The organism is Comamonas sp. DB36 (genome assembly GCF_057914905.1).
On sequence record NZ_CP196631.1, the window covers coordinates 277,252 to 332,388 of the forward strand.

General features: G+C 62.9%; 55 protein-coding genes and 6 tRNA genes (1 of these 61 only partly in view). 46 read left to right on the forward strand and 15 right to left on the reverse strand.

What is annotated here, in order from left to right:
- From rplB to ACSVDO_RS01335, 8 genes are all read left to right on the forward strand, one after another.
- On the forward strand, window positions 1–751 hold the 3' portion of the coding sequence (rplB, locus tag ACSVDO_RS01300; RefSeq protein WP_159917963.1) for a 50S ribosomal protein L2. It extends 74 nt beyond the left edge of the window; 751 of the gene's 825 nt are visible here — the last part of the coding sequence; the start codon falls outside the window, past its left edge; the stop codon is at window positions 749–751.
- Window positions 752–761: 10 nt separating this feature from the next.
- Complete coding sequence (gene rpsS / locus ACSVDO_RS01305) at window positions 762–1,040, forward strand: 30S ribosomal protein S19 (protein ID WP_159917964.1); 279 nt, start codon at window positions 762–764, stop codon at window positions 1,038–1,040.
- A 9-nt stretch (window positions 1,041–1,049) separates the two neighbouring features.
- Window positions 1,050–1,382 carry a 50S ribosomal protein L22 gene (gene rplV, locus ACSVDO_RS01310; protein ID WP_213304180.1) on the forward strand — a complete coding sequence of 111 codons (333 nt, stop codon included), beginning with the start codon at window positions 1,050–1,052 and terminating at the stop codon, window positions 1,380–1,382.
- A 15-nt stretch (window positions 1,383–1,397) separates the two neighbouring features.
- Entirely contained in the window at window positions 1,398–2,279 is an 882-nt protein-coding gene (gene rpsC, locus ACSVDO_RS01315; protein WP_159917966.1) for a 30S ribosomal protein S3, read from the forward strand.
- 2 nt (window positions 2,280–2,281) lie between these two features.
- Complete coding sequence (gene rplP, locus ACSVDO_RS01320) at window positions 2,282–2,698, forward strand: 50S ribosomal protein L16 (protein WP_261502757.1); 417 nt, start codon at window positions 2,282–2,284, stop codon at window positions 2,696–2,698.
- A gap of 15 nt (window positions 2,699–2,713) precedes the next feature.
- Entirely contained in the window at window positions 2,714–2,911 is a 198-nt protein-coding gene (gene rpmC, locus ACSVDO_RS01325) for a 50S ribosomal protein L29 (RefSeq protein WP_489594658.1), read from the forward strand.
- A gap of 11 nt (window positions 2,912–2,922) precedes the next feature.
- Window positions 2,923–3,192, forward strand: coding sequence for a 30S ribosomal protein S17 (rpsQ, locus tag ACSVDO_RS01330; protein ID WP_213304183.1), 270 nt, complete (start codon window positions 2,923–2,925; stop codon window positions 3,190–3,192).
- 120 nt (window positions 3,193–3,312) lie between these two features.
- Window positions 3,313–3,819, forward strand: a complete 507-nt coding sequence (locus ACSVDO_RS01335; RefSeq protein WP_489594659.1) for a peroxiredoxin — start codon at window positions 3,313–3,315, stop codon at window positions 3,817–3,819.
- Window positions 3,820–3,912: 93 nt separating this feature from the next.
- Here the strand turns inward: ACSVDO_RS01335 and ACSVDO_RS01340 are convergent, their stop codons facing one another.
- Window positions 3,913–4,404 (reverse strand): GNAT family N-acetyltransferase, encoded by a 492-nt coding sequence (locus tag ACSVDO_RS01340; RefSeq protein ID WP_332540237.1) that lies wholly within the window; start codon window positions 4,402–4,404, stop codon window positions 3,913–3,915.
- Window positions 4,405–4,476: 72 nt separating this feature from the next.
- Window positions 4,477–5,136 carry a cytochrome b/b6 domain-containing protein gene (locus ACSVDO_RS01345; protein WP_489594660.1) on the reverse strand — a complete coding sequence of 220 codons (660 nt, stop codon included), beginning with the start codon at window positions 5,134–5,136 and terminating at the stop codon, window positions 4,477–4,479.
- 112 nt (window positions 5,137–5,248) lie between these two features.
- Between ACSVDO_RS01345 and ACSVDO_RS01350 the strand changes: the two genes are divergently transcribed.
- Window positions 5,249–5,695, forward strand: a complete 447-nt coding sequence (locus tag ACSVDO_RS01350; protein WP_332540234.1) for a c-type cytochrome — start codon at window positions 5,249–5,251, stop codon at window positions 5,693–5,695.
- A gap of 111 nt (window positions 5,696–5,806) precedes the next feature.
- Here ACSVDO_RS01350 and ACSVDO_RS01355 read toward each other — a convergent pair whose 3' ends face one another.
- A complete protein-coding gene (locus ACSVDO_RS01355; protein WP_332540232.1) occupies window positions 5,807–6,310 on the reverse strand; it encodes a TlpA disulfide reductase family protein in 504 nt (167 codons plus the stop codon).
- Between the two features lie 187 nt (window positions 6,311–6,497).
- Here ACSVDO_RS01355 and ACSVDO_RS01360 point away from each other — a divergent pair, with 187 nt between their 5' ends.
- From ACSVDO_RS01360 to ptsP, 3 genes are all read left to right on the forward strand, one after another.
- Window positions 6,498–6,944 carry a PTS sugar transporter subunit IIA gene (locus ACSVDO_RS01360; protein ID WP_332549810.1) on the forward strand — a complete coding sequence of 149 codons (447 nt, stop codon included), beginning with the start codon at window positions 6,498–6,500 and terminating at the stop codon, window positions 6,942–6,944.
- Entirely contained in the window at window positions 6,913–7,182 is a 270-nt protein-coding gene (locus ACSVDO_RS01365) for an HPr family phosphocarrier protein (RefSeq protein ID WP_332540229.1), read from the forward strand. The genes ACSVDO_RS01360 and ACSVDO_RS01365 overlap by 32 nt, the downstream gene beginning before the upstream one ends.
- Window positions 7,183–7,283: 101 nt before the next feature.
- Complete coding sequence (gene ptsP, locus ACSVDO_RS01370; protein WP_489594661.1) at window positions 7,284–9,035, forward strand: phosphoenolpyruvate--protein phosphotransferase; 1,752 nt, start codon at window positions 7,284–7,286, stop codon at window positions 9,033–9,035.
- 364 nt (window positions 9,036–9,399) lie between these two features.
- Here ptsP and lipA read toward each other — a convergent pair whose 3' ends face one another.
- The 3 genes from lipA to ACSVDO_RS01385 all read right to left on the reverse strand — a co-directional run bounded on the left by lipA (window position 9,400) and on the right by ACSVDO_RS01385 (window position 11,429).
- Window positions 9,400–10,380 carry a lipoyl synthase gene (gene lipA / locus ACSVDO_RS01375; RefSeq protein WP_489594662.1) on the reverse strand — a complete coding sequence of 327 codons (981 nt, stop codon included), beginning with the start codon at window positions 10,378–10,380 and terminating at the stop codon, window positions 9,400–9,402.
- Between the two features lie 12 nt (window positions 10,381–10,392).
- A complete protein-coding gene (lipB, locus tag ACSVDO_RS01380) occupies window positions 10,393–11,034 on the reverse strand; it encodes a lipoyl(octanoyl) transferase LipB (RefSeq protein WP_489596307.1) in 642 nt (213 codons plus the stop codon).
- Window positions 11,035–11,102: 68 nt separating this feature from the next.
- Window positions 11,103–11,429: a YbeD family protein gene (locus tag ACSVDO_RS01385; protein WP_332549353.1), complete on the reverse strand. Its 327-nt coding sequence runs from the start codon at window positions 11,427–11,429 to the stop codon at window positions 11,103–11,105.
- Window positions 11,430–11,684: 255 nt separating this feature from the next.
- Here ACSVDO_RS01385 and ACSVDO_RS01390 point away from each other — a divergent pair, with 255 nt between their 5' ends.
- The 9 genes from ACSVDO_RS01390 to ACSVDO_RS01430 are packed head-to-tail and all read left to right on the forward strand — an operon-like array spanning window position 11,685 to window position 18,805.
- Entirely contained in the window at window positions 11,685–12,164 is a 480-nt protein-coding gene (locus tag ACSVDO_RS01390; RefSeq protein ID WP_332549352.1) for an ATP synthase subunit I, read from the forward strand.
- 21 nt (window positions 12,165–12,185) lie between these two features.
- Entirely contained in the window at window positions 12,186–13,049 is an 864-nt protein-coding gene (atpB, locus tag ACSVDO_RS01395; RefSeq protein WP_489594663.1) for a F0F1 ATP synthase subunit A, read from the forward strand.
- A gap of 45 nt (window positions 13,050–13,094) precedes the next feature.
- Complete coding sequence (atpE, locus tag ACSVDO_RS01400; protein ID WP_159917983.1) at window positions 13,095–13,343, forward strand: F0F1 ATP synthase subunit C; 249 nt, start codon at window positions 13,095–13,097, stop codon at window positions 13,341–13,343.
- Between the two features lie 35 nt (window positions 13,344–13,378).
- A complete protein-coding gene (locus ACSVDO_RS01405) occupies window positions 13,379–13,849 on the forward strand; it encodes a F0F1 ATP synthase subunit B (protein WP_332549350.1) in 471 nt (156 codons plus the stop codon).
- A gap of 11 nt (window positions 13,850–13,860) precedes the next feature.
- A complete protein-coding gene (locus ACSVDO_RS01410) occupies window positions 13,861–14,400 on the forward strand; it encodes a F0F1 ATP synthase subunit delta (protein WP_489594664.1) in 540 nt (179 codons plus the stop codon).
- 43 nt (window positions 14,401–14,443) lie between these two features.
- Entirely contained in the window at window positions 14,444–15,997 is a 1,554-nt protein-coding gene (gene atpA / locus ACSVDO_RS01415) for a F0F1 ATP synthase subunit alpha (protein WP_213304223.1), read from the forward strand.
- 18 nt (window positions 15,998–16,015) lie between these two features.
- Window positions 16,016–16,885, forward strand: coding sequence for a F0F1 ATP synthase subunit gamma (atpG, locus tag ACSVDO_RS01420; RefSeq protein ID WP_332549349.1), 870 nt, complete (start codon window positions 16,016–16,018; stop codon window positions 16,883–16,885).
- 33 nt (window positions 16,886–16,918) lie between these two features.
- The gene (atpD, locus tag ACSVDO_RS01425; protein ID WP_489594665.1) at window positions 16,919–18,328 is read left to right on the forward strand and encodes a F0F1 ATP synthase subunit beta; all 1,410 of its coding nucleotides are present in this window, start codon (window positions 16,919–16,921) and stop codon (window positions 18,326–18,328) included.
- 60 nt (window positions 18,329–18,388) lie between these two features.
- Window positions 18,389–18,805, forward strand: coding sequence for a F0F1 ATP synthase subunit epsilon (locus ACSVDO_RS01430; RefSeq protein WP_213304231.1), 417 nt, complete (start codon window positions 18,389–18,391; stop codon window positions 18,803–18,805).
- Between the two features lie 66 nt (window positions 18,806–18,871).
- Here ACSVDO_RS01430 and ACSVDO_RS01435 read toward each other — a convergent pair whose 3' ends face one another.
- The 4 genes from ACSVDO_RS01435 to ACSVDO_RS01450 form a co-directional block, all read right to left on the reverse strand.
- Entirely contained in the window at window positions 18,872–19,129 is a 258-nt protein-coding gene (locus ACSVDO_RS01435) for a putative periplasmic lipoprotein (RefSeq protein ID WP_332539531.1), read from the reverse strand.
- 96 nt (window positions 19,130–19,225) lie between these two features.
- Complete coding sequence (locus ACSVDO_RS01440; protein ID WP_489594666.1) at window positions 19,226–19,771, reverse strand: TPM domain-containing protein; 546 nt, start codon at window positions 19,769–19,771, stop codon at window positions 19,226–19,228.
- 2 nt (window positions 19,772–19,773) lie between these two features.
- Window positions 19,774–20,655, reverse strand: a complete 882-nt coding sequence (locus tag ACSVDO_RS01445; RefSeq protein WP_489594667.1) for a TPM domain-containing protein — start codon at window positions 20,653–20,655, stop codon at window positions 19,774–19,776.
- 12 nt (window positions 20,656–20,667) lie between these two features.
- On the reverse strand, window positions 20,668–21,273 hold the full coding sequence (locus ACSVDO_RS01450) for a LemA family protein (RefSeq protein WP_332539528.1): 606 nt from the start codon (window positions 21,271–21,273) through the stop codon (window positions 20,668–20,670).
- A 125-nt stretch (window positions 21,274–21,398) separates the two neighbouring features.
- On the opposite strand from ACSVDO_RS01450, the gene ACSVDO_RS01455 reads away from it, so the two are divergent.
- Window positions 21,399–21,920: a DUF2946 family protein gene (locus tag ACSVDO_RS01455; RefSeq protein ID WP_332539526.1), complete on the forward strand. Its 522-nt coding sequence runs from the start codon at window positions 21,399–21,401 to the stop codon at window positions 21,918–21,920.
- A 43-nt stretch (window positions 21,921–21,963) separates the two neighbouring features.
- On the opposite strand, the gene ACSVDO_RS01460 is transcribed toward ACSVDO_RS01455, so the two are convergent.
- The 4 genes from ACSVDO_RS01460 to ACSVDO_RS01475 form a co-directional block, all read right to left on the reverse strand.
- Window positions 21,964–22,488 (reverse strand): c-type cytochrome, encoded by a 525-nt coding sequence (locus ACSVDO_RS01460; RefSeq protein ID WP_332539525.1) that lies wholly within the window; start codon window positions 22,486–22,488, stop codon window positions 21,964–21,966.
- Window positions 22,489–22,679: 191 nt separating this feature from the next.
- Window positions 22,680–24,122: an efflux transporter outer membrane subunit gene (locus ACSVDO_RS01465; RefSeq protein WP_332539524.1), complete on the reverse strand. Its 1,443-nt coding sequence runs from the start codon at window positions 24,120–24,122 to the stop codon at window positions 22,680–22,682.
- Window positions 24,115–27,270, reverse strand: coding sequence for an efflux RND transporter permease subunit (locus ACSVDO_RS01470; RefSeq protein WP_489594668.1), 3,156 nt, complete (start codon window positions 27,268–27,270; stop codon window positions 24,115–24,117). Before ACSVDO_RS01470 ends, ACSVDO_RS01465 begins: the two co-directional genes overlap by 8 nt.
- A gap of 11 nt (window positions 27,271–27,281) precedes the next feature.
- Complete coding sequence (locus tag ACSVDO_RS01475) at window positions 27,282–28,592, reverse strand: efflux RND transporter periplasmic adaptor subunit (RefSeq protein ID WP_489594669.1); 1,311 nt, start codon at window positions 28,590–28,592, stop codon at window positions 27,282–27,284.
- A 220-nt stretch (window positions 28,593–28,812) separates the two neighbouring features.
- Between ACSVDO_RS01475 and ACSVDO_RS01480 the strand changes: the two genes are divergently transcribed.
- From ACSVDO_RS01480 to ACSVDO_RS01595, 24 genes are all read left to right on the forward strand, one after another.
- Window positions 28,813–29,526: a TetR family transcriptional regulator gene (locus ACSVDO_RS01480; RefSeq protein ID WP_489594670.1), complete on the forward strand. Its 714-nt coding sequence runs from the start codon at window positions 28,813–28,815 to the stop codon at window positions 29,524–29,526.
- Window positions 29,527–29,600: 74 nt separating this feature from the next.
- Window positions 29,601–29,676, forward strand: a tRNA-Arg gene (locus ACSVDO_RS01485).
- Between the two features lie 84 nt (window positions 29,677–29,760).
- Window positions 29,761–29,846, forward strand: a tRNA-Tyr gene (locus ACSVDO_RS01490).
- A 55-nt stretch (window positions 29,847–29,901) separates the two neighbouring features.
- Window positions 29,902–29,975: transfer RNA gene (locus ACSVDO_RS01495), tRNA-Gly, on the forward strand.
- A gap of 47 nt (window positions 29,976–30,022) precedes the next feature.
- Window positions 30,023–30,097 (forward strand) — tRNA-Thr (locus ACSVDO_RS01500).
- A gap of 75 nt (window positions 30,098–30,172) precedes the next feature.
- A complete protein-coding gene (gene tuf / locus ACSVDO_RS01505) occupies window positions 30,173–31,363 on the forward strand; it encodes an elongation factor Tu (RefSeq protein ID WP_489594656.1) in 1,191 nt (396 codons plus the stop codon).
- 12 nt (window positions 31,364–31,375) lie between these two features.
- Window positions 31,376–31,451: transfer RNA gene (locus tag ACSVDO_RS01510), tRNA-Trp, on the forward strand.
- Window positions 31,452–31,538: 87 nt separating this feature from the next.
- The gene (secE, locus tag ACSVDO_RS01515) at window positions 31,539–31,922 is read left to right on the forward strand and encodes a preprotein translocase subunit SecE (RefSeq protein WP_489594671.1); all 384 of its coding nucleotides are present in this window, start codon (window positions 31,539–31,541) and stop codon (window positions 31,920–31,922) included.
- Complete coding sequence (nusG, locus tag ACSVDO_RS01520; RefSeq protein ID WP_489594672.1) at window positions 31,922–32,515, forward strand: transcription termination/antitermination protein NusG; 594 nt, start codon at window positions 31,922–31,924, stop codon at window positions 32,513–32,515. The genes secE and nusG overlap by 1 nt, the downstream gene beginning before the upstream one ends.
- Before the next feature lie 136 nt (window positions 32,516–32,651).
- On the forward strand, window positions 32,652–33,083 hold the full coding sequence (gene rplK, locus ACSVDO_RS01525; protein ID WP_159915168.1) for a 50S ribosomal protein L11: 432 nt from the start codon (window positions 32,652–32,654) through the stop codon (window positions 33,081–33,083).
- A gap of 1 nt (window position 33,084) precedes the next feature.
- Complete coding sequence (gene rplA / locus ACSVDO_RS01530) at window positions 33,085–33,780, forward strand: 50S ribosomal protein L1 (RefSeq protein ID WP_489594673.1); 696 nt, start codon at window positions 33,085–33,087, stop codon at window positions 33,778–33,780.
- 237 nt (window positions 33,781–34,017) lie between these two features.
- Window positions 34,018–34,545, forward strand: coding sequence for a 50S ribosomal protein L10 (gene rplJ / locus ACSVDO_RS01535; protein ID WP_159915164.1), 528 nt, complete (start codon window positions 34,018–34,020; stop codon window positions 34,543–34,545).
- Window positions 34,546–34,585: 40 nt separating this feature from the next.
- Window positions 34,586–34,960 (forward strand): 50S ribosomal protein L7/L12, encoded by a 375-nt coding sequence (gene rplL, locus ACSVDO_RS01540; protein WP_489594674.1) that lies wholly within the window; start codon window positions 34,586–34,588, stop codon window positions 34,958–34,960.
- A gap of 275 nt (window positions 34,961–35,235) precedes the next feature.
- On the forward strand, window positions 35,236–39,348 hold the full coding sequence (rpoB, locus tag ACSVDO_RS01545) for a DNA-directed RNA polymerase subunit beta (protein ID WP_489594675.1): 4,113 nt from the start codon (window positions 35,236–35,238) through the stop codon (window positions 39,346–39,348).
- A 21-nt stretch (window positions 39,349–39,369) separates the two neighbouring features.
- Window positions 39,370–43,596: a DNA-directed RNA polymerase subunit beta' gene (rpoC, locus tag ACSVDO_RS01550; RefSeq protein ID WP_489594676.1), complete on the forward strand. Its 4,227-nt coding sequence runs from the start codon at window positions 39,370–39,372 to the stop codon at window positions 43,594–43,596.
- Window positions 43,597–43,866: 270 nt separating this feature from the next.
- A complete protein-coding gene (locus ACSVDO_RS01555) occupies window positions 43,867–44,436 on the forward strand; it encodes a LemA family protein (RefSeq protein WP_489594677.1) in 570 nt (189 codons plus the stop codon).
- The gene (rsmB, locus tag ACSVDO_RS01560) at window positions 44,433–45,815 is read left to right on the forward strand and encodes a 16S rRNA (cytosine(967)-C(5))-methyltransferase RsmB (RefSeq protein ID WP_489594678.1); all 1,383 of its coding nucleotides are present in this window, start codon (window positions 44,433–44,435) and stop codon (window positions 45,813–45,815) included. The genes ACSVDO_RS01555 and rsmB overlap by 4 nt, the downstream gene beginning before the upstream one ends.
- Window positions 45,775–46,443: a DUF4390 domain-containing protein gene (locus ACSVDO_RS01565; protein ID WP_489594679.1), complete on the forward strand. Its 669-nt coding sequence runs from the start codon at window positions 45,775–45,777 to the stop codon at window positions 46,441–46,443. The genes rsmB and ACSVDO_RS01565 overlap by 41 nt, the downstream gene beginning before the upstream one ends.
- A 2-nt stretch (window positions 46,444–46,445) precedes the next feature.
- Complete coding sequence (locus ACSVDO_RS01570; RefSeq protein WP_332540212.1) at window positions 46,446–48,794, forward strand: sensor histidine kinase; 2,349 nt, start codon at window positions 46,446–46,448, stop codon at window positions 48,792–48,794.
- Window positions 48,795–48,808: 14 nt separating this feature from the next.
- Window positions 48,809–49,498 (forward strand): response regulator, encoded by a 690-nt coding sequence (locus tag ACSVDO_RS01575; protein WP_332540211.1) that lies wholly within the window; start codon window positions 48,809–48,811, stop codon window positions 49,496–49,498.
- Window positions 49,499–49,566: 68 nt separating this feature from the next.
- A tRNA-Phe gene (locus tag ACSVDO_RS01580) sits at window positions 49,567–49,642 on the forward strand.
- Window positions 49,643–49,954: 312 nt separating this feature from the next.
- Window positions 49,955–50,656: an RNA polymerase sigma factor gene (locus tag ACSVDO_RS01585; RefSeq protein WP_332548016.1), complete on the forward strand. Its 702-nt coding sequence runs from the start codon at window positions 49,955–49,957 to the stop codon at window positions 50,654–50,656.
- Window positions 50,653–51,693 carry a FecR family protein gene (locus ACSVDO_RS01590; protein ID WP_489594680.1) on the forward strand — a complete coding sequence of 347 codons (1,041 nt, stop codon included), beginning with the start codon at window positions 50,653–50,655 and terminating at the stop codon, window positions 51,691–51,693. Before ACSVDO_RS01585 ends, ACSVDO_RS01590 begins: the two co-directional genes overlap by 4 nt.
- Before the next feature lie 219 nt (window positions 51,694–51,912).
- The gene (locus tag ACSVDO_RS01595; RefSeq protein WP_489594681.1) at window positions 51,913–54,423 is read left to right on the forward strand and encodes a TonB-dependent siderophore receptor; all 2,511 of its coding nucleotides are present in this window, start codon (window positions 51,913–51,915) and stop codon (window positions 54,421–54,423) included.
- A 67-nt stretch (window positions 54,424–54,490) separates the two neighbouring features.
- Here the strand turns inward: ACSVDO_RS01595 and ACSVDO_RS01600 are convergent, their stop codons facing one another.
- Window positions 54,491–55,018, reverse strand: coding sequence for a MarR family winged helix-turn-helix transcriptional regulator (locus ACSVDO_RS01600; RefSeq protein WP_489594682.1), 528 nt, complete (start codon window positions 55,016–55,018; stop codon window positions 54,491–54,493).
- Window positions 55,019–55,137 lie beyond the last annotated feature (119 nt).

Here is a 55,137-nt window from a genome sequence, read left to right on the forward strand (position 1 = left end):
CAAGGGCGAGCCGTATGCACCCCTGCTGGAACCCCAGTTCCAGAAGGCCGGTCGTAACAACAACGGCCACATCACCACCCGTCACAAGGGCGGTGGTCACAAGCATCACTACCGCGTGGTGGACTTCCGTCGCAACAAGGACGGCATCCCCGCAAAGGTCGAGCGTATTGAATACGATCCTAACCGTACGGCCCACATCGCTCTGGTGTGCTATGCCGACGGTGAGCGTCGCTACATCATTGCTCCTCGCAACCTGGAAGTGGGCGCGACCATTGTCAGCGGTTCGGAAGCTCCGATCCGCGTGGGCAACACCCTGCCTATCCGCAACATCCCCGTGGGCTCGACCATTCACTGCATCGAATTGCAAGTGGGCGGCGGTGCACAGATCGCGCGTTCCGCAGGTACCTCCGCCACGTTGCTGGCCCGTGAAGGCGTCTACGCTCAAGTGCGTATGCGTTCGGGCGAAGTGCGCAAGATTCACATCGAGTGCCGCGCAACCCTGGGCGAAGTCGCCAACGAAGAACACAGCCTGCGCCGTCTGGGCAAGGCCGGTGTGAAGCGCTGGATGGGTATTCGTCCTACCGTTCGCGGTGTGGTGATGAACCCTGTGGATCACCCGCACGGTGGTGGTGAAGGCAAGACCGGTGAAGGTCGTCACGCAGTTGACCCATGGGGCAACCTGACGAAGGGCTACCGTACCCGTAACAACAAACGCACGCAATCGATGATTGTGTCGCGTCGTAAAAAGTAAGGGGTAGCAAATGACTCGTTCTCTCAAAAAGGGTCCGTTTGTTGACCATCACTTGGTCGCCAAGGTCGAAAAGGCCGTCGCAACCAAGGATAAGAAGCCAGTCAAGACCTGGTCGCGTCGTTCCATGGTTCTGCCCGATTTCATCGGTCTGACCATTGCTGTGCACAACGGCAAGCAACACGTGCCGGTCTATGTTACGGACCAGATGGTGGGCCATAAGCTCGGCGAATTCGCCTTGACGCGCACCTTCAAGGGTCACCCCGCGGACAAAAAAGTCCAGAAGAAGTAAGGAACGACCATGTCTGAAACACGTGCAGTCCTCCGGGGCGTCCGTCTGTCGGTGGACAAAGGTCGCCTGGTCGCTGATCTGATCCGCGGCAAGAAGGTTGATCAAGCTCTGAACATCCTGACGTTCACGCAGAAAAAAGCTGCTGTGATCATCAAGAAGGTTCTTGAGTCCGCCATTGCCAACGCTGAGCATAACGACGGCGCCGATATCGACGAACTGAAGATCACCACGATCTACGTCGAACAAGGCACGACGCTCAAGCGCTTCACCGCGCGCGCCAAAGGCCGCGGCAATCGTATCAGCAAGCCCACGTGCCATGTGTACGTGACGGTTGGCAACTGAAAGGCCTGGAAGAATATGGGACAGAAAATCCATCCTACCGGCTTCCGTCTGGCTGTTAGCCGGAACTGGGCCAGCCGTTGGTACGCAAGCAACCGTGACTTCGCCGGCATGCTGGCCGAAGACATCAAGGTTCGCGAGTACCTGAAGGCCAAGCTGAAGAACGCCGCTGTGTCGCGTATCCTGATCGAGCGTCCTGCAAAGAACGCCCGTATCACGATTTACTCGGCGCGTCCCGGCGTGGTGATCGGCAAGAAGGGTGAAGACATCGAGAACCTCAAGAAGGAACTCGCTATTCGCCTGGGCGTGCCAGTGGCAGTGAACATCGAAGAAGTGCGCAAGCCCGAAATCGATGCCAAGCTGATCGCTGACTCGATCACCCAACAGCTCGAAAAGCGCATCATGTTCCGCCGTGCCATGAAGCGCGCCATGCAAAACGCTATGCGTTTGGGCGCTCTGGGCATCAAGATCATGTCGTCGGGCCGTTTGAACGGTATCGAAATCGCTCGTTGCGAATGGTATCGCGAAGGTCGCGTGCCACTTCACACCCTGCGTGCCGACATCGACTATGGCTTCTCCGAAGCCAAGACCACCTACGGCATCATCGGTGTCAAGGTGTGGGTGTACAAGGGTGACACTCTGGGCCGCAACGACCTGCCTTTGGCAGAGACGCCGCGTCCCGAAGAAGAGCGTCGCCCCCGTGGCCCGCGTCGCGACAGCCGTAATGGCGATCGCAACGCTGGTCCCGGCCGCGGTGCACCTCGCCGCCCAGTGGGTGGCAACGTGGCTCCGGCCGACGGCAGCGATAAGCCTGCCGGCGCCGGTGCCGACACCAACGCCGTTAAGCGCGTTCGCAAGGCAGACGCGCCCGCTACAGCAGCGGACGGTAAAGGAGAATAAAGATGCTGCAACCTGCTCGCCGCAAATATCGCAAGGAGCAAAAGGGTCGCAACACCGGTATTGCAACGCGGGGTAACTCCGTTGCATTCGGTGACTTCGGCCTGAAATCCACGGATCGTGGCCGTTTGACGGCCCGCCAGATCGAAGCTGCACGTCGTGCAATTTCCCGTCACGTGAAGCGTGGTGGTCGTATCTGGATCCGTGTGTTCCCTGACAAGCCAATCTCGACCAAGCCCGCAGAAGTGCGTATGGGTAACGGTAAGGGCAACCCTGAGTACTACGTCGCTGAAATTCAGCCCGGCAAGGTGCTCTACGAAATCGTGGGTGTGCCAGAAGAGTTGGCACGTGAAGCGTTCCGCCTGGCTGCTGCCAAGCTGCCGCTGCGCACCACGTTTGTTGCACGCCACATTGGCGCTTAATCAGGAGAATTCAAAATGACGAAAACTACTGAATTGCGCCAAAAAGACGTTACCGGCCTCGAAGCTGAAATCAAGTCCTTGCAAAAGGCGCATTTCGGCCTGCGCATGCAGAAGGCTACGCAACAATTGGCCAACACGAATACGCTGCGCTCCACGCGCCGTGACATCGCTCGTGCCAAGACCATCCTTGCTGAAAAGCAAGCCGCCAAGTAATAGGAGCCGACATGACGGAAGCTAAAAAATCCCTCAAGCGCACCTTGGTTGGCAAGGTGGTCAGCGACAAGCGTCAAAAGACTGTGACCGTTCTGGTCGAACGCCGTGTGAAGCACGAGCTGTACGGCAAGATCGTTGGCAAGTCCAGCAAGTACCACGCCCATGACGAAAATGGCGAATACAAGCTCGGCGACACCATCGAAATCACGGAAAGCCGTCCTTTGTCCAAGACCAAGAACTGGGTTGCGACCCGTTTGGTGCAAAAGGCTGGCCTGCTCTAAAGCCTCTCAGGCCTTAGTGCTGCAAAGCTGAGAAAAACGACCCACAATGTGGGTCGTTTTTTCGTTTGGGACTGCGCTTTTTGCGCGGCCCAATTTTTTAGTCGAGAACCGGAGCTTTACATGATCAAAGTTGGAGATACCCTGCCCGCCGTCACGCTGACAGAATACGTTGCCGTCGAAGGCAATGGCTGCAGCATCGGCCCGAACGCCGTCAAGGTGCAGGAAGCCGCTGCCGGCAAGACGATCGCCATCGTGGCCGTGCCTGGCGCATTCACGCCTACCTGCTCCGAAAAGCATCTGCCCGGTTACGTGGAACAAGCCGATGCGCTCAAGGCCGCCGGCGTGGACGAAATCTGGTGCCTGTCGGTCAATGACGCCTTCGTGATGGGCGCCTGGGGCCGCGACCAGAACGTCGGCAGCAAGGTGCGCATGATCGGTGACGGCGATGCCGCTTTCGCCAAGGCCACGGGCCTGACGCTGGACCTGAACGGCAAGGGCCTGGGCCTGCGCAGCAACCGCTACTCGATGCTGGTCAAGGACGGCAAGGTCGTTCAACTCAACGTCGAAGGCCCCGGCAAGTTCGACGTCAGCGACGCAGCCACTCTGCTCGCACAAGCCAAGGCCTGATCGGTCTGAAGCCGCCCGCGGCGCAGTCCGCGGCGGAAAATGAAAAGAGCGCCTGGCGCTCTTTTTTTTGGCTGCCATGCGCCTAATCAGCGCCTAGAACAGTTCTGCCTTGAGATAGTGCCCGCCAGCCGCGGGATTGAAGTAATAGGGCGGAATTTCCTCGAACCCAAGCTCGGCGTAGAGGGCGCGCGCGGCTTCCATGTCGTCGAGTGTGTCGAGCAGTACGCGGTCGTAGCCGGTCTGGCGCGCCAGGTCGAGCATCGCGGCGGTGATCTCGCGGCCCAGGCCGAAGCCGCGGAACGGCCGGCGCACATACAGGCGCTTCATCTCGGCGGCATTGGGGTAGTCGCTGGCATCGAGCGGCCGCAGCGCGCAGCAGCCCGCGAGCGCACCGTCGACGGTGGCCAACAGCAACTGCCCGCGCGGCGGTGCATATTCACCGGGCAGGTGGGCCAGTTCGGCCGCGAAATTCTGAAATTCCAGGTCAATGCCCGTGCTGTGAGCGTATTCCTCGAAGATCTGGCGCACGACGTCCAGATCTTGCGGAAAAGTCGCTGTCAGCAGGGCCACAGAAGGCTTATCCACAGGCGGGGCGCAAAAACAACGGAACCCGCAGTGTAGCGGTATGCGCGCGGTATGGTGAAGGCCGGTGCTGTTTCAAAACTGACCTATGCCCCAGGAGATGGCTGCGCACAGCAGTGCTATCCCCAGCGCGAGCAGGCGCTGGCGACTGCCATCGGCCGCCGCCGGCAGCGGTTGCGTGAGTTCGCGGTCGCCGCTGACCATGGCGCGCACCAGCGGACGCCGGCGCGCAAACGTGTACCAGGCGATGGCCAGCAGGTGCAGTCCCAGAAGTGCCAGCAGCAGGTATTGGCCCAGTTCGGCATGCCAGCGCGTTGCAGCCTCGACGATGTCTGCGGACACCAGCCGGCTCAGCGGTCCGGCATAAAAAATGGCGTCGTCGCTGAACAGGCCGGTGGCTACCTGGGCCAGCAGCACCGCGAGCATCGCAAACACCGATAGCGCGCCCAGCGGGCTGTGGCCTGCGCTGTGCGCGGGGCGGTCCTGTCCACGCAGATAGTCCAGCAGCTGCCGGGGCCCATAGAGAAAGCTGTGAAACCGCGACCAGTGGCCGCCGACCAGCCCCCAGACCAGGCGAAACAGCAGCAGCGCGAGCACCACATGGCCCAGCCGCAGATGCCAGATCATCGCGTTGCCGCCGATCTTGGCGCTGACGATCATGGCGATAGTGCTTGCCGCCAGTGACCAATGAAACAGGCGGGTCGGAAGATCCCAGATGCGGACGGTGTGAAGCATGGTGGTGCAAGGATAGCGAATCGCGCGGCGCGCGCGTTGCCTGCGCCGCCGTCCTTCACCATAATCCTGCGTTGGAATTGAGGTTTTTGTCCATCACCACAAGAAAGTCCCCATGAAAGCAATCTGCGTTCTGGCCCTTGCGGCCCTCACTGCCTCGTTGAGTCTTCCGGCTGCGGCCCAATTTGCCAAGAAGGACGAGGCGATCGACTACCGCCAGTCGGCGCTGAGCGTGATGGCCGCCCACTTCGGTCGTCTGGGCGCAATGGCCAAGGGCGATATTCCATTCGATGCCAAAGCCGCGCAGGAGAACGCGGACATCGTGGTGTTCATGTCCCGTCTGCCCTGGGCGGGCTTCGGGCCGGACACTGAAGGCGGCAAGGCCAAGCCCAATGTCTGGACGGAAAATGCCAAGTTCAAGGAGCTTGCCGGCAAGATGGAAGCCGAAGCCGTGAAACTTGCGGCGGCGGCAAAGCAGAACGACCTGGCCAGCCTCAAGGCGGCATTCGGCGCCACGGCAGGCAGCTGCAAGGCCTGCCACGACAGCTTCAGGAGTCGCTGACCCCCCTGAGCGCCTGCGTAGCATGACGCCATCGCTGCGGGGCGGCCCTTGCCCGGCGTCCCTGATCTGGAGTACGCCAGTTTCAGGGGCTGTGAGTCGAAGGACGCGAAATCAGGCTTCGGCCAGCAGCTTTTCTATGAGCCTGTGCAGCTCGGCGAAATCGGGAGCACCGATATAGCGTTTGACGATTTCACCGCGCTTGTTGACGATGAATGTCGATGGCGTGAGCTGCACATCGCCCCATTGCTTGGCGACCGCGCCGGTGTTGTCGATCGCGACCTTGAACGGCAGCTGGCGGCTTTGCGCGAAGTTCACCACGTAGCTCGGTGGGTCGTAGCTCATGGCGACGGCCACGGTTTCGAAGCCCTGCGGCTGGTACTTCTTGTAGGTGGCAATGATTTCGGGCATTTCGGCCACACAGGTGGTGCAGCTCGTGGCCCAGAAGTTGACCAGCGTCACCTTGCCCTGCAGGTCAGCGGTGGTTTTCTGGCTGCCGTCGAGCAGCACGAACGTCGACGCAGGCGCGGGGCTGCTGCCTGCATTCAGGTAAATGAAGCCGCCGACGCCGGCGACGGCGGCAAGCGCCACGCCTGCAATCCATGTTTTGATAGCCATGTGTCGATTGTGCCCAAAGCTGCCGGGAATCCGGAGGTCAGGGGTTATGAGTGCGGCCGCGCGCACAAAGTTCACTGCGCGCTGCAGCCAGCGGGGTGTTCGGGTTGACCACAATCAAAGCTTGTGGCCGGATTGCCCGGCGCACACGGGCCGCGCGCCATAATGCTGTACATCCTTCCATCACTTCATGAACACGCGCATTCTTCTCATCACCCATGCTCCTCTGGCGCAGGCGTTGCGCGATTGCGCGCTGCATGTGTTTGCCGACAGCGCAGACGACGTGCTGACCATCGACGTCGGCGCCGATGAGAGCCCCGACGACACGCTGGCGCGCGCGCGCGCATTGCTGGGCACGAGTGGCTCTCCCGTGCTGGTGCTCACCGATGTATTTGGCGCTACGCCCTGCAACGTCGCCCAGCGCCTCGTCGCCGGACGCGCGGCCCAGCTTGTGGCGGGGGTGAACCTGCCCATGCTGTTGCGCGCTGTTAGCTATCGCCATGAAACACTTGATGCCGTCGCGGCGCGCGCCGTGGTGGGCGGTATCCAGGGAGTGATGGCCGTGGCCGCCGCTCCATTGCAGAACCAGAATTTCCGTTCTTTCCATGATCAAGACCACCATCACCATCAGCAATAAGCTGGGCCTGCATGCGCGGGCATCGGCCAAGCTCACCAAACTCGCGGGCAGCTATCCCTGTGAAGTGTGGATGACCAAAGGCGAGCGCCGCATCAACGCCAAGAGCATCATGGGGGTGATGATGCTCGCCGCCGGCATTGGATCGCAGGTGGAACTTGAGACTTCGGGTGAGCGCGAGCAGGAAGCCATGGATGCGCTGCTGGCGTTGATCAACGACAAGTTTGGCGAAGGACAATGAGCCAGGCGCGCTGCTGACGCGGCGCAGCTGACTCGACTGGCGGGTCGCGACGCGCAGCGTGCGCAACGTGGCCGGCCATGACTGACTGAGGGACAGTCCGGATGACGTTTGCAATTCATGGCCTGGCAGTTTCCCGCGGCATAGCCATCGGGCGGGCGGTGCTGGTGAGCTCGAGCCGCATCGAGGTGCAGCACTATTTCATTGGTACGGCCGAAGTGCAGGCCGAGGTCGAGCGCGCGCGCACCGCGCGCCAGGCGGTCATCGAAGAGCTGCAGCGCCTGCAGACCGAGATGCCGCATGACGCGCCCGCGGAACTCGACGCGCTGCTCGACGTGCACCTGATGCTGCTGCAGGACGAGTCGCTGGTGCATGGCGTCGAGCAGTGGATCTGCGAGCGCCTGTACAACGCAGAGTGGGCACTCACAACGCAGCTCGAGGCCATTTCGCGGCAGTTCGACGAGATGGAAGACGACTACCTGCGCGAGCGCAAGGCCGATCTCGAGCAGGTGGTGGACCGCATTCTGCGCCACCTCAAAGGCGTCGCCAGCCCGGTGCCGCCGTCACGCCCCATGGTGCCTGGCGCCGCAGCCGAACTGCCGCTGATCCTTGTGGCCCAGGACCTCGCGCCGGCCGACATGCTGCATTTCAAGACCAGCGTGTTCGTCGGTTTCGTCACTGCGGTGGGCGGCAAGACCTCGCACACCGCCATTGTCGCGCGCAGCATGGACATTCCGGCCGTGGTCGGCGCGCGCGCCGCGGCGCAGCTGGTGCGCCCCGACGACTGGCTGATCATCGATGGCAATGCGGGCGTGGTGATCGTCGATCCTTCGCCCGCGATTCTTGCGGAGTACGAAAGCCGCCAGCGCGAGAGCGCGCACGAACGGGAAAGCCTGGCGCTGCTGCGGCACACACCCGCCGTGACGCTCGACGGCCAGCAAATCGAGCTGCTGGCCAACATCGAGCAGCCCGGTGACGGCCCGGCCGCGCTGCAGGCCGGCGCCCAGGGGGTGGGGCTGTTCCGCAGCGAATTCCTGTTCATGGGCCGCGACGGTCCGCTGCCCGGCGAGGAAGAGCAGTACCAGGCGTATCGCCAGGCCGTCGAAGGCATGCAGGGCCGGCCCGTGACCATACGCACCATTGACGTGGGCGCCGACAAGCCGCTGGACAAGGCGCAGGCCAAGGAGTACTCACTCAATCCCGCGCTGGGCCTGCGGGCGATACGCTGGAGCCTGGCCGACCCGAGCATGTTCCGCACGCAGCTGCGCGCCGTGCTGCGCGCCGCTGTGCACGGTCCCGTGAGCCTGCTGTTTCCCATGCTCGCGCACCAGAGTGAAATCGAGCAGACCCTGGCCCAGGTGGACCTGGCCCGCGCCGAACTCGATGCGCGCGGCATGGCCTATGGCGCGGTGCAGCTGGGCGCGATGATAGAGATTCCGGCCGCGGCGCTGATGGTGCGCATGTTCCTGCGCTATTTCGATTACCTATCCATAGGCACCAATGATCTGATCCAGTACACGCTGGCGATCGACCGCGCCGACGAGGCTGTCGCCCATCTGTACGACCCGCTGCATCCGGCGGTGCTGCGTCTCGTCGCCGACGTGATCGCCGAAGGGCGGCGCCAGGGCAAGAGCATCTGCGTCTGCGGTGAAGTGGCCGGCGATGTGGCGATGACGCGCCTGCTGCTGGGCCTGGGCCTGCGCAGCTTCTCCATGCATCCGGCGCAGATCCTGGCCGTCAAGCAGGAAATACTGCGCGCCGATGCGGGCCAGCTCGCTGCCTGGGCACGGGAGGTGGTGCTGGCCGACGACCCTGCCGCCTTGCTGGAGGCCGGCCCCATGCCGTCAACTTCGTGAAACTGCGGTGATCCACATTCTTTTTGAAAATAGTTGAGATTGGTTCTCATTCACGTGTTATGATTCATCCACTGACGCAGCACATATCCTGGTGGGAACAGTGCTCCATCGGTTTCAGTTTCATCGTGGGGCGACTCGTGGGCCTGTTAAGCCTTCAGTCGTTTTTTGCCAGCCAGCGGCTCGCCGGTTAGCCAGGCATTTTTTGGTGGAACACAACGAAGAAAGCCTTCCAATGGAAGGCTTTTTGTTTTGGCGGAAGCGTCCTGTAAATCACGCCGCATGACGTGATGCCGCCGTTCGCCCGTCGGTGTATTCAGGGCGAAAGGGCGCGAGGGACCAAGGCCCCGCGCGCAGGGCAGCCGGATCAGACGCCAGCTGCGTGGGCCTGCTCGTCGGCGTGGTAGCTCGAGCGCACCATGGCGCCGACGGCCGCATGGCTGAAACCCATCTTGTAGGCTTCTTCCTCGAACATCTTGAAGGTGTCGGGGTGCACATAACGGCGCACCGGCAGATGGCTGTTCGAGGGCGACAGGTACTGGCCAATGGTCAGCATGTCGATGTCGTGCGCGCGCATGTCGCGCATCACCTGCAGGATTTCCTCGTCGGTTTCGCCCAGGCCGACCATGATGCCGCTCTTGGTCGGCACGTTGGGGTGCAGCGCCTTGAACTTCTTGAGCAGGTTCAGGCTGAACTGGTAGTCGGAACCGGGACGCGCTTCCTTGTACAGGCGCGGCGCGGTCTCGAGGTTGTGGTTCATCACATCGGGCGGCGCGGCCTTGAGGATCTCCAGCGCGCGGTCGTCGCGGCCGCGGAAATCGGGAACAAGGATCTCGATCTGCGTTGTTGGCGACAGTTCGCGGATGTTCTTGATGCATTCGACGAAATGGCCGCTGCCGCCGTCACGCAGGTCATCGCGGTCGACGCTGGTGATCACCACGTACTTGAGGCGCAGCTGGGCAATGGTCTTGGCCAGGTTGAGCGGCTCGTCGACATCCAGCGGATCGGGGCGACCATGGCCCACGTCGCAGAACGGGCAGCGGCGCGTGCACTTGTCGCCCATGATCATGAATGTGGCCGTGCCCTTGCCGAAGCATTCGCCGATGTTGGGGCAGCTCGCCTCCTCGCAGACGGTATGCAGCTTGTTCTCGCGCAGGATGTCCTTGATTTCGTAGAAGCGCGTGGTCGGCGAGCCGGCCTTGACGCGGATCCACTCCGGCTTCTTGAGCACTTCGCCGTGCTCGACCTTGATGGGGATGCGCGACAGCTTGGCCGCGGCCTTTTGCTTGGCCAGCGGGTTGTAGGTGGCTGCGGACTGCGCTTCGCGTACGACGTCTGTGGTGCTCATGGCTCTTGTTTCTCAGGGGGCGAGCCGGATTTCCAGCTGTCGGCCAAGCACATGCGCAGCCTCGTCCCAGGTTGTCTGGACACCGATTGTAGAAAGATCCACGCTGGGCAACCCGGCATAGCCACAAGGATTGATGCGCGAATAGGGTTCAAGATCCATTGCAACGTTCAGCGCCAGACCGTGGTAGGTGCAATGGCGGCTCACCTTGATGCCCAGTGCGGCGATCTTTCCCAGGCCGCTGAAGTCTGGCACGGGCGCGTCGCTGCCGGGCAGGCGCAGCTGCGGGCGCTGCTCAAGCATGGCGTGGCTCGATGGATCCGCCAGGCGCACGTAGATGCCGGGCGCGCCTGCGACGCGGTGGCCGGTGACGCCGAAATGCGCGAGCGTGCGGATCACGGCCTCCTCGAGGCGATAGACGTATTCCTTGACGAAATAGCCGCGGCGCTGCAAGTCAAGCAAAGGGTAGGCAACGACCTGGCCCGGGCCATGGTAGGTCACCTGTCCGCCGCGGTTGGTTGCCACGACGGGGATGTCTCCGGGCAGCAGCACATGGTCGGCCTTGCCGGCCAGCCCTTGCGTGAAGTGCGGTGCATGTTCGCAGATCCACAGCGAATCGGGCGTGTCGGCGCTGCGCTGCTGCGTGAGGTCCTGCATGGCCTGGACCGTGGCCTGGTAGTCGGTGCGGCCCAGCAGCCGCGTGTCCAGCGCGATGCCAGACACCGTCACAGAACGACTTTGACGTGGGGATCCGAGGTCAACGCCATGTACAGGCTGTCGAGCTGTTCGCGGCTGGTGGCCGTGACGGTGATGGTCACGCCCAGGTACTTGCCGGTGCTGCTGGGGCGCAGCTCGATGGTGCTGGCGTCGAAGCCGGGATCGAACTGGCGGGCAATCGTCGTGATCGACGACACCAGGTGCTCGTGCTGCAGGCCCATGACCTTGATCGGGAACAGAGACGGGTACTCGATCAGCGAGTCCTTGCGTGCCGCGGCCTCGTCGTCGGCGCCAATGACGTGGGCGGTAGGGGGGATGGGTGTTGACGAGCTCATGACAGAGACTTTCAAAGGTTAATACCTTGTCGGGGCGGACGGTTATGCGGTAATGTTTCGCGGGTCTGGCGCGCCGTGAACGGAGCGAAAAAACCTATACGGGCCAAAGGCTTGCAAGCATTGTTGTGTGACCTGGGTGTGACTGCCCGAGAAGGCTAATTTTGGCCACACCCGTAACAACCCCTATCTTACGGCAGGGGTTTTTACTTATAATCAGAGGCTTTGTGAAAGTTTCAGTCTGCGACAGGTTGCCAAATGACAAAAAAATACGCACCCGAGACTGAAGCTGAGGCCGAAGATTCTGACTTCAACCCCCTGACTGCCGAAGAAGCGCAGCAGTGGCGCCAGCGCAATCCGCCGGTGTCACCGTGGCGTGTGGTGGCAGGGCAGGTGCTGGTAGGTGTGCTGGTGTCGGCGCTGGCGTGGCTGGTGAGCGGCAAGCCCTCGGTGGGCTGGTCGGCAGCCTACGGCGCCCTGGCGGTGGTCTTGCCCGCAGCGTTGTTTGCGCGCGGCCTGGCCCGCCAGCAGGCTGCACCCCATGCGGGCGCGGCGATGGTCGGGTTCTTCGGTTGGGAATTGGCGAAGCTGATGTTGTGTATTGCGATGTTGGCAATGGCGCCAAAACTGGTCGCCGGATTGAGCTGGTTGGCTTTGCTGGCCGGCATGGTGGTAACGATGAAAACGTACTGGATTGCGCTGCTGATGCGGCGCTCCAGTGTCCGAAAAACCGATTGATATTGAGAGAAGAGTTGCCCGATGGCCGCAGACGCGCACGCACCAACTGCAAGTGAATACATCGTTCACCACTTGCAGCATCTCCAGAACATCAAACAGACGAGCATCGTCGATTTCTCGGTAGTCAACTATGACTCCGTGGTCGTCGGCCTGATCGTCGGTGCTCTGACCCTGTTTGTTCTCTGGCTGGCCGCCCGCAAGGCAACCGCTGGCGTTCCCGGTCGCTTCCAGGCAGCCGTCGAGCTGCTGGTCGAAATGGTCGACAACCAGGCCAAGGCCAACATCCACAATGCCGAAAGCCGCAAGTTCATTGCACCTCTGGCGCTGACGGTGTTCGTCTGGATCTTCATGATGAACGCGATGGACTTGCTGCCCGTCGACCTGCTGCCCGTGCTGTGGCAAGGTGCGACCGGTGACAGCCACGCCTATCTGCGCGTCGTTCCTACCGCCGACCTGTCGACCACTCTGGGCCTGTCGTCCGGCGTTCTGCTGCTGTGCTTCTGGTACAGCGTGAAGATCAAGGGTGCAGGCGGCTGGGCGCACGAACTGGTGACCGCGCCTTTCGGCACCAGCAAGAACCCCATCTTCGCCTTTATCCTGGGCATTGTGAATCTGCTGATGCAGATCATCGAATACGTTGCCAAGACCGTGTCGCATGGCATGCGACTGTTTGGCAATATGTACGCTGGTGAGTTGGTATTTATGCTGATTGCCCTGATGGGTGGTGCGGCTGCCATGTCTCTCTCTGGTGTGTTGCTCCCCGTGGGGCACATCATTGCAGGTTCTATCTGGGCGATCTTCCATATCTTGATCATCACCCTGCAGGCCTTCATTTTCATGATGCTGACGCTGATTTATCTCGGCCAAGCACATGAAGCCCACTGACCCTTTCTTTCTTTCCTTTCACTTTTTTAATCCTCTGGAGTCATCATGGAAAACATTCTCGGTCTCGTCGCTCTGGCTTGTGGTCTGATTGTTGGTCTGGGCGCTATCGGCGCTTCGATCGGTATCGCTTTGATGGGCGGCAAGTTCCTGGAAGCTTCCGCTCGTCAACCCGAGCTGATCAACGAACTGCAAACCAAGATGTTCATCTTGGCCGGTCTGATCGACGCTGCTTTCCTGATCGGCGTGGCTATCGCTCTGCTGTTCGCTTTCGCCAACCCGTTCGCTCTGGTCTAAGCTCCCCCTCAACGCCCATATAGAAAGGTGTTGCCGTGAGTATCAACGCGACCCTGTTCGTTCAGGCCATCGTCTTCCTGATCCTGGTGCTGTTCACGATGAAATTCGTGTGGCCCCCGATCGCGAAGGCCTTGGATGAACGAGCCCAGAAAATCGCCGATGGCCTCTCCGCTGCCGACAAGGCCAAATCCGAACTGACCGCTGTCAACAAGCGCGTCGAGCAGGAACTGGCCCAGACGCGCAACGAGACGACATCGCGGCTTGCGGACGCCGACCGCCGCGCCCAGGCCATCATCGAAGAAGCCAAGGCACGTGCGACTGAAGAAGGCAACAAGCTGATTGCAGCCGCCCGTGCAGAAGCCGAGCAGCAAGCAATTCAAGCCCGTGAGGCACTGCGCGAGCAGGTCGCTGCGCTGGCCGTCAAGGGCGCTGAGCAGATTCTCCGCAAGGAAGTCGATGCCGGCGTCCATGCAGATCTGCTGAACCGCCTCAAGACTGAGCTGTAAGGAAAGCAAACATGGCAGAACTCGCCACCATTGCCCGCCCTTACGCTGAAGCCCTGTTCAAAGCCAGTACCGCCAGCGGTGCGGATTTGAACAGCACAGTCGCCTGGGTGGAGGAATTGGCGGCGGTTGCCGCCGATTCGCAATTGCGCCAACTGGCAGACAACCCCAAGGTGAGCGAAGAGCAACTGCTCGACGTTTTCACGGGTGTCGCCGGTTCGGCACTCCCCGATGCCGCTCGTAATTTCCTGCGTGTCATCATTGAGAACGGCCGCGTGAATGCGCTGCCCGAGGTTGCAGGCCAGTTTCGTGGTCTCGTCAACCGGCTCGCGGGCTCGTCGGATGCGGTGGTGTACAGCGCCTTCCCCATCGAGCCTGCCGCACTGACGGAGCTCAGCGCTTCGTTGGAAAAGCGTTTTGGCCGCAAGCTGCATCTCACCGTTCAGCCCGATGAGTCGCTGATCGGTGGCATTCGCGTAGTCGTGGGTGACGAAGTGCTCGACACCTCGGTCAAGGCCCGTCTGGAACAAATGAAAGCGGCCCTCACTGCTTAACTGCACTGAGGTCCCGGCTAAACAAAGAAAGAAGGAAAGAGTCATGCAACTCAATCCCGCAGAAATTTCTGAATTGATCAAGAGCCGCATCGAAGGTCTGGCTGGCAGCACCGATATCCGTAACCAAGGCACCGTGGTGTCGGTGACGGACGGTATCGTGCGCGTGCACGGCCTGTCGGACGTGATGCAAGGCGAAATGCTGGAATTCCCGGCAACCGCTGACGGTCAACCCTCGTACGGTCTGGCCCTGAACCTCGAGCGCGACTCCGTCGGCGCCGTGATTCTGGGTGAGTACACGCACATCTCCGAAGGCGACACCGTCAAGTGCACGGGCCGCATTCTGGAAGTGCCCGTGGGCCCCGAGCTGATCGGCCGCGTGGTCAACGCTCTGGGTCACCCCATTGACGGCAAGGGCCCGATCAATGCGAAGATGACCGACGTGATCGAAAAGGTCGCACCGGGCGTTATCGCACGTCAATCGGTTGACCAGCCGCTGCAAACCGGTATCAAGTCGATCGACTCGATGGTTCCCGTGGGCCGTGGCCAGCGCGAACTGATCATTGGTGACCGTCAGACCGGCAAGACTGCCGTGGCCATCGACGCGATCATCAACCAGAAGGGCCAGGGCGTGACGTGTATCTACGTTGCGATCGGCCAGAAGGCTTCGTCGGTCAAGAACGTCGTGCGCGCTCTGGAACAAGCCGGCGCCATGGAATACACCATCGTGGTGGCTGCCACCGCTGCCGAATCGGCCGCGATGCAGTACGTGTCGGCCTACTCGGGCTGCACCATGGGTGAGTACTTCCGCGACCGCGGCGAAGACGCACTGATCGTTTATGACGATCTGTCCAAGCAAGCCGTGGCCTACCGCCAGGTTTCGCTGCTGCTGCGCCGCCCACCAGGCCGCGAAGCCTTCCCCGGCGACGTGTTCTATCTCCACAGCCGTCTGCTCGAGCGTGCAGCACGCGTGAACGCCACTTACGTGGAAGAGTTCACCAAGGGCGCCGTCAAGGGCAAGACCGGTTCGCTGACCGCTCTGCCTATCATCGAAACCCAGGCGGGTGACGTGTCGGCTTTCGTGCCTACCAACGTGATTTCGATCACCGACGGTCAGATCTTCCTGGAAACCAGCCTGTTCAACGCCGGTATCCGTCCCGCGATCAACGCCGGTATCTCGGTGTCGCGCGTCGGTGGTGCTGCCCAGACCAAGTTCGTCAAGGGCCAGTCCGGCGGTATCCGTACCGATCTGGCTCAGTACCGTGAACTGGCTGCGTTCGCGCAGTTCGCTTCCGATCTGGACGAATCCACCCGCAAGCAGCTCGACCGCGGTGCCCGCGTGACCGAATTGCTCAAGCAAGCCCAGTACAGCCCGCTGTCCGTGGCCTTGATGGGTGCTTCGCTGTTCGCAGTGAACAAGGGCTACATGGACGACATCGAAGTCAAGCAAGTGCTGCCCTTCGAAGCCGGCCTGCACCAATTCCTCAAGACCAGCCACGGCGCATTGATCGACAAGCTCAATGCCACCAAGGCCATGGACAAGGAATCCGAAGCTGAATTGACCGCCGCCATCGCTGCGTTCAAGAAGTCGTTCGCTTAATCCGGACGAGGAGCCATCATGGCAGCAGGTAAGGAAATTCGCGGCAAGATCAAATCGGTGGAAAACACCAAGAAGATCACGAAGGCCATGGAAATGGTCGCGGCATCCAAAATGCGCAAGGCGCAGGAACGGATGCTGGCGGCTCGTCCCTATAGCGAGAAGATCCGCAACATTGCAGCCCATCTTGGCCAAGCCAATCCCGAGTACGTGCACCCGTTCATGCAAGTGAACGAGTCGAAGAAGGTCGGCGTCATCGTGGTGACGACCGACAAGGGATTGTGCGGCGGCATGAACACCAACGTGTTGCGTGTCGTCACGGCCAAGCTGCGTGAATTGCAGGACCAGGGCATCTCTTCGGAGGCCGTGGCCATTGGCAGCAAGGGTCTGGGCTTCTTGAACCGTGTCGGCGCCAAGGTGGTTTCGCATGTCACGGGTCTGGGCGACACGCCACATCTGGAAAATCTGATCGGCCCTGTGAAGGTGCTGCTGGACGCGTATGCCGAAGGCAAGATAAGCAAGGTGTACCTGAGCTACACCCGCTTCATCAACACCATGAAGCAGGAATCGGTCATGGAGCAGTTGTTGCCCCTGTCGTCCGCGCAAATGCAGGCTGAACAGACGTCTGGTGCCAACTGGGATTACATCTACGAACCCGATGCGCAAACCGTCATCGACGAGTTGCTGGTTCGCTATGTGGAATCCCTGATTTACCAGGCAGTTGCCGACAACATGGCGTCCGAGCAATCGGCGCGCATGGTGGCCATGAAGGCCGCAACCGACAACGCAGGCAGCGTCATTAGCGAGTTGAAGCTGGTCTACAACAAGACGCGTCAAGCAGCGATCACGACAGAGTTGTCGGAAATCGTTGCCGGCGCCGCCGCTGTGTAAGCAGCTCAACCGACAAACTTATTGGAGCAAAAAATGGCTCAAGTGCAAGGCAAGATTGTTCAATGTATTGGCGCTGTGGTGGACGTTGAGTTTCCCCGCAACGCAATGCCCAAGGTGTACGACGCGCTCAAGCTCGAAGGTACCAACCTGACGCTGGAAGTGCAACAACTGCTGGGTGACGGCATTGTGCGTACCATCGCCCTGGGTTCGTCCGACGGTCTGCGTCGCGGCCTGATGGTCAGCAACTCCCACGCTCCCATCACCGTGCCCGTGGGCAAGGCGACCCTGGGCCGCATCATGGACGTGCTCGGCGCGCCCATCGACGAACGCGGTCCCGTGGACCAGACTTCGACGGCCCCCATCCACCGCACCGCTCCTGCGTACGACGAACTGTCGCCTTCGCAGGAACTGCTGGAAACCGGCATCAAGGTGATCGACCTGATCTCTCCTTTCGCCAAGGGCGGCAAGGTGGGTCTGTTCGGTGGCGCCGGCGTGGGCAAGACCGTGAACATGATGGAACTCATCAACAACATCGCGAAGGGCCACGGCGGTCTGTCGGTGTTTGCTGGTGTGGGCGAGCGTACCCGTGAAGGCAATGACTTCTATCACGAAATGTCCGATGCGGGCGTCGTGAACCAGGAGAACCTGAACGAGTCCAAAGTGGCAATGGTCTACGGCCAGATGAACGAGCCACCAGGCAACCGTCTGCGCGTCGCGCTGACCGGTCTGACCATGGCCGAAGCCTTCCGTGACGAAGGCAAGGACGTGCTGTTCTTCGTGGACAACATCTACCGCTACACGCTGGCCGGTACCGAAGTGTCCGCTCTGCTGGGTCGTATGCCTTCGGCTGTGGGCTACCAGCCTACGCTGGCCGAAGAAATGGGCCGTCTGCAAGAGCGTATTACGTCGACCAAGGTCGGTTCGATCACGTCCATCCAGGCCGTTTACGTGCCTGCCGATGACTTGACCGATCCTTCGCCCGCAACGACGTTTGCCCACTTGGATTCCACGGTCGTGCTGTCGCGTGACATCGCTTCGCTGGGTATCTACCCTGCGGTCGATCCGCTGGATTCGACCAGCCGTCAGCTGGACCCCCAAGTGGTGGGTGAAGAGCACTACCAAGTGGCCCGCTCCGTGCAAGGCACGCTGCAGCGCTACAAGGAACTGCGCGACATCATCGCCATTCTGGGCATGGACGAACTGGCTCCTGAAGACAAGCTGGCCGTGGCCCGCGCGCGCAAGATCCAGCGTTTCCTGTCGCAGCCTTTCCACGTTGCCGAAGTGTTCACTGGCGCACCTGGCAAGTACGTTCCCCTGGCGGAAACCATCCGCGGCTTCAAGATGATTGTTGCCGGCGAATGCGATCACCTGCCCGAGCAGGCGTTCTACATGGTTGGCACCATCGACGAAGCCTTCGAAAAGGCCAAGAAGCTGGCAGCTTGAGGCACCGGAGCCCGCAAGGGCTCCTGTCCCCCAGCCCAGTCTTAACCTTTAGGAGCAAAGATGAACACCATCCACGTTGATGTGGTCAGTGCCGAAGAGTCGATCTTCTCGGGTGAAGCGCGTTTCGTCGCGCTGCCCGGCGAAGCCGGCGAACTGGGCATTTACCCGCGCCACACGCCGCTGATCACGCGTATCAAGCCCGGCTCGGTGCGCATCGAGATGGCGGACGGCAGCGAAGAGTTCGTCTTCGTGGCCGGCGGCATCCTCGAAGTGCAACCCAACTGCGTCACGGTGCTGTCCGATACAGCCATCCGTGGCAAGGACCTCGACGACGAGAAGGCCAACAAGGCCAAGGCCGCCGCCGAGGAAGCACTGAAGAACGCCAAGGGCGAGCTGGACCTGGCCAAGGCCCAGTCCGAGCTGGCCGTCATGGCAGCGCAAATCGCTGCCCTGCGCAAGTTCCGCCAAAAGCGCTGAGCTTTTGCCGCGCAACAAAAAACCGCTCCTTGGAGCGGTTTTTTTATGTCTGAAGCGTTGGCCCGATCAGTCGCACTTGGCCTGATAGACATAGACCACGGCATTGTCCTTGGGGTCGACGACGCGGCGCTTGTGCAGCTGGGCCTTTTCGGGCGCAGGGCACAGGGCCTTGACCTGGGCTTCGCACTTGCGAGGATCGTCTTCCTTGAGCTTGCAGCTCAGCACATAGTCATAGACCACGGGAGTTTCGGTGCTGCTGTTGCCCAGGCTGGCACAGCCGGTCAGGCCGAGGAGGGTGGCTGCAATGACTGCCAATGTCTTCATGGATAGCTCCGGTATTGAAAAGGGAATGCAGCAACGCTATCACATGTAGTGACACCTGTGACCAAGCCTGCGAGCCATGTTTCACCTGGCGGCGTTTCAGGGCCTGAAGCCATGGCCTGTACGCAGGCGCACCGGCGCATCGGGCAGTTCGTCACCATTGAGGGGCGCAGCGCCCGCATCCACTTTGAAATGCGTGTGCAGCAGCGCCGTGACATAGCCCAATGCCTGGGTCAGCCCGTCTTCATAGTGACCGTCATGGAATGCCGTGCCCATTTCCTGCGCCAGCTTTTCCCAGGTGTCGGCGGGAATGACGCGCGTCAGGCCGCGGTCGGCAATGATCTCGATCGCATGGTCGGCAAGCAGCAGATAGATCAGCACGCCGTTGTTGTGCTCGGTGTCCCAGACCCGCAGCTTGCCGAACAGCGCGACCGCGCGTTCGCGCGCCGAAGCGTCGCGCCACACATAGGACAGCGGCAGGCCGGCCTCGACGCAGATGCGGATCTCGCCTGTGTGGCGCTGCTCGCTCGCGGCAACGCGCCGGCCCAGGCGGTCCAGCAGTTCATCGGGCACAGCGGCCTGCATCCGGCCTTCGGCCCAGCGGTGGCGCAGCAGGCGCGCGAGGCGTTGCATCCAATTGCGCATGTTCACCACCTCCCCGAGGCGCCGCCGCCACCAAAACTGCCGCCGCCACCGGAGCTGAAGCCGCCGCCACCGAATCCGCCCCCGCCGCCGAATCCGCCGCCACCGCCGAACCCGCCACCGCCAATATGCATTCCCTTGCCGTTGGACAGCAGCGTGATCAGCAATGCAATGACGCCAGCGCCGCCGGCGAGCAGCAGGCTGGTGGTGAGCCAGAAGGCGACCGCACCCGTGCCTGCACCCATCAGCACGGCGCCCAGGCGGTTGCCGAAGATGGCGCGCGCCATCGGCCGCAGCACCGACACCGCGATGAACAGGAAGATCGCCAGCGATTCGAGGTCCAGGTCGCCCTTGGCCTGAGAAGATTTCTTGCCGGGCGGCAGCAGCTGCTCGCCCGCGATCAATTTGCCTATCTGCGTGATCCCGGCACTGAGCCCGCCCGCGTAGTCATCGGCGCGAAAGCGCGGCTGCATGGTCTCGTCCAGAATGCGTGCGGCCGCGATATCGGGAATTGCGCCTTCAAGCTTGCGTGCGACTTCGATGCGCATGCGCCTGTCGTTCTTGGCGACCACGACCAGCAGGCCGTCGCCGACCTCGCGCCGGCCGATCTTCCAGTCGCTGGCGACGCGGTAGGCATAGGCTGCAATGTCTTCCGGCGCCGTAGTGGCAACCATCAGCACCACGACCTGTGAGCCATGCTGGCTTTCAATCGCCGCGAGCTGGGCTTCGAGCGCCGTGCGATCGGCCGCAGCGAGCGTGCCGGTCTGATCGATGATGCGCGCGGTGAGGGCGGGAACGGGCTGCAGCGCCTGTGCACCGGCTTGCAGCGGCACGCAGGCAATCAGCAGCAGGGTCAGCAGCCAGCGCCAGGCCAGCGTGAATGGCATGGGGTGCCCGAATCAGCGTGCGGGGGCCGGGGCGGGCTTGGAGAAGTCCACGCTGGGCGGTGCGGAGATCTGGGCCTCGTTTTGCACCGTGAAGTTGGGCTTGGGCGCGTAGCTGAAGACCTTGGCCGTGAGGTTGGTCGGGAAGCTGCGCGCGAGCACGTTGTAGGCCTGCACGGTCTGGATGTACTGGTTGCGCGCGACGGTGATGCGGTTTTCCGTGCCTTCGAGCGTCACGCGCAGATCGCGGAAACCCTGGTTGGCCTGCAGCTGCGGGTAGCGTTCGGAGACCACCATCAGCCGCGACAACGCGCCCGACAGCTCGCCCTGGGCCTGCTGGAACTTGGCGAAGGCCGCGGGGTCGTTGATCAGTTCGGGCGTGGCCTGTATGGATGTGGCCTTGGCGCGCGCTTCGATCACCTTGGTCAACGTTTCCTGCTCGAAATTGGCTTCGCCCTTGACGGTGGCGACGATGTTGGGCACCAGATCGGCGCGGCGCTGGTACTGATTGAGCACTTCGCTCCAGGCGGCTTTGGACTGTTCGTCCAGGCGCTGGAAATCGTTGTAGCCGCAGCCCGTGAGGGCCAGGGCCGTGAACAGAATGGCGAGAAGGCGTTTCATAGTAGGCTTGTGCTGGCACCCGGTGACGGGCGAGATGGCAGCCAAGGCTGCCGGTGCAGACGATTGTGCCGCATGTACCCTGGTAAGGGTAGGTAGGAGCAGGCCGCGAACCAAAGGAGACCGTGATGGACGATATCGTGAAACAGGCCATGGCCAAATGGCCCAATGTGCCCGACTGCTTCGGCTGGCTGGGACTGGATGCGCGCGGCCAGTGGTTCCTGCGTGACGACGCAGTGCAGGCGCTGGGCGCATTCCCGCAGAGCAAAGGCTCACTTCTGGAGCATGAGAAGCTGCTGGCCTTCATTGCACGCAACTATGCGAGCGATGATCTCGGGCGCTGGTTCTTCCAGAACGGGCCGCAGCGCGTCTATGTGGAACTCGAGGCCGCGCCGTTTGTCTGGCGCTTGCAGCCCGGCGGCGAGGTACAGGCCCAGACCGGGGCGCTGGCCACGCCCCAAGCGTGTCTGGTCGACGAGCAGGGCCGGGTCTATCTGGTGACAGAGCTGGGCCTGGGACTGGTGCACAGCCAGGATGTGGGACTGGTGGCCGATGGGCTGGAGCAGCAGCGCTGGCCGCAGGAGGAGGTCCTGGCCAGCAGCCTGCCCGCGCGTTTTGGCTTTGTGCCCAGCCCCGCGCAGCAGACCTGAAACGCCGGCCCGCAGGCCTCTTTGCCCGCAGCGTGCCGCGGTATTACTTCGCCGCTTCGCCTTCGGCCGCCGCAGGCGCCTGGGGCTCATCGAACTTGCCGCCGGCCGCATTGGCCATGAAGACCACGCCGCGCGCGATTTCGGTGTCGTTGAAGTCGCCGCCGCCCTGGGGCGCCATCGCGCCCTTGCCCTTAAGCGCCGAGGTGACCAGTGCCTCGAAGCCCTGCGCCAGGCGCGGACCCCAGGCAGCGGCATCGCCGAACTTGGGCGCACCGGCGACGCCAGCCGCATGGCAGGCCGCGCATTGGCCGTTGTAGACCGCTTCGCCGCCGCGCAGCGGACGGTTGGCGTCACGGATTTCGATCTGCCCCACTTTTTGCAGGCGCTGGGCCTTGGCCATCTCGGGATTGCCTACGCCCGGGCCGGGCTTGCTGCCGGAGTTGACGAACATCACCAGGCCGATGATCACCAGGACCGGAATCACAAAAGAGAGAAAGACGGCGATCAGCAACTGCTTGGGGTTCTTGATCGGGCCTGCATGGGCTTCTTCGTGGGGGGTGGCACTCATGACGTCCTCAATATTTTTAGGGGTATAGACCAGCAGGGAATTATATGGGGCGCCTGTCGTCCGGTGGCTGCGCGTTTCCCCGTGCGTGTGCACTACGGCAAACAAGCTGCACGGGACATGATCTGGCGCAAGAAAAAAGGCCATGCCCCGGAGGTCATGGCCTTTGCTGTGCAGCCGCGCGGGCGCGGATCTCAGCGCTGGGCTGCGGGGGCCGGCGCGTTGCTGGCCAGCGGTGTGGGCGAATTCACGCCCCCGCCCAGCGCCTTGTACAGCAGCAGCTGGTTCTGCAGCTGGGCCAGGCGCACCTGCACCACCGATTGCTCGAGCGTGAACAGCGTGCGCTGGGCATCGAGCAGATCGAGGTAGCTCGACACGCCGTTGGTATAGCGCAGGTCGGACAGCTTCAGGCGCACGGTTTCTGCCTCGAGCTGGGCGCGCTGGGCGCGTTCCTGCTCCTGCAGCGCGGTCTGGCTGTCGAGTGCGTCCGAGACTTCGCGGAATGCGGTCTGGATGGCTTTCTCGTACTGGGCGACCGCGATCTGGCGACCGACCTGGGCGGCGTCGAGGTTGGCGCTGTTGCGGCCAGCGTCGAAGATAGGCAGCAGTGCCGACGGTGCGAGCGAGAAGCCCCAGGCGCCGCTCTTGAACAGCCCCGAGAGTTCATTGCTGGCCGTGCCGACCTGGGCCGTGAGCGCGATGCGCGGGAAGAAATTCGCGCGCGCCGCGCCGATGTTGGCGTTGGCTGCAATCAGCTGCTGCTCCGCCTGACGGATGTCGGGGCGCTGTATCAGCAGATCGGACGGCAGGCCCGCGGGCAGCGGAGCCAGTGCCGGCGCCTGGTCCAGCCGGGTGTTGGTGATGCCGGCGTTGATTTCGGGCGGCAGCGACTGGCCCAGCAACAGCGTCAGTGCATTGGCGTCGAGCGCGCGTTGGCGCTGCTGCTGCGCGAGCGTGGCGCGCGCGGCTTCGGTCAGCGACACCGCCTGGCGATAGTCAAGCTCGGATGTCGCGCCGGCGTCGAAGCGCAGCTTGGTCAGGCCGACCGAGGCTTCGCGGGTCTCGAGCGTGCGGCGCGAAATGGCCAGCAGCTCCTCGTCGGCCAGCAGCGTGTACCAGGCGCTGGCGACCGATGCCACCAGGCTCACCTGCGTGGCGCGCATGCCTTCCTCGGTCGCGAGGTACTGTGCCAGGGCCTGCTGCTTGAGGCTGCCCACACGACCGAAGAAGTCGAGCTCCCAGGCCGTGGTCTGCAGGCCCACGCTGTAGGCGTTGGCATAGCCGCCGTTGACCGTATCGGGTGCGCGCGACGCCGTCATGCCGCCCTGAATGGTCGGGAACTGGTCGGCGCGCGTGATCCTGTACTGGGCCCGGGCCTGCTCGATGTTCAGCACCGCGACCTGCAGGTCGCGGTTGTTGGTCAGCGCCAGGCCGATCAGCTGCTGCAGGCGGGCATCGGTGAAGTAGTCCTGCCAGGGCAGGGCGGCAGCCGCCTGGGCGCTCGCGCCTGCCCCTTGCGGGGCGCTGCTGTAGCTTGCGGGCACGGGCGCCGCAGGGCGCTCGTAGGTGGGAATGAACGAGCAGCCGGCCATCAGCAAGGCCGCTGCGAGCGCTACGGGAGTGCAGCGGTTAATCATGGCGCAGGGCCTCCGGGTTGTGGGCAGAAGCTTCGGGAGGATTGATGTCCTCGGCATGCTTCTTGCCCTTGAAGAGCGAGCGGACGATCACAAAGAAGACGGGCACGAAGAACACCGCCAGCACGGTGCCGGTGATGATGCCGCCGAGCACGCCGGTGCCGATCGCGCGCTGGCTGGCCGAGCTTGCGCCCGAGGCCAGGACCAGCGGCACCACGCCCAGGCCGAAGGCCAGCGAGGTCATGATGATCGGGCGGAAACGCAGGTGGGCGGCTTCGATCGCGGCCTGGACCACGCTCTTGCCCTGGGCCTGCAGGTCCTTGGCGAACTCGATGATCAGAATCGCGTTCTTGGCCGTCAGACCGATGATGGTGATCAGGCCGACCTGGAAGTACACGTCGTTGGAGTAGCCACGCAGCAGCGTGCCCAGCACCACCCCGAGCACGCCCAGCGGCACGACCAGAATCACGGCCAGCGGAATCGTCCAGCTCTCGTACAGCGCGGCCAGGCACAGGAACACGGCCAGGATGGCGAAGCTGTACAGGATCAGCGACTGCGAGCCGGCCAGCTTTTCTTCGTACGACTGGCCGGTCCACTCGTAGCCGAAGCCGTCGGGCAGCTGCGCGACCATGCGCTCGATTTCCGCCATCGCGTCACCCGTGCTGTAGCCCGGTGCGGGCATGCCGGTGAGCTTCATCGCGGGGTAGCCGTTGTAGCGCAGCGTCTGCTGCGCACCGACGACCCAGCGCGTGCTGGCAAAGGCCGAGAACGGCACGGGCTGGCCCTGGGCGTTGGGCGCCGTGAGCTGCATCAGGTCTTCGCCCTGCATCCGCGCAGGCGCATCGGCCTGCACGATCACGCGCTGCAGACGACCCTTGTTCGGGAAGTCGTTGACGTAGCTCGAGCCCAGCGAGGTGGACAGCGTCGAGTTGATCGCGCTGAACGCCACACCCAGCGCGCTGGCCTTGTCGCGGTCGATGTCGATCTGCAGCTGCGGTGCGTCTTCCAGGCCTTCGGGGCGCACCTGTGTCAGCACCTTGCTTTGCGAGGCCATGCCCAGCAACTGGTTGCGCGCATTGACCAGCGCGGCATGGCCGTTGCTGCCGCGGTCCTGCAGGCGCAGCGTGAAGCCCGACGAGTTGCCGAGTTCGGGAATGGGCGGCGGGCTCAGCGCGAACACGAAGGCATCGCGCACGCCCGACATCGCTCCCATGATGCGGCCCGCAATCGCGTCGGCCGAATGCTCCGCGCCGTGGCGTTCGCCCCAGTCCTTGAGCGTGATGAACGCCAGGCCGGCATTCTGGCCCTGGCCCGAGAAGCTGAAGCCCAGCACGCTGACCATGCTCGAGACTTCGGGCTGCTTGAGCGCAAACTTTTCCACTTCCTCCATCACTGCCTGGGTACGTTGCAGCGTCGCGCCTGGCGGCAGCTGGACGTTGGCGATGACCGTGCCCTGGTCTTCACCGGGCAGGAAGGAGGTGGGCAGGTTCTTGAAGACCAGCGCTGCGGCGCCCAGAATGGCGACGTAGATGACAAGATAGCGGGCGGCCTTCTTGAGCATGCGCGCGACCACGCTTTCATAGCCCTTGGCGGTCTGGCTGAAGCGGCGGTTGAACCAGCTGAAGAACTTGTTCTTCTTGGCGTCGTGGTCCACGGGCTTGAGCAGCGTGGCGCACAGCGCGGGCGTCAGCGACAGCGCCATGAACGCCGAGAAGGCGATCGAGGCCACCATCACGGTGGCGAACTGGCGATAGATGTTGCCCGTGGAGCCGGCGAAGAACGCCAGCGGCACGAACACCGAGATCAGCACCACGGTCACGCCGATGATGGCGCCCGAGATCTGGCCCATCGCCTTGCGCGTTGCGGCGCGCGGCGGCAGCTTTTCCTCTTCCATGATGCGCTCGACGTTCTCGACCACCACGATCGCATCATCCACCACGATGCCGATCACCAGCACCATGCCGAACATGGTCAGCACGTTGATCGAGAAGCCCAGGGCCAGCAGCGTGGCAAAGGTGCCCAGCAGTGCGATGGGCACGACGATGGTCGGGATGATGGTGTAGCGCCAGTTCTGCAGGAACAGGAACATCACCAGGAACACCAGTGCCACGGCTTCGACCAGCGTCTTCGCGACCTGCTTGATCGAGATGCTCACGAAGTTCGAGCTGTCGTAGGGAATCGACCATTCGACGCCTTCAGGGAAGAACTTCTGCAGCTCCTCGAGCTTGGCGCGCACGTCCTTGGCGGCGGCCAGCGCATTGCCCGAAGGCGAGAGCTGGACACCGATACCGACGGCGGGCTGGCCGTTCAGGCGCGCCGAAGTCGACAGGCTTTGCTGGCCGATTTCAATGCGCGCCACATCTTTCAGGCGCACGGTCGAGCCGTCGGTCTGGGCGCGCAGCACGATGTTGCCGAACTGCTCGGGCGTGGACAGCTGGCCGCGCACGGTGACCGTGGCCGAGATCGACTGGCCGGTGATGTTGGGCAGCTCGCCGATTGCGCCGGACGCGACCTGGGCGTTCTGCGACTGGATCGCGGCCGTCACTTCAGCCGACGACAGGTTGAAGCCCTGCAGCTTGGCTGGGTCTATCCAGATGCGCATCGCCTGCTCGGAGCCGAACAGCTGCACCTGGCCGATGCCGGTGACACGCTGGAGTTCGGGCACCAGGTTGCGGGTCGCGTAATCGCCCAGCGCCGTCGTATCCCATTCCGGATTCTTCGATGCCAGCATCGCGAACAGCAGGAAGTTGGCGGCCGACTTGTCGACCTTCACACCCTGCTGTGTCACGGCTGCGGGCAGGCGCGGCGTGGCGCGCGACAGGCGGTTTTGCACGTCGACCTGGGCCAGCTCGGGGTTGGTTCCCTGCGCGAAGCTCACGGTGATCGAACCCGTGCCGTTGGCCTGGGCGACCGACTCCATATAGAGCAGTCCGGGCGAGCCGTTCATCTCGCGCTCGATGACGGACAGCACGCTGTCTTCCAGGGTCTGGGCGGAAGCACCGGGATAGGCGGTGCTGATGACGATGGCCGGAGGGGCCACGGGCGGGTATTGCGCAATCGGCAACTGCGTGAGTGAGACTGAGCCCATCACGATGATGAACAGCGCGATCACCCAGGCAAAGATGGGGCGCTCAATAAAAAACTTGGCCATGACGGATGCCTTTACTTGTCAGCCGCTGCGGCAGCCGGGGCTGCGGCAGCCGGTGCGGCCTGGGCCGCTGGAGCTGCGCCCGCAGGAGCCGCTGCAGGGGCGGCGGCCGGTGCGGAGCCGGGCGCGGTCCATGGCACCGGCGTCACGGGCGTGCCCGGCGGCAGCATCTGCAGCTTCTGGAAGCCGTCGACCATGACCTTCTCGCCGGCCTTGAGGCCATCGAGCACGATCCACTGCTGGTTCTGCGCGGCGCTGACCTTGATGTTGCGCTTGGAGATCTTGCCGTCGTCGCCGACCACGGACACGGTGTCGCCGTTTTCACTGCGCGTCACGGCCTGCTGGGGCAGGGTGATGGCGTTGACAGCCTGGGCCTGTTCGACCTGCACGCGTACATAGAGGCCTGGCAGCAGCATGCCCTTGGGGTTGGGGACTTCGGCGCGCAGCGTGACCTGGCCGGTCGCGCTGTCGACCGACAGGTCGGTGAACAGCAGCTTGCCCGGACGCTCGTAGACGCTGCCGTCTTCCAGCACGATCTTGACGCTCGCAGCGTCGTTGCCGGAAGCCTTCTTCAGCTTGCCTTCGGCCATGGCCTTGCGCAGCTTGAACGCTTCGCTCGACGACTGGGTGAAATTGACGTAGACGGGATCGATCTGCTGGATCACGGCCAGCGGAGTGGCCTCGCCCTGGCCGACCAGCGCGCCTTCGGTGACCAGCGACTGGCCGATGCGGCCCGAGATCGGCGCCGTGACCTTGGCATAGCCGAGACTGATCTCGGCCGTGCGCACGTTGGCCTTGCCGGCGGCGACATCGGCCAATGCCTGCTTGTATGCGGCTTCGGCGTTGACGAAGTCCTGCTTGCTGATCGCATTGGCGGCGACCAGGGGCTTGTAGCGTTCGAGCTGGGCCTGGGCCTGGGCCAGATTGGCTTCCGAGCGTGCGAGGGCCGCGCGCGCGCTTTGTGCCGCGGCTTCATAAGATGCGGCGTCGATGCGGTACAGCGCCTGGCCGGCCTTGACGTCGCTGCCTTCGCGGTACAGGCGCTCCAGCAGGATGCCGGCGCTGCGGGCGCGCACCTGGGCGACGCGCGAAGCTTCGACGCGGCCAGGCAGTTCAGTGACCAGGCCTACATCGCCAGGGGTAGCGACCACGACACCGACCTGCACCTGGGGCGCCTGGCCGGCAGCGGCGGGTGGCTTGCCTTCGGCAGCCTTGTCGCCACATGCGGCCAGCGTGAGCGCGGCCGAAATGGCCAATGCCAGGGATGCGTGGCGATATAAGCGACGGGGTGGTTGGGCGTCGGGCGCGTGGCGCGTGCTGTGCATGGTTTTTCCTAGGAATGAATCAGCGTCGGAGCATGCAAGGCGTGCGTGTCAATATGACGAGCGCAGTCGCGCAATGCCCCTGAAAAGAGCTTGGCGATTGTACATACATCCATGAATGTATAATAAGACCCCTGCCTGAACTGAGGACATTGTGACCTCAGCGCGCTTCCCGCGCACTACTGTGTACACGACGCGCGTTACAGATAATTGGAGAAATGTCATGGCCCGTAGAACCAAAGAAGATGCGGTAGCGACGCGCAATGCCTTGCTCGATGCCGCAGAGCAGGTTTTCCTGGCGCAAGGCGTTTCCCAGTCGTCGCTGGCGGCCATTGCCAAGCAGGCGGGCGCGACGCGTGGCGCGGTCTATTGGCACTTCAAGGACAAGCTCGACCTGTTCAACGCGATGATCGACCGCGTGACCATGCCGCTGGATCAGGTGATGTATGGCGGCGTGGGGCAGTTCGCGGGGGCCGCGCCCTTGCCGCGCATGTGCCGCGTGATGTATCTGTTGCTCAACGGACTGGTGACCGACGACCGCATCCGCCGCGTGTTCACCATCATGAGGCACCGCGTCGAATTCGTCGGCGAGCTCGCAGCATTGCAGATCCGGCATACCTCTTCACTGAATGACTTCACGCGCCAGCTCGCACTCGACTTCGCGGCCGTGGCCGAGCAGGAAGGCCTGACGCTGAATTACCCGCCGCAACTGCTGGCCACGGGCCTGCGCTCGCTGCTCGATGGTCTGATGCATTCGTGGCTCATGGGGGTCGAAGGCTTCGATCTGGAGAAAGACGGCTTTGCGGCCATACAGGTCTACCTCGTGGGTGCGGGCCTGCCGCAGGCGGCGGTACGCGCGGCCTTCGAGGAGGCGCTGTCCGTGCCTTGCCCCTTGCCTGGAGATGCACGCGTGCCGTGCGGATATATGGATCGCTAGGGATCCTGGCCGGCTTCTGGGAATTTCACGCAAAGTCGTGCGACAATGCCGCTTGCTTTGGACTTCGGTCCGGGGCGGCTGTAGCTCAGTGGATAGAGTATTGGCCTCCGAAGCCAAGGGTCGTGGGTTCGATCCCCGCCAGCCGCACCAGTCTTGTACGAAAGTACAAAACAAAGCGAAAAAAATAGCAGATTTGTTTTTGATCTCAAAAATGCTGCTACAATCGAATTCTTCGGAGGGGTGCCCGAGTGGCTAAAGGGGGCAGACTGTAAATCTGTTGGCTTACGCCTACACTGGTTCGAATCCAGTCCCCTCCACCAGTTTTTGGTTGAAGAGTTTGAAGATGCTTATGCCAGCATCGACGCACAGAAAAGTGCGGGAGTAGTTCAATGGTAGAACCCTAGCCTTCCAAGCTAATGACGCGGGTTCGATTCCCGTCTCCCGCTCCAATTTGTGTGTAGCGTTTTTTTTTGAATCGTCGCAAGACGATTTGAATGCCCATGTGGCTCAGTGGCAGAGCACTCCCTTGGTAAGGGAGAGGTCGCGGGTCCGATTCCCGCCATGGGCACCAGCTTTCTGGTGCTTCCGCTAGATGGTTGCGCCGAGTCCTGTTGTTTAGTTAAAGATTTTTTTCGGAGTCGGAAAAATGGCAAAAGGAAAATTCGAGCGCACCAAGCCCCACGTCAACGTGGGCACCATTGGTCACGTTGACCATGGCAAGACGACACTGACGGCTGCTATCGCTACCGTCCTGTCGGCCAAGTTTGGTGGCGAAGCCAAGAAGTACGACGAAATCGACAAGGCGCCTGAAGAAAAGGCCCGTGGTATCACCATCAATACCTCGCACGTCGAATACGAAACCGCAGGTCGCCACTACGCGCACGTTGACTGCCCAGGCCACGCCGACTATGTGAAGAACATGATCACCGGCGCTGCTCAAATGGACGGCGCTATCCTGGTTTGCTCGGCAGCTGACGGCCCAATGCCCCAGACCCGCGAGCACATCCTGCTGGCCCGTCAGGTTGGCGTTCCTTACATCATCGTGTTCCTGAACAAGTGCGACATGGTTGATGACGAAGAGCTGCTGGAACTGGTGGAAATGGAAGTCCGCGAGCTGCTGGACAAGTACAACTTCCCTGGCGACGACACCCCGATCATCCGTGGTTCGGCCAAGCTGGCTCTGGAAGGCGACAAGGGTCCTCTGGGCGAACAAGCCATCGAAAAGCTGGCCGACGCTCTGGACACGTACATCCCTGAGCCAGAGCGCGCAGTGGACGGCGCTTTCCTGATGCCCGTGGAAGACGTGTTCTCGATCTCCGGTCGTGGTACCGTGGTGACGGGCCGTATCGAGCGCGGCATCATCAAGGTCGGCGAAGAAATCGAAGTCGTCGGTATCCGCGACACGCAAAAGACCACCTGCACCGGCGTGGAAATGTTCCGCAAGCTGCTGGACCAAGGTCAAGCCGGCGACAACGTTGGCCTGCTGCTGCGCGGCACCAAGCGTGAAGACGTCGAGCGCGGCCAAGTGCTGTGCAAGCCCGGTTCGATCAAGCCCCACACCCACTTCACCGCTGAAGTGTACGTGTTGAGCAAGGACGAAGGCGGCCGCCACACGCCTTTCTTCAACAACTACCGTCCCCAGTTCTACTTCCGTACCACGGACGTGACCGGTGCGATCGAGTTGCCTGAAGGCAAGGAAATGGTCATGCCTGGCGACAACGTGTCGATCACGGTCAAGCTGATTGCCCCCATCGCCATGGAAGAAGGCCTGCGCTTCGCCATCCGCGAAGGTGGTCGTACCGTTGGCGCCGGTGTGGTTGCCAAGGTGCTGGCATAATAGATAGGTTCTAGGGGTATAGCTCAATTGGCAGAGCGTCGGTCTCCAAAACCGAAGGTTGTAGGTTCGATTCCTACTGCCCCTGCCACCTCGGTGGTGAAATAAAAAAGCCCGCCAGAATCTGGCGGGCTTCAGCGTCTTCGGCGTGGCGCGATGAGCGCGAGAGAAATCATATATGGCCACAAGTCAGGTTGAAACAGTTAGTTCCGCTGCCGATAAGGCGAAGCTTGCCGCAGTAGCGGCTTTGGTCGTTGCTGCGATTGCCGGTTTCTACCTGCTCTCCAAGCAAGGCCCGCTGGCGCAATGGGGCGTGCTGATCGTCGGTCTGGTGGCGGCTGCTGGTGTATTCCTGGTGTCCGAGCCAGGCAAGCAGTTCGTGGGCTTTGCCCGCGACGCCTGGCGCGAAGTCAAGAAGGTTGTCTGGCCCACCCGCAAGGAAACGATGCAGATGACGGCCTACGTCTTTGTGTTCGTGGTGGTCATGGCCCTGTTCCTGTGGCTGACCGACAAGACACTGGAGTGGGTTTTGTACGATCTGATTTTGGGCTGGAGGAAGTAATGACAGATGCTGTCGAAATGGGCGTAGCAGAAACCACGGGTTCTGCTCCCGCAGCCAATCCTGACCTGCGTTGGTACATCGTTCATGCGTATTCGGGCATGGAAAAAGCGGTCGAGCGCAACATCACCGAACGCATCATGCGTGCCGGTATGGAAAACAAGTTCGGTCGCATCCTGGTGCCCACCGAAGAAGTCGTCGAAATCAAGAACGGCCAGCGCAAGACGACCGAGCGTCGCTTGTTCCCTGGCTATGTGTTCGTCGAAATGATCATGGAAGACGACACCTGGCATCTGGTCAAGCACACCAACAAGGTGACCGGTTTCGTCGGCGGTGCAAAGAACCGCCCTGCACCCATCTCGGAAGAGGAAGTGCAGAAGATCGTGAGCCAGATGCAGGAAGGCACGGACAAGCCGCGCCACAAGGTCGAATTCATGGCTGGCGAACTGGTGCGCGTCAAGGACGGTCCGTTCACCGACTTCAACGGCTCGGTCGAAGAAGTCAATTACGAGAAGAATCGCCTGCGCGTGTCGGTGATGATTTTCGGTCGCTCGACTCCGGTCGAACTCGAATTTTCCCAGGTCGAAAAAACCTGAGATCCGCATGAGGCCCAGGCCTCATGTTTTTGTGTTTTCGCGCCTCTCGGCTCGGTGCGGAATTTTTTCAAGAGTCGTTAAACCCCGGGGAGCTGCAAGCGAGAGCCTGCAGCGTTAAAACCCGCAAGGAGCAATCATGGCGAAAAAAATCGTCGGCTTCATCAAGCTGCAAGTCCCAGCTGGTAAGGCCAACCCATCCCCACCAATCGGTCCCGCACTGGGCCAACGTGGCCTCAACATCATGGAGTTCTGCAAGGCGTTCAACGCCCAGACCCAAGGTGTCGAGCCAGGTCTGCCTTTGCCCGTGGTCATCACGGCTTTTGCTGACAAGAGCTTCACCTTCATCATCAAGACCCCGCCTGCGACGGTCCTGATCAAGAAGGCGATCAAGTTGGACAAGGGTTCCGCGAACCCCAACAAGGTCAAGGTCGGCAAGATCACCCGTGATCAGCTGGTTGAGATTGCTAACACCAAGCTCAAAGACATGAACGCCGCCGACGTGGACGCTGCCGTCCGTACGCTGGCTGGTTCCGCCCGTTCGATGGGCGTTCTGGTGGAGGGTTTGTAAAATGGCCAAGTTGACCAAGAAGCAAAAAGCCTTCGAAGGCAAAGTTGACGCGAACAAGCTGTACGCATTCGCTGAAGCCGTCGTGCTGGTGAAAGAAGCTGCAACTGCCAAGTTCGATGAATCCATCGACGTGGCCGTGCAACTGGGCGTGGACGCAAAGAAGTCGGACCAAGTGGTGCGCGGCGCTGTCGTGCTGCCTCACGGTACCGGCAAGACCACCCGCGTTGCGGTGTTCGCACAAGGTGCCAAGGCTGAAGAAGCCAAGGCTGCCGGCGCCGACATCGTTGGTATGGACGACCTGGCCGCCATGGTCAAGGCCGGCGACATGCCTTTCGACGTGGTGATCGCTGCTCCCGACGCAATGCGCGTCGTGGGTACGCTGGGTCAGATCCTGGGCCCCCGCGGCCTGATGCCTAACCCCAAGGTTGGCACTGTGACTCCCGACGTCGCCACGGCCGTGAAGAACGCCAAGGCTGGTCAAGTCCAGTACCGTGTCGACAAGGCTGGTATCGTGCACAGCACCATCGGCCGTCGCTCGTTCGACAACGAAAAGCTGCAGGGCAACCTGGCTGCTCTGATCGACGCCCTGAACAAGTCCAAGCCCGCTACGAGCAAGGGCCTGTACCTGCGCAAGGTGGCAGTTTCCTCGACGATGGGCGTGGGCGTTCGCGTCGACACCCAGACCATCGCAGCGTAATTGCAAAAAATCTTCAGACCGGTTCTCGGACCGGTCTGATGTGGTGGGCTGTGGTCTTGCGTCTCGACGCGAACCGCAGGCCATCCAAGACCGTTGGTGCACGGCTGTGCTTAAACCCGAATGGGCCAACGCAGATGGCGATCCCGCTGCAGATGGAAGTATTTCCTCAACAGTTGGTCGCTGCAACAAGAGCGCGTACGAAGGATTTTCCGACGTATGCATTTTAAGGAGTAGACCTTGAGTCTTAATCGCAGTGAGAAAGAAGCGGTCATTTCCGAAGTGACCAGCCTCGCCGCTAAAGCTCAAACGCTTGTGATCGCGGAATACCGTGGCATCACGGTCGCCGACATGACCAAACTGCGTGCTGATGCTCGCAGCAAGGGTGTGAGCCTGAGCGTGTTGAAGAACACCCTGGCCCGCCGTGCTGTCGCCGGTAGCGCGTTTGACGTGGTGGCTGACCAGATGACTGGTCCGCTCATCTATGGCTTCTCTGAAGACGCAGTGGCCGCCGCTAAGGTGGTGGCCGACTTCGCGAAAACCAACACCAAGTTGGTCATTCGCGCAGGCGCTTTCGGTGGCAAGGCCCTGGATGTCGAAGGCGTGAAGCAACTGGCAAACATTCCTTCCAAGGAAGTTTTGCTGGCACAAGTGTGCGGCTTGCTTATGTCCCCCATGTCGCGTACGGCCGTTGTGCTGGGCGCGCTGGCGGCAAAGCGGAGCGAAGGCGTTGCCGAAGTGGCAGCCGAAGAAACTGCTGCGGCCTGAGCGCCCGGTAGTCAACCAACAAAATTGTTAGGAAATCAAAATGGCATTCGATAAAGACGCATTCTTGACCGCGCTGGACAGCATGACGGTTCTGGAACTCAATGACCTGGTGAAGGCCATTGAAGAGAAGTTTGGCGTGAGCGCTGCCGCTATGGCTGCCCCCGCTGCTGCTGGTGGCGGTGCTGCTGCTGCTGCTGAAGAGAAGACCGAATTCAACGTCGTTCTGCTCGAAGCTGGCGCCAACAAGGTGTCCGTGATCAAGGCTGTGCGCGAAATCACCGGCCTGGGTCTGAAGGAAGCCAAGGACCTGGTCGACGGCGCTCCCAAGAACGTGAAGGAAGCGATCGCCAAGGCTGACGCCGAAGCCGCTCTGAAGAAGCTGGTGGAAGCCGGTGCAAAGGCTGAAGTCAAGTAATTGACGTCATTCCCTAGGCTGGAGTGCCCGCAAGGCGCTCCAGCCTTTGGCGCTTATGGAACTTGTTTCCAGAACGCACCAGAAAGCGGTCGCGAAAGCGAGCGCTTTTTAGTGTCTTCTGACAACCCGACAGCAGAAGACGCCTTGGTTCGGGCGGTGTGCAAGGCACCGTCGTCAGCCATGGTTGGTAGTGGCCAACCGCCAAGCCCGCAGGGAGCTTTCCATGTGGGGCAGTCGTCGAAGACCCAGGACTCATGTCTTTGCCCGGAGATCTCATGGCCTATTCTTACACCGAACGCAAGCGGATTCGCAAAAGTTTCGGCAGCCGCGATAGCGTGCTCGAAGTGCCGTATCTGCTCCAGATGCAAAAGGACGCCTATACCGCGTTTTTGCAAGCAGATTCAGCCCCCAAAAAACGTACCCACGAAGGTCTGCAAGCAGCTTTCAACGCTGCGTTCCCCATCGTCTCGCACAACGGTTTTGTGGAGATGAAGTTTGTCGAGTACAACCTTGCCAAGCCCGCATTTGACGTGCGCGAATGCCAGACCCGCGGTCTGACCTTCGCCTCGGCCGTGCGTGCCAAGGTTCAGCTCATCATTTACGATCGCGAATCCTCGACCAGCCAATCCAAGGTGGTCAAGGAAGTGAAGGAACAAGAGGTCTACATGGGCGAAGTGCCCCTGATGACCGAAAAGGGTTCCTTCATCATCAACGGCACGGAACGTGTGATCGTTTCGCAGCTGCATCGTTCGCCTGGCGTGTTCTTCGAACACGACAAGGGCAAGACGCATAGCTCGGGCAAGCTGCTGTTCTCGGCACGCATCATCCCTTACCGCGGTTCCTGGCTGGACTTCGAGTTCGACCCCAAGGACATGCTGTACTTCCGCGTCGACCGTCGCCGCAAGATGCCGGTCACGATCCTGCTCAAGGCCATCGGCCTGACGCCTGAGTCCATCCTCGCCAACTTCTTCGTCAACGACAATTTCCGTCTGATGGACAGTGGCGCGCAGATGGAATTCGTGTCCGAGCGCCTGCGTGGCGAAGTCGCACGTTTCGACATCACCGACAAGTCGGGCAAGGTCATCGTCGCCAAGGACAAGCGCGTCACCGCGCGCCACACGCGCGAACTCGAGCAATCGGGCACCAAGTTCATCAGCGTGCCTGAGGACTTCCTGATCGGCCGCGTGGCAGCCCGCCACATCGTCGACCCCGATACCGGTGAAATCATTGCCAAGGCCAATGAAGAGCTGACCGAAGCGCTGCTCAAGAAGCTGCGCAGCGCCGGCGTTCAAGACCTGCAGTGCATCTACACCAACGAACTCGACCAGGGCGCCTACATCTCGCAGACGCTGCGCATCGATGAGACGGCCGACGAATTCGCCGCCCGTGTCGCGATCTATCGCATGATGCGTCCCGGCGAGCCGCCAACCGAAGATGCAGTCCAGGCCCTGTTCCAGCGCCTGTTCTACAACCCCGATACGTACGATCTGTCGCGCGTCGGCCGCATGAAGTTCAACGCCAAGGTCGGCCGCGATGGCGCGACCGGCCCGATGGTGCTGTCCAACGAAGACATCCTGGCCGTGGTCAAGATCCTCGTCGACCTGCGCAACGGCAACGGCGAAGTCGATGACATCGATCACCTGGGCAACCGCCGCGTGCGTTGCGTGGGCGAACTCGCCGAAAACCAGTACCGCACGGGTCTGGCACGTATCGAGAAGGCCGTGAAGGAACGTCTGGGTCAGGCCGAGCAAGAGCCGCTGATGCCGCACGACCTGATCAACAGCAAGCCGATCTCGGCGGCGTTGAAGGAATTCTTCGGTGCCTCGCAGCTGTCGCAGTTCATGGACCAGACCAACCCTCTGGCCGAAATCACCCACAAGCGCCGTGTTTCGGCCCTTGGCCCGGGTGGTCTGACGCGCGAGCGTGCAGGCTTCGAAGTGCGTGACGTGCACGTGACCCACTACGGTCGCGTCTGCCCAATTGAGACGCCTGAAGGTCCAAACATCGGCCTGATCAACTCGCTGGCCCTGTATGCGCGCCTGAACGAGTACGGCTTCATCGAAACGCCTTACCGTCGCGTGAGCGAAGGCAAGGTCACTGCCGAAATCGATTACCTCTCGGCAATCGAAGAAGGCAAGTACATCATCGCCCAGGCCAACGCCGAACTCGACGCCGAAGGCCGCCTCACGGGCGAGCTGATCTCGGCGCGCGAAAAGGGTGAATCGACGCTGATCTCCGCCGACCGCGTCCAGTACATGGACGTGTCGCCCGCGCAGATCGTTTCGGTTGCTGCCTCGCTGATTCCCTTCCTCGAACACGATGACGCGAACCGCGCATTGATGGGCGCCAACATGTCGCGCCAGGCCGTGCCTGTGCTGCGTCCTGAAAAGCCCATGGTCGGCACCGGTATCGAACGCGTTGCCGCGGTCGACTCGGGCACGGTCGTGACGGCCACCCGCGGCGGTATCGTGGATTACGTCGATGCCACCCGCATCGTGATCCGCGTGAACGACGTCGAAGCCGTGGCCGGTGAAGTCGGTGTGGACATCTACAACCTGATCAAGTACCAGCGTTCCAACCAGAACACCAACATCCATCAGCGTCCCGTCGTCAAGCGCGGCGACCTGCTGGCCAAGGGTGATGTGATTGCCGACGGCGCGTCCACCGACCTGGGCGAAATCGCCATCGGTCAGAACATGCTGATCGCGTTCATGCCCTGGAACGGCTACAACTTCGAGGATTCGATCCTGATCAGCGAGCGCGTGGTGGCCGAAGACCGCTACACCTCGATCCATATCGAAGAACTCGTCGTGATGGCGCGCGACACCAAGCTCGGTGCCGAAGAAATCACACGCGACATTCCGAACCTGTCGGAACAGCAGCTGAACCGCCTCGACGAGTCGGGCATCATCTACGTGGGTGCCGAAGTCCAGCCTGGCGACACGCTGGTGGGCAAGGTCACCCCCAAGGGTGAGACCACGCTGACGCCTGAAGAGAAGCTGCTGCGCGCGATTTTCGGCGAGAAGGCTTCGGACGTGAAGGACACCTCGCTGCGCGTGGATCAAGGCAGCTCCGGCACCGTGATCGACGTTCAGGTCTTCACGCGTGAAGGCATCCAGCGCGACAAGCGCGCCCAGCAGATCATCGACGATGAACTCAAGCGCTTCCGCCTGGACCTGAACGACCAGCTGCGCATTGTTGAAGCCGACGCGTTCGACCGTATCGAGAAGCTGCTGATCGGCCGCGTCGCCAACGGTGGACCGCAAAAGCTGGCCAAGGGCGCCAAGCTCGACAAGGCCTATCTGGACGGCGTCGAGAAGTTCCACTGGTTCGACATCCGCCCCGCGGAAGACGACGTTGCGGCACAGCTCGAGTCGATCAAGAACTCGCTGGAGCAGACGCGCCACAGCTTCGACCTGGCTTTCGAAGAAAAGCGCAAGAAGCTCACGCAAGGCGACGAGCTGCCCGCGGGCGTGCTGAAGATGGTCAAGGTCTACCTGGCCGTCAAGCGTCGCCTGCAGCCTGGTGACAAGATGGCCGGCCGTCACGGCAACAAGGGTGTGGTCTCGAAGATCACGCCCGTCGAAGACATGCCTTTCATGGCCGACGGCACCACCGCCGACATCGTGTTGAACCCGCTGGGCGTGCCTTCGCGGATGAACATCGGTCAGGTGCTCGAAGTCCATCTGGGCTGGGCCGGCAAGGGTATCGGTCAACGCATTGGCGACATGCTGCAGGCAGAAGCCAAGGCCACCGAAATGCGTGAATTCCTGGAACAGGTTTACAACTCGCGCGGCCGCCAGGAAGACCTGTCGCAGCTGAACGACACGGAAATCATGTCCATGGCGGAGAACCTGAAGACCGGCGTGCCGTATGCAACGCCCGTGTTCGACGGCGCTTCCGAAAAGGAAATCCAGGACATGCTGGCTCTGGCCTACCCGCCGGAAATCGCAGCGCGCAAGGGTCTGACCGAAAGCCTGACCCAGGCGTACCTGTTCGACGGCCGCAGCGGTGAACGCTTCGAACGTCCGACGACGATCGGCTACATGCACTACCTGAAGCTGCATCACCTGGTCGACGACAAGATGCATGCCCGCTCCACCGGCCCTTACTCGCTGGTCACGCAACAGCCTCTGGGCGGTAAAGCCCAGTTCGGCGGTCAGCGTTTCGGTGAAATGGAAGTGTGGGCGCTGGAAGCTTACGGCGCCGCCTACGTGCTGCAGGAAATGCTGACTGTGAAGTCCGATGACGTGGTGGGCCGTACCAAGGTGTACGAATCCATCGTCAAGGGCGAACACTCCATCGAAGCCGGCATGCCCGAATCGTTCAACGTGCTGGTCAAGGAAATCCGTTCGCTGGGCCTGGACATCGAGCTGGAACGCTCCTAAGCGGAAAAGGAAAGAGTCACTATGAAATCGCTACTCGACCTATTCAAGCAATTCACGCCGGATGAGCACTTTGATGCCATCCGCATCGGCATGGCTTCGCCCGAAAAGATCCGTTCGTGGTCTTTCGGCGAAGTGAAGAAGCCCGAAACCATCAACTACCGCACGTTCAAGCCCGAACGCGACGGCCTGTTCTGCGCCAAGATTTTTGGTCCCATCAAGGACTACGAATGCCTGTGCGGCAAGTACAAGCGCCTCAAGCACCGCGGTGTGATCTGCGAGAAGTGCGGCGTTGAAGTCACGCAAACCAAGGTGCGTCGCGAGCGCATGGGTCACATCGACCTGGCCGCGCCCTGCGCCCACATCTGGTTCCTGAAGTCGCTGCCTTCGCGTCTGGGCCTGGTGCTCGACATGACGCTGCGCGACATCGAACGCGTGCTGTACTTCGAAGCCTACGTGGTCACCGACCCCGGCATGACTCCGCTGAAGAAGTTCGGCATCATGTCCGAGGACGACTACGACGCCAAGCGCAAGGAATACGGCGATGAATTCATCGCCAAGATGGGCGCCGAAGGCATCAAGGACCTGCTGGAGTCGATCGACATCGAGATCGAGATCGACAAGCTGCGCAACGATCTGACGGGTTCCGAAGTCAAGATCAAGAAGAACGCCAAGCGCCTCAAGCTGCTCGAAGCATTCAAGAAGTCGGGCATCAAGCCCGGCTGGATGGTGCTCGAAGTGCTGCCCGTGCTGCCACCGGACCTGCGTCCGCTGGTGCCGCTGGACGGCGGCCGCTTTGCGACTTCCGACCTGAACGACCTGTATCGCCGCGTCATCAACCGCAACAGCCGTCTGCGCCGTCTGCTGGAACTGAAGGCACCGGAAATCATTGCGCGCAACGAGAAGCGCATGCTGCAGGAAGCCGTCGACAGCTTGCTGGACAACGGTCGCCGCGGCAAGGCCATGACGGGCGCCAACAAGCGTGCGCTGAAGTCGCTGGCCGACATGATCAAGGGCAAGAGCGGTCGTTTCCGTCAGAACTTGCTGGGCAAGCGCGTGGACTACTCCGGTCGTTCCGTGATTACCGTGGGTCCTTACCTCAAGCTGCACCAGTGCGGTCTGCCCAAGCTGATGGCGCTGGAGCTGTTCAAGCCTTTCATCTTCTCGCGCCTCGAAGCCATGGGCATCGCGACGACGATCAAGGCCGCCAAGAAGGAAGTCGAATCCGGCACCCCCGTGGTCTGGGACATCCTGGAAGAGGTCATCAAGGAACACCCCGTGATGCTCAACCGTGCGCCTACGCTGCACCGTTTGGGTATCCAGGCCTTCGAGCCCATCCTGATCGAAGGCAAGGCCATCCAGCTGCACCCCCTCGTCTGCGCGGCGTTCAACGCCGACTTCGACGGTGACCAGATGGCTGTCCACGTCCCGCTGTCGGTGGAAGCACAGATGGAAGCCCGCACGCTGATGCTGGCCTCCAACAACGTGCTGTTCCCGGCTTCGGGCGAACCTTCCATTGTTCCTTCGCAGGACGTTGTGCTGGGCCTGTACCACGCAACCCGCGAGCGCATCAACGGCAAGGGCGAAGGCATGGTCTTCGCCGACATCGGTGAAGTGCAGCGTGCGCTCGACTCCGACCAGGTCGAACTGGCGGCGAAGATCAACGTGCGCATGACCGAGTGGACCAAGAACAAGGCAACGGGCGAATTCGAGTCCGAAACCAAGATCGTGGAAACCACCGTCGGCCGCGCACTGCTGTCGGAAATTCTTCCCAAGGGCCTGCCGTTCAGCAACATGAACAAGGCGCTGAAGAAGAAGGAAATCTCCAAGCTCATCAACACCTCGTTCCGCAAGTGCGGTCTGAAGGCGACGGTGGTGTTTGCCGACAAGCTGCTGCAAAACGGTTTCCGTCTGTCGACGCACGCCGGTATTTCCATCGCCATTGGCGACATGCTGGTTCCGCCGCAAAAGCCCGAGATCATCGGTCGCGCCGAAGCCGAAGTGAAGGAAATCCAGCAGCAGTACGTCTCCGGTCTGGTGACGTCCGGCGAGCGCTACAACAAGGTCGTGGACATCTGGGGCAAGGCCGGTGACGAAGTCTCCAAGGTCATGATGCAACAGCTGGCCAAGGAAAAGACCATCGACCGCCACGGCAACGAAGTCGACCAGGAATCGTTCAACGCGATTTACATGATGGCCGACTCCGGCGCCCGCGGTTCCGCAGCGCAGATTCGCCAGCTGGCCGGCATGCGTGGCCTGATGGCCAAGCCTGACGGCTCGATCATTGAGACGCCTATTACCGCGAACTTCCGCGAAGGCCTCAACGTGTTGCAGTACTTCATCTCCACCCACGGTGCCCGTAAGGGCCTGGCGGATACGGCGCTGAAGACGGCCAATTCGGGTTACCTGACGCGTCGTCTGGTCGACGTGACCCAGGATCTGGTGGTCACCGAGCAGGATTGCGGCACGACCAATGGCACGCTGATGCGCGCCATCGTCGAAGGCGGTGAAGTCATCGAATCGCTGCGCGACCGTATCCTCGGCCGTACCGTGGCCGAAGACGTTCTGAGCCCCGAAACCCGCGCCCTCGTGGTCACGGCCGGCACGCTGCTGGACGAAGACATCATCGAAGGCATGGAAGCCGCTGGCGTCGACGAAGTGAAGGTCCGTACGGCCCTGACCTGCGAAACGCGCTACGGCCTGTGCGCCGCCTGCTACGGCCGCGACTTGGGCCGTGGCGGCCAGATCAACCTCGGCGAAGCCGTCGGTGTGATCGCTGCCCAGTCCATCGGCGAACCCGGCACGCAGCTGACCATGCGTACGTTCCACATCGGTGGTGCGGCTTCGCGTGCGGCAATTGCCTCGAGCGTCGAAGCCAAGTCCAACGGCCTGATCGGTTTCAACCCGACCATGCGCTATGTGACCAACACCCGTGGCGAGCTGGTGGTGATTTCGCGTTCCGGCGAAATCGTCATCCAGGACGAGCACGGCCGCGAGCGCGAACGTCACAAGGTGCCTTACGGTGCCATCCTGACGATCAAGGCCGACCAGGCGATCAAGGCCGGCACCATCCTGGCGAACTGGGATCCGCTGACCCGACCCATCATTACCGAATACGCCGGCAGCGTGCGTTTCGAGAATGTGGAAGAAGGCCTGACGGTTGCCAAGCAGCTTGACGAAGTGACCGGTCTGTCCACGCTGGTGGTGATCGATCCCAAGCGCCGCGGCTCGACCAAGGTGATCCGTCCCCAGGTCAAGCTGATCGACGCGAGCAACCAGGAAGTCAAGATCCCTGGCACCGATCACTCGGTGACCATCGGCTTCCAGGTCGGTGCGCTGATCCAGGTGCGTGACGGTCAGGAAGTGGGCCCCGGCGAAGTGCTGGCCCGTATCCCGGTCGAAGGCCAGAAGACGCGCGACATTACCGGCGGTCTGCCGCGGGTTGCCGAGCTGTTCGAAGCCCGTACGCCAAAGGACAAGGGCACGCTGGCCGAGATGACCGGCACGGTGTCGTTCGGCAAGGAAACCAAGGGCAAGGTCCGCCTGCAGATCACCGATCTGGAAGGCAAGGTCTCCGAAGAGCTGGTTCCCAAGGAACGCAACATTCTGGTCCACGAAGGCCAGGTGGTGAACAAGGGCGAATTGATCGTGGACGGCCCGGCCGACCCGCAAGACATTCTGCGCCTGCTGGGCATCGAAGAGCTGTCGCGCTACATCGTGGACGAAGTCCAGGACGTGTACCGCTTGCAAGGCGTGAAGATCAACGACAAGCACATTGAAGTGATTGTTCGTCAGATGCTGCGCCGCGTGGTGGTCGAGAACCCCGGTGAATCGACCTACATTGCCGGCGAGCAGATCGAGCGCTCGGAGATTCTCAACACCAACGAGAAGCTGCTGGCCGAAGGCAAGATCCCCGCGACGTACTCCAACGTGCTGCTGGGTATCACCAAGGCTTCGCTGTCGACCGATTCGTTCATCTCCGCGGCTTCCTTCCAGGAAACCACCCGCGTGCTCACCGAGGCTGCCATCATGGGCAAGCGCGACGAGCTGCGCGGTCTGAAGGAAAACGTGATCGTCGGCCGCCTGATTCCCGCTGGTACGGGTCTGGCCTACCACCAGGCACGCAAGGCCAAGGACCTGATGGACGACGCCGAGCGCCGCGCCATCGCCGAAGCCGAAGCGGCCGAGCTGGCTGGCATCATCGAAGAAGGTGCCGACACGGTGTCGGTTGGCGATCCTTCGGTGGACTAAAGCAAGCACCCCCTGAGCGGCTTACGCCGGATGGCCGGCCTCCGCTTCCCCCTCTCAACCTTCGGTGGAGGGGGACGGCACCATCGCTGCGGGGCGGACCTTGGCTTGTGCCCCTGAACTGGTTCACGCCAGTTTCATGGGCCCTGGGCCATGGTCAAGTTGACTTTATTTTGAGCCGCGCCCCCGTACCGCTAATGGTGGACGGGGGCGTTTTCATTGGGTTTTTCATCGAACCGGCGCGCGATCAGCGAAGTGGGCCGGTCCCTGTGCATGTGGTCTATCTCCCTGGACTGGATTGTCCTGGCCGTGTTGGTCTTCTGGGCCGTGGGCGCCTACAACCGCGTGATGCGTTTGCGATCGGCCTGCGTTCAGGCCTTTGGCGCGCTGGACAGCTATTTCCTGCAGACCCAGGGGCTGCTGAGCGAATGGAGCGCGGCGCAGGCCAATGCCGACGATCCCGAAGGCACGCAGCGCCTGGCCCATGCGGCCTGGCAGCAAAGCCTGGCCGCGATGGGCGCGGCGCTGGCCGGCGCGCGTGCGCGGCCTTTGCACGCCCAGTCCATGCAGTCGCTCGAGCGCGCGCATGACGAGCAGTTCGCGGCCTGGCAAGCCTTGAAGAACCTGCCCGGGGCTTCCGATGACCTCGCCTGGCGCCTGCGCTGGCAGCAGCAGCAGGCACAGACCGGACTGGCCGCCGACCAGTTCAACACCGCAGTGGCGCAATACAACGCGGCCATTGCCCAATTTCCAGCGCGCGTGCTGGCGTGGTTCTTCGGATTCCGCGCGGCCCGCCCGCTTCAACCGGCCCTCGGGTCGCAGCTACCAGACACCGCAGCATGAGCCGTATATTCCCTCCTTCTTCCCGCGAGCCGGCACCGACCGCTGGCGGCGCGGCGCCTGCGCTGTCGCAGCAACTGGCCGAAGTCGCCCAGGCCTTGCAGGCCATTCTGGCTGGCCAATCGGGGACCCAGGCGCTCGCGGCCGTGCCCCAGCGCCTGCGCCCCGGCGTGCAGGCGCTGCTGTTCCAGGTGCTGCGCCAATTGGGCCGTGCCCAGGCGCTGCGCGCCGAACTCGCGCCGCGCACGCCGCCGCCGCGCGTCAATGCTCTGCTGTGCACGGCGCTGGCCCTGGCCTGGGATGAGAGCCAGGCACCTTATCCGCCGTTCACGCTGGTGAACCAGGCCGTCGAGGCCGCCAAGCGCGGCCCGGCCCAGCGCCAGGCAGCGTTCATCAATGCCTGCCTGCGGCGCTTTCTGCGCGAGCGCGATGCGCTGGTGGCAAAGACCGATGCCCAGCCTCAGGCACTGTGGAATCACCCCCAATGGTGGATCGCGCGTCTGCAGCAGGACCATCCCGCGGATTGGCAGCAGATTCTCGCGGCCAACAACCGCCATGCGCCCATGACGCTGCGCGTCAACACGCTGCAGGCGACGGTCGCGCAGTACCAGCAACTGCTGTCTTCGCAGCAGATGGACGCCAGGCCCGTGGGTGAGAGCGGGCTGGAGCTGGCACAGCCGCAGCCGGTGCAGGCCTTGCCGGGCTTTGCGCAAGGCCAGGTATCGGTGCAGGATGCGGCCGCGCAGATGGCCGCGCCGCTGCTGCTTCAGGGCCTGGACCTGACGCAGCCGCTGCGCGTGCTCGACGCCTGCGCCGCGCCCGGCGGCAAGACCGCGCATCTGCTGGAGTATGCGGGTGTGGGCGCGCCATTGCAGGTCACGGCGCTGGAGATCGACGCCGAGCGCAGCGAGCGCATCCATGAGACGCTGGCGCGCGTGGGCGTGCAGGCGAAAGTAGTCGTCGCCGACGCCTCGCGCCCCGACCAGTGGTGGCAGCAGGCCAGCGGCGGCGCGCAGTTCGATGCCATCTTGCTGGACGCACCCTGCACGGCCTCGGGCATCGTGCGCCGCCATCCCGATGTGCGCTGGCTGCGCCGCGACAGCGACATCGCCCAGCTCGCGGCGATCCAGTCGCGCCTGCTCGACACGCTGTGGCCGCTGCTGCGCGCCGGCGGGCGCATGCTGTACTGCACCTGCTCGGTCTTCAAGGCCGAAGGCGATTTGCAGGTGAAAGCGTTCCTTGCACGCAACACTCAGGCGCGCTTGCTGCCATCCCCAGGCCATTTAATTCCGGGCAATGCCGCGCAAACCGCGGCTGTCCCGGACAATGAACCGGGTGACCATGACGGATTCTTCTACGCCCTGCTGGAAAAAGCCCCCTGAGAGCGCTGCGCTCGCAGGTGTCTGGCGTGGACGCTGGCCGCACCTGCTGCTGGCCTGTCTGCTGTGGTTCGTGGCCTGCCTGCCCGGCGAAGTCCGCGCGCAGAGCGGGGCCTCGATCACGCAGATGCAGGTCGAGCGAACGCCCGAAGGCATGCTGCTGAGCGCGGCGCTGGCCTTCGAGCTGCCCGAGCATGTCGAGGACGCGCTGCTCAAGGGCATCACCATGCATTTCGTGCTGCAGGCGCAGGTGCTGCGCGAGCGCTGGTATTGGTCCGATCTGGAGATGGCGCATTCGGCGCGCTATCTGCGCCTGAGCTACCAGCCGCTGACGCGCCGCTGGCGGCTGCACACTTCGTCCACGCCTTTCACGGGATCGGGCCTGGGGCTGGCGCTGTCGCAAACCTATGACGATCTGGCGGAAGCGATCAACGCCATGCAGCGCATCGCGCGCTGGAAGATTGCCGAGGCCGGGCAGGTGCCCGAAGACATGCCGGTCACGGTACAGATGCGCTTCGGCCTGGATATGTCGCAGCTGCCGCGGCCGCTGCAGATCGGCGCGTTTGGCCGCTCGGGCTGGAACCTGCAGATGACACAGAGCCTGCGCCTGGCCGGCGGAGGCGCACCTTGAGCGTGCAGGACAAGACGGACGCCGTGGACGCGCCACTGCCGGTCTCGCGCCTGTCGCGCTCCGCGCGCTGGGCGCTGGGCGTGGCCGTGGCGCTGATGTGCGCCATCGGCCTGGTGCTGATGTTCCTGCTGGCGCTGGCCACCAACAACCGCGAAGTCTACGAGCGCAACTACAACTGGCTGTTCACGATGAACGTGCTGGTCGCGGCGGTGCTGCTGGGCCTGCTGCTGTGGGGCGGTGTGCGCCTGGCGCTGCGCCTGCGGCGCGGGCGTTTCGGCAGCCGCCTGCTGCTCAAGCTCGCGGGCATCTTCGCGCTCGTGGGCGTCGTTCCCGGGCTGCTGATCTATGTGGTGTCGTACCAGTTCGTTTCGCGCTCCATCGAGAGCTGGTTCGACGTCAAGGTCGAAGGCGCGCTGTCCGCGGGCGTGAGCCTGGCGAGCGTCACGCTCGAGACCGTGGCCAAGGACATGGCGCACAACACGCGCACCGCCAGCGAGTCGCTGTCGCAGGTGCCGAATGCGGCCGCGGGTTTCGAGCTCGAGCGCATACGCGAGCAGTTGGGCGCCGTCGATGTGGTGTTGTGGAACGAATCGGGCAAGGTGCTGGCCAGCGTCGGGCCGTCGAAATTCGATCTGCTGCTGCCCGAACGGCCCACCGCCCAGGAAAAGCGGGCGCTGCGCGAGCAACCGGCATTGGCGCGCATCGAAGGGCTCGACGATGTGTCTGCCGTGAACGACCCTGCGGCGCTGGAGCGCATGCTCGAAGCGGTGCGCGTGCGCACGCTGGCGCTGGTGCCCAACCCCGCCGTGGGCCTGCTGGCCGAGCCGCGCTATGTGCAGGCCACGCTCAAGCTGCCGATGGCGCTGCTGACCAATGCCATCGCGGTGCAGGAAGCCCACCGCGAATACCAGGAGCGCGCGCTGGCGCGCGAAGGCCTGCAGCGCATGTATATAGGCACGCTCACGCTGAGCCTGTTTCTTGCGGTGTTCGGCGCCATCTTGCTGGCCGTGGTGCTGGGCAACCAGCTCGCGCGGCCGTTGCTGATGCTGGCCCAGGGCGTGCGCGAAGTCGCGCGCGGCGACCTGCGGCCCAAGGCCTCGCTGCCCAGCGCCGACGAACTCAGCGGGCTCACGCGCGCCTTCGCGCTGATGACGCGCCAGCTTGCCGAAGCGCATACGGCCGTGGGCCAGAGCATGGCCGATGTCGACGCCGCGCGCTCCAACCTGCAGACGATTCTTGACAATCTGACCTCGGGCGTGATCGTGCTCGACGAGGCCGGCCATGTGGTGTCGAGCAACCCCGGCGCGACGCGCATCCTGCGCGTTCCCATGGCCGCCTACCAGGGCCGGCTGCTGGGCGATGTGCCGGGATTGGCCGAGTTCGCGCAGATCGTGCGCGAGCAGTTCGCGCAGTTCCTGGGCGAGGGCGGTGCTTCGCTGGGGCGCGACCGCTGGCAGATTGTGCACGAGCTGCACGGCACGGTCGGTGGCGGCGGCGGCGGCGTGGTGCACGACAGCACCAGCCTGGTGGTGCGCGGCGCTGAACTGCCCGACACCCAGCGCCTGCTGGTGTTCGACGATATTTCCGAGATCGTCTCTGCCCAGCGCGCCCAGGCCTGGGGCGAAGTCGCGCGCCGCGTGGCGCACGAGATCAAGAATCCGCTGACGCCCATCCAGCTGTCGGCCGAACGGCTGGCGATGAAGCTGATGGACAAGCTCGCGCCCACCGACCAGGCCTTGCTCGGCAAGTCGGTCAAGACCATCGTTGATCAGGTCGGGGCGATGAAACATCTTGTCGATGAATTCCGCGATTACGCGCGCCTGCCCGCGGCCGAACTGTTGCCATTGGACCTCAACGGCCTGTTGGCTGACGTGATGCATCTCTACGGCGAGGAAAATGCACGGGTAGGTGTCAAGGTGGACCTCGACCCGAACTGCCCGCCGATCGCAGGGGATGCGCAGCAACTTCGGCAGATAGTGCATAACCTGTTGCAAAATGCGCAGGATGCGACGGAGCAGGCTGCGGCCGAGACCGGCAGCGCGCCAGAGGCGGTCGAGCTCAGCACGCAGTGGAATGCGCTCACCGAGCGCGTGCAGCTGAGCATCAGTGACCGGGGACCGGGATTCCCGGCAAACATTCTGCAGCGGGCCTTCGAGCCCTATGTCACGACCAAGGTCCGCGGCACCGGTTTGGGCCTGGCGGTGGTCAAGAAAATTGCAGATGAACATGGCGCCCGGATCAAGTTGAGCAACCGGGTAGAAAACTCGATAGTGCAGGGTGCGCAAGTGTCGCTATCATTTGCCCCTGTAAGTAAGGCCCTCGCGGAGGGCTCCGCTCAGCGCAGCACATAGGCGTTTCAATACACATGGCAAACATACTGGTGGTCGACGACGAATTGGGGATTCGGGATTTGTTGTCGGAAATCCTCAACGACGAGGGTCATAGTGTCGACCTGGCGGAGAACGCGACCCAGGCAAGGGCAGCGCGTCTGGCCAGCAGCTATGACCTGGTCCTGCTGGACATCTGGATGCCCGACACCGACGGGGTGTCGCTGCTCAAGGAGTGGGCTGCGGCCGGGCAACTGACCATGCCGGTGATCATGATGAGCGGCCACGCCACCATCGACACTGCCGTGGAGTCCACGCGCATAGGCGCTTTCTCGTTCCTGGAAAAACCGATCACGCTGCAGAAGCTGCTCAAGGCGGTCGAGCAGGGTCTGGCGCGCAGCAGCGCCCAGGCCGCATCGTCGCCAGGGAATGCGGCAGCCGACGCGGGCAGTGCTGCGGTGCAGGCCGAGACCACGCACCACCATGCAATGTCTTCGGCAGTGCGCGTGGCGGCCGAAGCCGGGCCCGAGCAGCACCAGGGTTTCGATCTCGACCGCCCATTGCGCGAAGCGCGTGACGGCTTCGAGAAAGCCTACTTCGAATTCCACCTGGCACGCGAAGGCGGCTCGATGACGCGCGTCGCCGAGAAGACCGGTCTGGAGCGTACGCACCTGTACCGCAAGCTGCGCCAACTGGGTGTCGACCTGGGCCGAAACAAGCGAAATTAAGATTTTTTGAAAAAAATCGCGAATTTCATTTTTGCGGCAAAAAGTGCCCCTATAATTTAAGCTTCAGCGGCCCGGTAGCTCAGTCGGTAGAGCAGAGGATTGAAAATCCTTGTGTCGGCGGTTCGATTCCGTCCCAGGCCACCAAACATGAAGCCCCTGATCAGAAATGATCAGGGGCTTTTCTGTTTGTGCGTTTGCGCCGCGGCAGTGCGCCGGGATTGGCACATCCAGCGTGGCTGCGGCCTGGCGCGGCGCAAGCGGCTCCGTGGCGTTTGCGCGGCATATTAATGGATGAGAACTATTCTCAGTACAATCGCATACGATTTAATGTTGCCGCTCGACGGGCGCACGCGCATACGCCCATGGGCGGCTGTGGCGCGCATTGCCACTTCGCAGTGGCGGCCATTCCATGCACGCCGTGCCTTGCCGCCTTTCCTTTCCATCCAAGCGCCAGCCTTGCAGCCCTGGGGCCGCAGCTGCGTGCCTGCGCGCCAGGCCTGCAAGCTGATGCAGCGCGACCTGCATTCAAAGGACAGCGCGCTGGTGGAGCCGGCCGATGCGGCGGGCGGCCAGCTTGCCAGCCTTTATCTGCGCTGGCGCATTCCGGTGATGCGCATGCTGCGCCGCCACTTCGGCACCTCGGCGGAAGTCGAGGACGCGGCGCAGGAAGTGTTTGTGCGCGTTGCGGCCACGGGCAAGGTGCTGCGCCCCGAGGAGGAGCAGCCCTATCTGCGCCAGACGCTGCGCAGCGTGGCCGCGCGCGACTGGCACAAGAGCGCGCAGTCGCAGGGCTTGCAAGCCGTGGCCCATGAAGACTGCGAGGATGAACTCCAGGCGGCGCACGGCGATGACAGCGCCGCGCAGCGCCAACGGCTCACGCGACTGCACCAGGCGGTGCAGGAGCTGCCCCAGCGCCAGCGCCAGGCCTTTGTGCTGCACCGCATCGAGGGCTGCACGGTGCAGGACACCGCGGATCAGATGGGCATTTCCCTGCGCATGACCGTGAAGCATCTGGCGCGCGCCCTGGCCTACTGCGAGACGCGTGTGCTGTATGCCAGTGCCGAGCAGATGCAGCGCCTGCAGGCCATGCAGGCCTCGCTGGCCGAAGAAGATGACGCGGAACGCGCCGGTTCACGCGCGCAGGGCGAGACACCATGAGCGCCAGTCCGAGTCCATCCCTGCTGCAGGCGCTGACGCCGGAGCAGCTGCTGGCACTGAACCATTGCGCGGGCGACTGGCATGTGCGGCGCCAGCAGCCGGGCTGGTCCAGCGCCGACGAGCGCGCGCTCGACGCCTGGCTGGCCGAGCATGCAAGCCATGGCGAAGCGCTGGAGCGAGTCGGCCGGGCATGGCGCGAGGCCGCGCAGCTCAAGTCCATGTTCCCGGCTGCGTACGGGGGCGCTGCTGCTGCGCCCGTTGCCGCGGCGCAGCAGCAGCGCCGGCGCGTACGGCCGGGCTGGCTGCGCGGCCCGGCGCTGGCGTCGGCCTGTGCGCTGGCCCTGGCGGCCGTGGTCGGCTATGGATGGCATCGCTGGGACAACACCGCGGCCTATGCGGTCGATGTCGCCACCGGACCGGGCGAGCTGCGCAGCCTGGTGCTGCCCGACTGCTCCAAGGTGGCGCTCAATGCCAACAGCCATCTGCAGGTGCGCTACTTCCCGCGCCGGCGCGAGACCGTGCTGGCCAGGGGCGAAGCTTTTTTCCAGGTGGCGCCGGCCGCGGCCAGGCCGTTCACCGTTGCCAGCGCCAGCCACCAGGTGCGCGTCGTCGGCACGGCATTCAATGTGCGCAGCGGACCGCCCGAGTTCGTGGTCCAGGTGCAGGAGGGCCGGGTCGAAGTGCGCTCGAGCGCGGATGCGGGTGCCGCGGTGCTTGCCATGGGGCCGGGAACCGGGCTTGCCGTTGACACCGCCAGCGGACGCCGGCGCGAGTCGGCCGTCCCTGTGGACACCATTGCGGAATGGACCAGCGGCCAGATCTATTTCAAGCGCCAGCCGCTGGCGCAGGTGGCGCAGGAGCTGTCGCGTCATCTTGATCAGCCCGTCGAGGTGCAGGGCGCGGCGCTGCAGTCGCTGCCCATCTCAGGTTTCCTGGCGCTCAAGGATCCTGAGCGATTTCTGCTGGCCTTGCCCAGCGTGGCGGAGCTGCGGGTTCAGCGACGCGCCGAAGGTGGCTGGCTGATCAGTCGACGCTGAGATACATATAGTTTCACATTGGCGGGTTCCATGAATGAGGCCTTTGGTGCTTCTACATGACAGGGGTGCGGAGTTTTCCGTGCTCCATGCGCTGCCAGCCACGGAAATGAAGCCTGCTGCTTTCTGATTCCCAGCCAACGGCCCTACACCAGCGGAAGAACCGGCCTTTGCGCGCCGGTCTGCCGCCGTCAACAGGCAGGAATTCAGGAGATGCAGGTCATGCACCAAGGTCAGTCGAGGGAGTGGAGTGGGAAGAAGGAGCGCGCGGACGCCGCCGCATTGCGGCCGAACATGCTGGCGCTGATGGTGTCCATGGCCGTGATGGCTGCTGCGCCCACGGCGGTGAGGGCGCAGGTGGCTGCGGCCCAGGAGGCGCGGCTGTCGTTTGATCTGTCGGCCCAGCCGCTGCTCAGCGCGCTGCGGGCGTTTGGCCGCCAGACGCAGCTGCAGGTGCTGTTTGACGACGCGCTGGTCGAAGGGCGACAGGCCGCGGCCGTGAGCGGCAGCCTGTCGCCGCGCGATGCGCTGGCGCGGCTGCTGTCGGGCACGGGCCTGGTGGCGGTGAGCACCCAGCCCGGGACGTTCACGCTGCGGCCGCAGCCGGGCGCGAACGCGGCGGCAACCATGGCGGCCGTGACCGTGACGGCCCAGTCCATGCGCGGCGGTGCGACCGAAGGCACGGGCAGCTATATTGCGGCCGGCCCCAGCACCACGGCCACGCCGCTGGGGCTGACGCAGCGCGAGACGCCGCAGTCGGTGAGCGTGATCACCAGCCAGCGCATGGAAGACCAGGGCCTGACGACGATACAGCAGACGCTGGCGCAGGTGCCGGGGGTGCAGACCAATACGCTGGGCACCGAGCTGGGCGGCGCCAGCGCGCGCGGCTATGCATTCAAGAACTACCAGTTCGATGGCGTGAACACTTTTGTCGAGGTGCTGGGCGGCGGGGCCGTGCCTTCGTCCACCGTGGCCGACATGGCGTTCTACGACCGCATCGAGGTGCTGCGCGGCGCCTCGGGCCTGGTCACCGGCGTGGGCCACCCATCGGGCACGATCAACATGGTGCGCAAGAAGCCCACGGCCGAATTCCAGGGCTCGGCCGAGGCGGGCCTGGGCTCCTGGGGCGACAAGCGCGGCGTGATCGATCTCTCGGGCCCGCTCAACGCCGCCGGCAGCCTGCGCGGGCGACTGGTTGCGGCCGGCCAGGACGGCGAAAGCCATATCGACAATTACGGCCGCAGGAAGGCCCAGATCTACGGCGTCATCGAGGCCGACCTGACCAGCAGCACGCGCGTGACGGCCGGGCTGGAACACGAGCGCACCAAGGTCAGGGGCCAGGGTTCGTATATCGGCTTTCCGCTGTGGTTCAAGGACGGCTCGCGCACCGATCTGCCGGTGTCCTTCACCGGCGCGAGCCGGGACAACCGGCTGGACCTGGAGTCGACCAAGGCTTTTGCCACGCTGGAGCAGCAGCTGGGCGGCGACTGGAAGCTCAAGCTCTCGGCCAGCCACGCGCGCTCGTCGCACCGGGAGGAGCGCACCGCGCTGAACTCCGACAGCACTTTCTATGACACCGCAGGCAACGGCGTGACCCTAGGATCCGCCAGGCGCGTGGGCGACATAGAGCACAGCAACGTCGATGTGAATCTGAGCGGCCCGTTCTCGCTGCTGGGGCGCCAGCACGAGCTGGTGCTGGGAGCGGCCTATGAGGAATATGACCAGCTGATGCTGTCGCATCCCGACATCAGCGGCCTGCGCGGCAGCGCCGCCAATCTGTTCACCTGGGACAGGACCGGCGCGGGCATCTTCGGCCCGGCCAATGTGAACTCGCAATACGACATGCGCCAGGCCAGCCTCTATGGCGCGGCGCGCTTCCAGGTGAGCGACAAGCTCAAGCTGATCGCGGGCACGCGCATTCTCTCGCACGACTACCAGCTGAATGAAACCTGGACGGGCGGCAGCTATCTGACCCGGACCTCGGAAGACAGCGTGTTCACGCCGTATGCGGGTGCGGTCTACGACATCAACCAGGACCACGCGGTCTACGCCAGCTACACCACCATCTATCAGCCGCAATCGGCGCGCGACCGCAACGGCGCGGTGCTCGATCCCACCGAAGGCGCGAACTATGAAATGGGCCTCAAGAGTGCCTGGCTCGGCGGCCGGCTGAACACCGCGCTGGCGCTCTATCAGATCCGCCAGGACAATGCCGCCGAAAACGATCCCGGCTACTTCGTTCCCGGTACCGAGAACACCGGGGCTTCGCGCGCCGTCAAGGGCGTCAAGACCCAGGGTCTGGATCTGGAGGTCTTCGGCGCGCTGGCGCGTGACTGGAATGTCTCCGCTTCCTGGACCTACAGCGAGAGCAAGAAAGCCGATGGCACGCTGACCAATACGACCTTTGCGCGCAACATGGTCAAGCTGTGGACCACCTACCGCCTGCCCGGCGAGTGGAGCCGCCTCACGCTGGGCGGCGGCGTCAACTGGCGCAGCAAGACCTACTCCACGGTCACCCCCTGGCAGCTCGGACGCGCGCTGTACTGGGAACAGAAGTCCTTTGCCGTCGCCAGCCTGATGGCGCGCTACGAGTTCTCGCCGCAGCTGTCGGCGACGCTCAACATCAACAACCTGTTTGACAAGAAGTACATTGCCTCGGTGTCGGACTGGTGGAACTCGGGCAACTACGGCACGCCGCGCAGCGTGGCGTTGAACGTCAAATACCGCTTCTGACGATTTCGCGGTGCCAGGGCGGGCGGCCCGGCACCGCAGCGCGGCCATCAACGCCAATGGCCGCGCCTCAGATCTCTTCCTGGGCCTCGTTCCCGCCGCCTACCCACTGGGCATCGAGGCGCTGCATGTTGTCCACCATCTTCAGCAGGTAATGCAGCGTGTGCGTGACGTCGTTGATCGAGAAGTCGCCGAGCACGTCCTCGTAGTACGCCATGATTTTCGGCTGGGCCAGCACATGCCAGACATGCTGGCCCGACGCCGTCATCGAGACCAGGCGTGAGCGCCGGTCGCGGCCATCGGGGGTCACGGCGACATGGCCGTCGCGCTCCATGCGGCTGATCAGGCCGGACAGGTTCTGCCGGCTCACCATCAGGTATTTGGCCAGGTCGCCAATGCTCATCCCGCCCTGCGCCTTCTCGCGCGACAGCGCGCCCAGCACCGCCCATTGCTGCGTCGTGAGCCCTTCCGCCTCCACTGCGCGGGAGCCGGTTTTATGCAACATGTTTGCGCATTGATAGAGGCGAAAGAACAACCTGTTGGCAAGTTCCAGCTTGGTGGAGAGGGGTTCTTTGCTAGGGTTAACCACGGCGATCATCCATAAGAATGCGCTTGCGGCGGCAAACGCCAGTATTTAGAATTTGCGTAAACATATTGACCTAATTTGATTTGGCTTGTGCGGAATCATCGGTCAACCCGGCAACCCTGGCAACCCAT

What these genes read in the sequence shown, in the direction of transcription:
- ACSVDO_RS01600 (WP_489594682.1), bottom strand. Translation starts at nt 55,018, where the DNA reads ATGATCGCCGTGGTTAACCCTAGCAAAGAACCCCTCTCCACCAAGCTG.
- ACSVDO_RS01450 (WP_332539528.1), bottom strand. Translation starts at nt 21,273, where the DNA reads ATGAAACGCCTTCTCGCCATTCTGTTCACGGCCCTGGCCCTCACGGGC.
- lipB (WP_489596307.1), bottom strand. Translation starts at nt 11,034, where the DNA reads ATGCAGGACCTCACGCAGCAGCGCAGCGCCGACACGCCCGATTCGCTG.
- rplK (WP_159915168.1), top strand. Translation starts at nt 32,652, where the DNA reads ATGGCGAAAAAAATCGTCGGCTTCATCAAGCTGCAAGTCCCAGCTGGT.
- rplV (WP_213304180.1), top strand. Translation starts at nt 1,050, where the DNA reads ATGTCTGAAACACGTGCAGTCCTCCGGGGCGTCCGTCTGTCGGTGGAC.
- secE (WP_489594671.1), top strand. Translation starts at nt 31,539, where the DNA reads ATGGCCACAAGTCAGGTTGAAACAGTTAGTTCCGCTGCCGATAAGGCG.
- ACSVDO_RS01360 (WP_332549810.1), top strand. Translation starts at nt 6,498, where the DNA reads ATGAACACGCGCATTCTTCTCATCACCCATGCTCCTCTGGCGCAGGCG.
- ptsP (WP_489594661.1), top strand. Translation starts at nt 7,284, where the DNA reads ATGACGTTTGCAATTCATGGCCTGGCAGTTTCCCGCGGCATAGCCATC.
- ACSVDO_RS01475 (WP_489594669.1), bottom strand. Translation starts at nt 28,592, where the DNA reads ATGCACAGCACGCGCCACGCGCCCGACGCCCAACCACCCCGTCGCTTA.
- ACSVDO_RS01335 (WP_489594659.1), top strand. Translation starts at nt 3,313, where the DNA reads ATGATCAAAGTTGGAGATACCCTGCCCGCCGTCACGCTGACAGAATAC.
- atpB (WP_489594663.1), top strand. Translation starts at nt 12,186, where the DNA reads ATGGCCGCAGACGCGCACGCACCAACTGCAAGTGAATACATCGTTCAC.
- ACSVDO_RS01565 (WP_489594679.1), top strand. Translation starts at nt 45,775, where the DNA reads ATGACGGATTCTTCTACGCCCTGCTGGAAAAAGCCCCCTGAGAGCGCT.
- ACSVDO_RS01435 (WP_332539531.1), bottom strand. Translation starts at nt 19,129, where the DNA reads ATGAAGACATTGGCAGTCATTGCAGCCACCCTCCTCGGCCTGACCGGC.
- ACSVDO_RS01590 (WP_489594680.1), top strand. Translation starts at nt 50,653, where the DNA reads ATGAGCGCCAGTCCGAGTCCATCCCTGCTGCAGGCGCTGACGCCGGAG.
- ACSVDO_RS01480 (WP_489594670.1), top strand. Translation starts at nt 28,813, where the DNA reads ATGGCCCGTAGAACCAAAGAAGATGCGGTAGCGACGCGCAATGCCTTG.
- atpA (WP_213304223.1), top strand. Translation starts at nt 14,444, where the DNA reads ATGCAACTCAATCCCGCAGAAATTTCTGAATTGATCAAGAGCCGCATC.
- ACSVDO_RS01575 (WP_332540211.1), top strand. Translation starts at nt 48,809, where the DNA reads ATGGCAAACATACTGGTGGTCGACGACGAATTGGGGATTCGGGATTTG.
- atpG (WP_332549349.1), top strand. Translation starts at nt 16,016, where the DNA reads ATGGCAGCAGGTAAGGAAATTCGCGGCAAGATCAAATCGGTGGAAAAC.
- ACSVDO_RS01355 (WP_332540232.1), bottom strand. Translation starts at nt 6,310, where the DNA reads ATGGCTATCAAAACATGGATTGCAGGCGTGGCGCTTGCCGCCGTCGCC.
- ACSVDO_RS01595 (WP_489594681.1), top strand. Translation starts at nt 51,913, where the DNA reads ATGCACCAAGGTCAGTCGAGGGAGTGGAGTGGGAAGAAGGAGCGCGCG.
- lipA (WP_489594662.1), bottom strand. Translation starts at nt 10,380, where the DNA reads ATGAGCACCACAGACGTCGTACGCGAAGCGCAGTCCGCAGCCACCTAC.
- rplA (WP_489594673.1), top strand. Translation starts at nt 33,085, where the DNA reads ATGGCCAAGTTGACCAAGAAGCAAAAAGCCTTCGAAGGCAAAGTTGAC.
- atpE (WP_159917983.1), top strand. Translation starts at nt 13,095, where the DNA reads ATGGAAAACATTCTCGGTCTCGTCGCTCTGGCTTGTGGTCTGATTGTT.
- rplL (WP_489594674.1), top strand. Translation starts at nt 34,586, where the DNA reads ATGGCATTCGATAAAGACGCATTCTTGACCGCGCTGGACAGCATGACG.
- rpoB (WP_489594675.1), top strand. Translation starts at nt 35,236, where the DNA reads ATGGCCTATTCTTACACCGAACGCAAGCGGATTCGCAAAAGTTTCGGC.
- ACSVDO_RS01470 (WP_489594668.1), bottom strand. Translation starts at nt 27,270, where the DNA reads ATGGCCAAGTTTTTTATTGAGCGCCCCATCTTTGCCTGGGTGATCGCG.
- ACSVDO_RS01430 (WP_213304231.1), top strand. Translation starts at nt 18,389, where the DNA reads ATGAACACCATCCACGTTGATGTGGTCAGTGCCGAAGAGTCGATCTTC.
- tuf (WP_489594656.1), top strand. Translation starts at nt 30,173, where the DNA reads ATGGCAAAAGGAAAATTCGAGCGCACCAAGCCCCACGTCAACGTGGGC.
- rpsC (WP_159917966.1), top strand. Translation starts at nt 1,398, where the DNA reads ATGGGACAGAAAATCCATCCTACCGGCTTCCGTCTGGCTGTTAGCCGG.
- atpD (WP_489594665.1), top strand. Translation starts at nt 16,919, where the DNA reads ATGGCTCAAGTGCAAGGCAAGATTGTTCAATGTATTGGCGCTGTGGTG.
- rsmB (WP_489594678.1), top strand. Translation starts at nt 44,433, where the DNA reads ATGAGCCGTATATTCCCTCCTTCTTCCCGCGAGCCGGCACCGACCGCT.
- rplP (WP_261502757.1), top strand. Translation starts at nt 2,282, where the DNA reads ATGCTGCAACCTGCTCGCCGCAAATATCGCAAGGAGCAAAAGGGTCGC.
- rpmC (WP_489594658.1), top strand. Translation starts at nt 2,714, where the DNA reads ATGACGAAAACTACTGAATTGCGCCAAAAAGACGTTACCGGCCTCGAA.
- ACSVDO_RS01350 (WP_332540234.1), top strand. Translation starts at nt 5,249, where the DNA reads ATGAAAGCAATCTGCGTTCTGGCCCTTGCGGCCCTCACTGCCTCGTTG.
- ACSVDO_RS01445 (WP_489594667.1), bottom strand. Translation starts at nt 20,655, where the DNA reads ATGCCATTCACGCTGGCCTGGCGCTGGCTGCTGACCCTGCTGCTGATT.
- ACSVDO_RS01555 (WP_489594677.1), top strand. Translation starts at nt 43,867, where the DNA reads ATGTGGTCTATCTCCCTGGACTGGATTGTCCTGGCCGTGTTGGTCTTC.
- ACSVDO_RS01390 (WP_332549352.1), top strand. Translation starts at nt 11,685, where the DNA reads ATGACAAAAAAATACGCACCCGAGACTGAAGCTGAGGCCGAAGATTCT.
- rpsS (WP_159917964.1), top strand. Translation starts at nt 762, where the DNA reads ATGACTCGTTCTCTCAAAAAGGGTCCGTTTGTTGACCATCACTTGGTC.
- ACSVDO_RS01465 (WP_332539524.1), bottom strand. Translation starts at nt 24,122, where the DNA reads ATGATTAACCGCTGCACTCCCGTAGCGCTCGCAGCGGCCTTGCTGATG.
- ACSVDO_RS01365 (WP_332540229.1), top strand. Translation starts at nt 6,913, where the DNA reads ATGATCAAGACCACCATCACCATCAGCAATAAGCTGGGCCTGCATGCG.
- ACSVDO_RS01345 (WP_489594660.1), bottom strand. Translation starts at nt 5,136, where the DNA reads ATGCTTCACACCGTCCGCATCTGGGATCTTCCGACCCGCCTGTTTCAT.
- nusG (WP_489594672.1), top strand. Translation starts at nt 31,922, where the DNA reads ATGACAGATGCTGTCGAAATGGGCGTAGCAGAAACCACGGGTTCTGCT.
- ACSVDO_RS01460 (WP_332539525.1), bottom strand. Translation starts at nt 22,488, where the DNA reads ATGAGTGCCACCCCCCACGAAGAAGCCCATGCAGGCCCGATCAAGAAC.
- ACSVDO_RS01385 (WP_332549353.1), bottom strand. Translation starts at nt 11,429, where the DNA reads ATGAGCTCGTCAACACCCATCCCCCCTACCGCCCACGTCATTGGCGCC.
- ACSVDO_RS01410 (WP_489594664.1), top strand. Translation starts at nt 13,861, where the DNA reads ATGGCAGAACTCGCCACCATTGCCCGCCCTTACGCTGAAGCCCTGTTC.
- ACSVDO_RS01440 (WP_489594666.1), bottom strand. Translation starts at nt 19,771, where the DNA reads ATGCGCAATTGGATGCAACGCCTCGCGCGCCTGCTGCGCCACCGCTGG.
- rpoC (WP_489594676.1), top strand. Translation starts at nt 39,370, where the DNA reads ATGAAATCGCTACTCGACCTATTCAAGCAATTCACGCCGGATGAGCAC.
- rpsQ (WP_213304183.1), top strand. Translation starts at nt 2,923, where the DNA reads ATGACGGAAGCTAAAAAATCCCTCAAGCGCACCTTGGTTGGCAAGGTG.
- ACSVDO_RS01455 (WP_332539526.1), top strand. Translation starts at nt 21,399, where the DNA reads ATGGACGATATCGTGAAACAGGCCATGGCCAAATGGCCCAATGTGCCC.